51 protein-coding genes (1 of these 51 running past the window's edge) are annotated in these 57671 nt (G+C 68.2%); 15 read left to right on the top strand and 36 right to left on the bottom strand.

The window, feature by feature from the left end:
• On the top strand, positions 1-1537 hold the 3' portion of the coding sequence (locus D1J51_RS12245) for a hydantoinase/oxoprolinase N-terminal domain-containing protein (RefSeq protein ID WP_119075599.1). The gene continues 14 nt to the left of window position 1, outside the view; only the last 1537 of its 1551 coding nucleotides appear in the window; the start codon falls outside the window, past its left edge; the stop codon is at positions 1535-1537.
• Complete coding sequence (locus tag D1J51_RS12240) at positions 1534-2646, top strand: DUF917 domain-containing protein (protein ID WP_205547882.1); 1113 nt, start codon at positions 1534-1536, stop codon at positions 2644-2646. The genes D1J51_RS12245 and D1J51_RS12240 overlap by 4 nt, the downstream gene beginning before the upstream one ends.
• Here the strand turns inward: D1J51_RS12240 and ppgK are convergent.
• From ppgK to D1J51_RS12210, 7 genes are all read right to left on the bottom strand, one after another.
• Entirely contained in the window at positions 2622-3440 is an 819-nt protein-coding gene (gene ppgK, locus D1J51_RS12235) for a polyphosphate--glucose phosphotransferase (RefSeq protein WP_119075598.1), read from the bottom strand. The genes D1J51_RS12240 and ppgK overlap by 25 nt on opposite strands.
• Before the next feature lie 67 nt (positions 3441-3507).
• Complete coding sequence (locus tag D1J51_RS17980; protein WP_240423213.1) at positions 3508-3741, bottom strand: hypothetical protein; 234 nt, start codon at positions 3739-3741, stop codon at positions 3508-3510.
• Positions 3669-4133, bottom strand: coding sequence for a dioxygenase family protein (locus D1J51_RS12230; RefSeq protein WP_119075596.1), 465 nt, complete (start codon positions 4131-4133; stop codon positions 3669-3671). Before D1J51_RS12230 ends, D1J51_RS17980 begins: the two co-directional genes overlap by 73 nt.
• Before the next feature lie 337 nt (positions 4134-4470).
• Entirely contained in the window at positions 4471-5256 is a 786-nt protein-coding gene (locus D1J51_RS12225) for an IclR family transcriptional regulator (protein ID WP_119075595.1), read from the bottom strand.
• Between the two features lie 83 nt (positions 5257-5339).
• Complete coding sequence (locus D1J51_RS12220; protein WP_119075593.1) at positions 5340-5663, bottom strand: type II toxin-antitoxin system PemK/MazF family toxin; 324 nt, start codon at positions 5661-5663, stop codon at positions 5340-5342.
• 1 nt (position 5664) lies between these two features.
• Positions 5665-5898 carry a ribbon-helix-helix domain-containing protein gene (locus D1J51_RS12215; RefSeq protein WP_119075591.1) on the bottom strand — a complete coding sequence of 78 codons (234 nt, stop codon included), beginning with the start codon at positions 5896-5898 and terminating at the stop codon, positions 5665-5667.
• Between the two features lie 54 nt (positions 5899-5952).
• On the bottom strand, positions 5953-7125 hold the full coding sequence (locus D1J51_RS12210; RefSeq protein ID WP_119075590.1) for an acetyl-CoA C-acyltransferase: 1173 nt from the start codon (positions 7123-7125) through the stop codon (positions 5953-5955).
• A 292-nt stretch (positions 7126-7417) separates the two neighbouring features.
• On the opposite strand from D1J51_RS12210, the gene D1J51_RS12205 reads away from it, so the two are divergent.
• Positions 7418-8689 carry a D-alanyl-D-alanine carboxypeptidase family protein gene (locus D1J51_RS12205; RefSeq protein WP_119075588.1) on the top strand — a complete coding sequence of 424 codons (1272 nt, stop codon included), beginning with the start codon at positions 7418-7420 and terminating at the stop codon, positions 8687-8689.
• On the opposite strand, the gene D1J51_RS12200 is transcribed toward D1J51_RS12205, so the two are convergent.
• From D1J51_RS12200 to D1J51_RS12185, 4 genes are all read right to left on the bottom strand, one after another.
• A complete protein-coding gene (locus tag D1J51_RS12200) occupies positions 8690-9946 on the bottom strand; it encodes a M20 family metallo-hydrolase (RefSeq protein WP_119075586.1) in 1257 nt (418 codons plus the stop codon).
• Positions 9947-10000: 54 nt separating this feature from the next.
• Positions 10001-11656: an amidohydrolase gene (locus D1J51_RS12195; RefSeq protein WP_119075584.1), complete on the bottom strand. Its 1656-nt coding sequence runs from the start codon at positions 11654-11656 to the stop codon at positions 10001-10003.
• A gap of 9 nt (positions 11657-11665) precedes the next feature.
• Positions 11666-13354 (bottom strand): thiamine pyrophosphate-dependent enzyme, encoded by a 1689-nt coding sequence (locus tag D1J51_RS12190; RefSeq protein WP_119075583.1) that lies wholly within the window; start codon positions 13352-13354, stop codon positions 11666-11668.
• A gap of 82 nt (positions 13355-13436) precedes the next feature.
• A complete protein-coding gene (locus tag D1J51_RS12185; RefSeq protein ID WP_119075581.1) occupies positions 13437-14768 on the bottom strand; it encodes an MFS transporter in 1332 nt (443 codons plus the stop codon).
• A 153-nt stretch (positions 14769-14921) separates the two neighbouring features.
• On the opposite strand from D1J51_RS12185, the gene D1J51_RS12180 reads away from it, so the two are divergent.
• Together D1J51_RS12180 and D1J51_RS12175 are read left to right on the top strand one after the other, a co-directional pair.
• Positions 14922-16094 (top strand): PucR family transcriptional regulator, encoded by a 1173-nt coding sequence (locus tag D1J51_RS12180; RefSeq protein ID WP_119075579.1) that lies wholly within the window; start codon positions 14922-14924, stop codon positions 16092-16094.
• Between the two features lie 76 nt (positions 16095-16170).
• Positions 16171-16533: a TFIIB-type zinc ribbon-containing protein gene (locus D1J51_RS12175; RefSeq protein WP_119075577.1), complete on the top strand. Its 363-nt coding sequence runs from the start codon at positions 16171-16173 to the stop codon at positions 16531-16533.
• 35 nt (positions 16534-16568) lie between these two features.
• Here the strand turns inward: D1J51_RS12175 and D1J51_RS12170 are convergent, their stop codons facing one another.
• Both D1J51_RS12170 and D1J51_RS12165 read right to left on the bottom strand, forming a co-directional pair.
• Positions 16569-17909 (bottom strand): M20/M25/M40 family metallo-hydrolase, encoded by a 1341-nt coding sequence (locus tag D1J51_RS12170; protein WP_119075575.1) that lies wholly within the window; start codon positions 17907-17909, stop codon positions 16569-16571.
• A gap of 116 nt (positions 17910-18025) precedes the next feature.
• Positions 18026-18682: a TetR/AcrR family transcriptional regulator gene (locus D1J51_RS12165; RefSeq protein ID WP_119075574.1), complete on the bottom strand. Its 657-nt coding sequence runs from the start codon at positions 18680-18682 to the stop codon at positions 18026-18028.
• A 200-nt stretch (positions 18683-18882) separates the two neighbouring features.
• On the opposite strand from D1J51_RS12165, the gene D1J51_RS12160 reads away from it, so the two are divergent.
• Positions 18883-20562: an amidohydrolase gene (locus tag D1J51_RS12160; RefSeq protein WP_119075659.1), complete on the top strand. Its 1680-nt coding sequence runs from the start codon at positions 18883-18885 to the stop codon at positions 20560-20562.
• Between the two features lie 83 nt (positions 20563-20645).
• Positions 20646-22475, top strand: a complete 1830-nt coding sequence (locus D1J51_RS12155; RefSeq protein WP_162903807.1) for a hypothetical protein — start codon at positions 20646-20648, stop codon at positions 22473-22475.
• Between the two features lie 252 nt (positions 22476-22727).
• Here D1J51_RS12155 and D1J51_RS12150 read toward each other — a convergent pair whose 3' ends face one another.
• From D1J51_RS12150 to D1J51_RS12140, 3 genes are all read right to left on the bottom strand, one after another.
• Entirely contained in the window at positions 22728-23603 is an 876-nt protein-coding gene (locus tag D1J51_RS12150; protein WP_119075571.1) for a DsbA family protein, read from the bottom strand.
• 34 nt (positions 23604-23637) lie between these two features.
• Positions 23638-24237: a vitamin K epoxide reductase family protein gene (locus tag D1J51_RS12145; RefSeq protein WP_119075569.1), complete on the bottom strand. Its 600-nt coding sequence runs from the start codon at positions 24235-24237 to the stop codon at positions 23638-23640.
• Between the two features lie 176 nt (positions 24238-24413).
• Positions 24414-24989 carry a TetR/AcrR family transcriptional regulator gene (locus D1J51_RS12140; RefSeq protein ID WP_119075567.1) on the bottom strand — a complete coding sequence of 192 codons (576 nt, stop codon included), beginning with the start codon at positions 24987-24989 and terminating at the stop codon, positions 24414-24416.
• A 134-nt stretch (positions 24990-25123) separates the two neighbouring features.
• On the opposite strand from D1J51_RS12140, the gene D1J51_RS12135 reads away from it, so the two are divergent.
• Complete coding sequence (locus tag D1J51_RS12135) at positions 25124-25510, top strand: DUF1304 domain-containing protein (protein WP_119075566.1); 387 nt, start codon at positions 25124-25126, stop codon at positions 25508-25510.
• Between the two features lie 31 nt (positions 25511-25541).
• Positions 25542-26567, top strand: a complete 1026-nt coding sequence (locus D1J51_RS12130; protein ID WP_119075564.1) for an NADP-dependent oxidoreductase — start codon at positions 25542-25544, stop codon at positions 26565-26567.
• Between the two features lie 246 nt (positions 26568-26813).
• Here the strand turns inward: D1J51_RS12130 and D1J51_RS12125 are convergent, their stop codons facing one another.
• The 4 genes from D1J51_RS12125 to D1J51_RS12110 all read right to left on the bottom strand — a co-directional run bounded on the left by D1J51_RS12125 (position 26814) and on the right by D1J51_RS12110 (position 31734).
• Positions 26814-27458: a FadR/GntR family transcriptional regulator gene (locus D1J51_RS12125; RefSeq protein ID WP_119075563.1), complete on the bottom strand. Its 645-nt coding sequence runs from the start codon at positions 27456-27458 to the stop codon at positions 26814-26816.
• 245 nt (positions 27459-27703) lie between these two features.
• Positions 27704-28978, bottom strand: a complete 1275-nt coding sequence (locus D1J51_RS12120) for an MFS transporter (RefSeq protein WP_119075561.1) — start codon at positions 28976-28978, stop codon at positions 27704-27706.
• A gap of 126 nt (positions 28979-29104) precedes the next feature.
• Complete coding sequence (locus tag D1J51_RS12115; protein ID WP_119075559.1) at positions 29105-30109, bottom strand: TAXI family TRAP transporter solute-binding subunit; 1005 nt, start codon at positions 30107-30109, stop codon at positions 29105-29107.
• Between the two features lie 20 nt (positions 30110-30129).
• Positions 30130-31734, bottom strand: coding sequence for a carboxylesterase/lipase family protein (locus D1J51_RS12110; RefSeq protein ID WP_119075557.1), 1605 nt, complete (start codon positions 31732-31734; stop codon positions 30130-30132).
• A 131-nt stretch (positions 31735-31865) separates the two neighbouring features.
• On the opposite strand from D1J51_RS12110, the gene D1J51_RS12105 reads away from it, so the two are divergent.
• Both D1J51_RS12105 and D1J51_RS12100 read left to right on the top strand, forming a co-directional pair.
• The gene (locus D1J51_RS12105) at positions 31866-33266 is read left to right on the top strand and encodes an MFS transporter (RefSeq protein ID WP_119075555.1); all 1401 of its coding nucleotides are present in this window, start codon (positions 31866-31868) and stop codon (positions 33264-33266) included.
• Positions 33267-33532: 266 nt separating this feature from the next.
• A complete protein-coding gene (locus D1J51_RS12100; RefSeq protein WP_119075553.1) occupies positions 33533-34144 on the top strand; it encodes a flavodoxin family protein in 612 nt (203 codons plus the stop codon).
• 119 nt (positions 34145-34263) lie between these two features.
• Here D1J51_RS12100 and D1J51_RS12095 read toward each other — a convergent pair whose 3' ends face one another.
• Positions 34264-34533: an MmyB family transcriptional regulator gene (locus D1J51_RS12095; protein ID WP_205547881.1), complete on the bottom strand. Its 270-nt coding sequence runs from the start codon at positions 34531-34533 to the stop codon at positions 34264-34266.
• Positions 34534-34668: 135 nt separating this feature from the next.
• A complete protein-coding gene (locus tag D1J51_RS12090; RefSeq protein ID WP_119075657.1) occupies positions 34669-35682 on the bottom strand; it encodes a helix-turn-helix transcriptional regulator in 1014 nt (337 codons plus the stop codon).
• 102 nt (positions 35683-35784) lie between these two features.
• Here D1J51_RS12090 and D1J51_RS12085 point away from each other — a divergent pair, with 102 nt between their 5' ends.
• Together D1J51_RS12085 and D1J51_RS17975 are read left to right on the top strand one after the other, a co-directional pair.
• Complete coding sequence (locus D1J51_RS12085; protein WP_119075551.1) at positions 35785-36252, top strand: VOC family protein; 468 nt, start codon at positions 35785-35787, stop codon at positions 36250-36252.
• 282 nt (positions 36253-36534) lie between these two features.
• Complete coding sequence (locus D1J51_RS17975) at positions 36535-37038, top strand: hypothetical protein (RefSeq protein WP_162903805.1); 504 nt, start codon at positions 36535-36537, stop codon at positions 37036-37038.
• Between the two features lie 60 nt (positions 37039-37098).
• On the opposite strand, the gene D1J51_RS12075 is transcribed toward D1J51_RS17975, so the two are convergent.
• From D1J51_RS12075 to D1J51_RS12045, 6 genes are all read right to left on the bottom strand, one after another.
• On the bottom strand, positions 37099-37416 hold the full coding sequence (locus D1J51_RS12075) for a DUF7716 domain-containing protein (protein WP_119075548.1): 318 nt from the start codon (positions 37414-37416) through the stop codon (positions 37099-37101).
• 24 nt (positions 37417-37440) lie between these two features.
• A complete protein-coding gene (locus tag D1J51_RS17970; protein WP_162903804.1) occupies positions 37441-38136 on the bottom strand; it encodes a hypothetical protein in 696 nt (231 codons plus the stop codon).
• 86 nt (positions 38137-38222) lie between these two features.
• Complete coding sequence (locus D1J51_RS12060) at positions 38223-39110, bottom strand: dihydrodipicolinate synthase family protein (RefSeq protein WP_119075543.1); 888 nt, start codon at positions 39108-39110, stop codon at positions 38223-38225.
• A 39-nt stretch (positions 39111-39149) separates the two neighbouring features.
• Positions 39150-40514: an MFS transporter gene (locus D1J51_RS12055; protein WP_119075541.1), complete on the bottom strand. Its 1365-nt coding sequence runs from the start codon at positions 40512-40514 to the stop codon at positions 39150-39152.
• Positions 40515-40647: 133 nt separating this feature from the next.
• Positions 40648-41358 carry a FadR/GntR family transcriptional regulator gene (locus D1J51_RS12050; protein ID WP_256386012.1) on the bottom strand — a complete coding sequence of 237 codons (711 nt, stop codon included), beginning with the start codon at positions 41356-41358 and terminating at the stop codon, positions 40648-40650.
• 109 nt (positions 41359-41467) lie between these two features.
• Positions 41468-42394: a dihydrodipicolinate synthase family protein gene (locus D1J51_RS12045; RefSeq protein ID WP_162903802.1), complete on the bottom strand. Its 927-nt coding sequence runs from the start codon at positions 42392-42394 to the stop codon at positions 41468-41470.
• Positions 42395-42581: 187 nt separating this feature from the next.
• Between D1J51_RS12045 and D1J51_RS12040 the strand changes: the two genes are divergently transcribed.
• Both D1J51_RS12040 and D1J51_RS12035 read left to right on the top strand, forming a co-directional pair.
• On the top strand, positions 42582-43589 hold the full coding sequence (locus tag D1J51_RS12040) for a dihydroxyacetone kinase subunit DhaK (RefSeq protein ID WP_119075536.1): 1008 nt from the start codon (positions 42582-42584) through the stop codon (positions 43587-43589).
• Positions 43589-45664, top strand: coding sequence for an aldehyde dehydrogenase family protein (locus tag D1J51_RS12035; RefSeq protein ID WP_162903801.1), 2076 nt, complete (start codon positions 43589-43591; stop codon positions 45662-45664). The genes D1J51_RS12040 and D1J51_RS12035 overlap by 1 nt, the downstream gene beginning before the upstream one ends.
• A gap of 55 nt (positions 45665-45719) precedes the next feature.
• Here D1J51_RS12035 and D1J51_RS12030 read toward each other — a convergent pair whose 3' ends face one another.
• The 8 genes from D1J51_RS12030 to D1J51_RS11995 all read right to left on the bottom strand — a co-directional run bounded on the left by D1J51_RS12030 (position 45720) and on the right by D1J51_RS11995 (position 56995).
• Entirely contained in the window at positions 45720-46958 is a 1239-nt protein-coding gene (locus tag D1J51_RS12030; protein ID WP_119075655.1) for an IS256 family transposase, read from the bottom strand.
• 414 nt (positions 46959-47372) lie between these two features.
• The gene (locus D1J51_RS12025; protein ID WP_119075533.1) at positions 47373-47552 is read right to left on the bottom strand and encodes a helix-turn-helix domain-containing protein; all 180 of its coding nucleotides are present in this window, start codon (positions 47550-47552) and stop codon (positions 47373-47375) included.
• Positions 47553-47897: 345 nt separating this feature from the next.
• Positions 47898-48617 carry an Abi family protein gene (locus tag D1J51_RS12020; protein WP_119075531.1) on the bottom strand — a complete coding sequence of 240 codons (720 nt, stop codon included), beginning with the start codon at positions 48615-48617 and terminating at the stop codon, positions 47898-47900.
• 135 nt (positions 48618-48752) lie between these two features.
• A complete protein-coding gene (locus tag D1J51_RS12015; RefSeq protein ID WP_119075530.1) occupies positions 48753-49955 on the bottom strand; it encodes a TIGR02679 family protein in 1203 nt (400 codons plus the stop codon).
• Positions 49952-54022 (bottom strand): TIGR02680 family protein, encoded by a 4071-nt coding sequence (locus tag D1J51_RS12010; protein ID WP_119075528.1) that lies wholly within the window; start codon positions 54020-54022, stop codon positions 49952-49954. Before D1J51_RS12010 ends, D1J51_RS12015 begins: the two co-directional genes overlap by 4 nt.
• Positions 54019-55200 (bottom strand): TIGR02678 family protein, encoded by a 1182-nt coding sequence (locus tag D1J51_RS12005; protein WP_119075527.1) that lies wholly within the window; start codon positions 55198-55200, stop codon positions 54019-54021. The genes D1J51_RS12010 and D1J51_RS12005 overlap by 4 nt, the downstream gene beginning before the upstream one ends.
• The gene (locus D1J51_RS12000) at positions 55197-56699 is read right to left on the bottom strand and encodes a TIGR02677 family protein (protein ID WP_119075525.1); all 1503 of its coding nucleotides are present in this window, start codon (positions 56697-56699) and stop codon (positions 55197-55199) included. The genes D1J51_RS12005 and D1J51_RS12000 overlap by 4 nt, the downstream gene beginning before the upstream one ends.
• Before the next feature lie 59 nt (positions 56700-56758).
• Positions 56759-56995: a helix-turn-helix domain-containing protein gene (locus tag D1J51_RS11995; protein ID WP_240423209.1), complete on the bottom strand. Its 237-nt coding sequence runs from the start codon at positions 56993-56995 to the stop codon at positions 56759-56761.
• Between the last annotated feature and the right edge of the window lie 676 nt (positions 56996-57671).

Here is a 57671-nt window from a genome sequence, read left to right as displayed (position 1 = left end):
CGACGTAGGCGGCACCAACACGGATTCGGTGCTGATGCACGGGCGCCGGCTCGTCGCCTCGGCCAAGCGGCCGACCACGGGGGACGTGACCGAGGGGATCACGGCTGCGCTGCGCGCGGTGCTGGCCGACGCTCCGGATCGGGTCGAGGCGGTCTCCGTCGGCACGACGCACTTCACCAACGCGGTGGTGCAGGGGCGCGGTCTCGCCCGCACCGCGGCCGTGCGCCTCGGCCTGCCCGCAGGCGCCGGGGTGCCGCCGATGACGGGCTGGCCGGAGCGCCTCGCAGCGGCCCTCGGCGGGCACCGCTTCATGTGCCACGGCGGCTACGAGTACGACGGGCGGGAGATCTCGCCGCTCGATCCCGACGAGCTGAAGCGGCTGGCCGAACGGCTGGAGCGCGAGGACGTCGAGTCGGTGGCGATCACCTCGATCTTCTCGCCGGTGAACGCCGACCTCGAGCAGCGGGCCGCGGAGATCCTGCGCGAGGAGCTGCCCGAGCTGACGTTCTCGCTGTCGCACGAAATCGGGCGCATCGGCCTCATCGAGCGGGAGAACGCCACGATCATCAACGCGGCGCTGCTGCCGGTCGCCGAGCGCACCATCGACGCGATCGGCGAGGCGATGCACCGCTCGGGCATCGACGCCCCGCTGTATCTGTCGCAGAACGACGGCACGCTCATGGACCGCGAGTACGTGCGCCGCTACCCGGTGGCCACCTTCGCGGCGGGGCCGACCAACTCCATGCGGGGCGCCGCGCTGCTCTCGGGCCTCGACGACTGCATCGTGGTCGACATCGGGGGCACGACGGCCGATGTCGGAGCCGTCGTCGCGGGCTTTCCCCGGCAGGCCACGACCGCGGTCGACATCGCGGGGGTGCGCACCAACTTCCGCATGCCCGACGTCGTCTCGGTCGGCATCGGCGGCGGCAGCCTCGTGGCCCTCGACGGGAGGAACCCGCGGGTGGGCCCCGAGAGCGTCGGCTACCGTCTTCCCTCCGAGGCGCTCGTCTTCGGCGGCGAGACGCTCACGGCCACCGACATCGCCGTTGCCGCGGGCGCGGCGGACATCGGCGATCGCGCGGCGGTGCGCCACCTCGACCCCGAGCTCGTGCGGGCCGCGATGGGATCGATCGCCGAGCGGATCGGCGCCCTCGCCGACACGATGCGCACGTCGGCCGCGGACACGCCGCTGGTGCTCGTGGGCGGCGGCGGCGTGCTCGTGCCCGGCGAGATCCCCGGCTTCAGCACCGTCGTGCGCCCGGGCGAGCACGCCTCCGTCGCGAACGCGATCGGCGCCGCCATAGCGCAGGCCGGCGGCGAGGTCGACCGCATGTTCGTGCTGGATCGGGAGTCGCGCGAGCGGGCGCTCGAGGAGGCGAAGGCCGAGGCCGTCGAGCAGGCCGTCGCGGCGGGGGCCGATCCGAAGACGGTCGAGGTCGTCGACATCGACGAGACCCCGATCTCCTACCTGCCCGGCGGCGTGACGCGCGTGCGCGTGAAGGCCGTGGGCGAACTGGCCCTGGGAGGATCCCGATGAGCGAGGCGCGGGCGACGATGCGCGGGAACGGGCGGCTGGCCTCGATCCGCGTCGAAGACATCGACGACATCGCGCGAGGAGCGGCGATCCTCGGTGCGGGCGGCGGCGGGGATCCGTTCCTGGGATCCCTGCTCGCCAAGCACGCCATCGAGCAGCACGGGCCGGTGCCGGTGCTGGATCCGGCGGATGTTCCCGACGATGCCCTCGTGCTGCCGGTGGCCATCATGGGCGCCCCCACGGTGATCGTGGAGCGGCCCCCCGCGGGCGACGAGCTGCCGAGGGCCGTCGAGGCGATATCGAGGCGGATGGGGCGCCCCGTGACCCACATCGCCTTCTTCGAGGCCGGAGGCCTGAACTCGATGACGCCGATACAGGTCGCCGCGCAGACGGGCCTGCCGCTCATCGACGCGGACGGCATGGGACGCGCATTTCCCGAGCTGCAGATGGTGACGTTCTCGCTCGAGGGGATCTCCGCCTCCCCGATGGTGCTCGCCGACGACAAGGGCAACGTCGTGCTGCTCGAGGCGATCGACAACGTGTGGGCGGAGCGCCTGGCGCGGGTGTCGACCGTCGAGATGGGCTGCGGCGCGCCGATCGCGCTCTACCCGCACTCGGGCGCGCAGACGAAGACGGCGCAAGTGCCGCACACCGTGACGCTCGCGCGCGACATCGGCCGCCTGATCCGCGAGACCCGAGCCGAGCACGGCGATCCCGCCGAAGCCGTGACGGAGCGCTTCGGGGGCCGCGTGCTGCTGCGCGGCAAGGTCGTGGACGCGCAGCGCAGCACCTCGGGCGGGTTCGTGCGCGGCAGCTCGACGATCGAGGGCTTCGGCAAGGACGAGGGCTCGCGGCTGCAGCTCGAGTTTCAGAACGAGAACCTGGTCGCTCGTCGCGACGGCCGTCTCGTCGCGACCGTGCCCGACCTCATCTGCGTGCTCGACGCCGACACCGGCGAGCCCATCACCACCGAGGCGCTGCGCTACGGATTCCGGGTCACCGTGATCGGCCTGCCCTGCGATCCCCGCTGGCGCACCGAGCAGGGTCTTGCGCTCGTGGGCCCCCGCTACTTCGGGTACGACGTCGACTACGCACCGGTCGAGGCGGGATAGCCGCATCGCGCGGCCTCGTACGCCAGGCGGGCGGCACCCACGATGCCCGCGTTGTTCCTGAAGCTCGCGGGCACCACGGGGGCCGTGACGCCCGGGAACGGGAGGTACTGATCGGACGCCTTGCTGATGCTGCCGCCGATCACGAAGCGATCCGGGTTCATCACCTTCTCGAGGTGGGCGAGGTAGCGCGCCGCGCGTGCGGCCCACTCCTCGAGGGAGATGCCCTCGCGCTCGATCACCTTGGCGGAGGTGTAGCGCTCGATCACCGGGTGTCCGTGGAGCTCGAGGTGGCCGAGCTCGAAATTCGGCACGAGGACGCCCTCGCAGACGAGCGCGGAGCCGATCCCGGTGCCGAAGGTCAGCACCATGGTCACGCCGGGCATGCCGCGCACCTCGCCGAACGCGGTCTCGGCGATCCCGGCCGCGTCGGCGTCGTTCACGACCAGGCAGCGCGATCCGACCGCCTCCGAGAGCAGCGCGACGGCGTCCGTGCCGATCCAGTCCGGGTCGACGTTGGCGGCGGTGCGCATCACCCCGTCGCGGACCACGCCCGGAAGCGTGACGCCGACGGGGACCGCGTCGTCCGGCACCGCGATCCCGCGCCGCCGAGCCTCCGCGCGGATCGCCGACACCATCGCCCCGACCTCCCGGGCCACGTCGTCGGGCCTGCCGCCCGCCGGGGTCGGCACCCGGTGGCGGTCGGTGAGCGTCTCTCCCGTCCGCGTGTCGACCGCGGCTCCCTTGATACCGGTTCCGCCGACGTCGATGCCGATCGCTGTCTGAGGTTGTCCCATGGCATCGCAGTTTATCGCCTGCCCGCGGTACCGGCTCGGCCGAGATGCGCGGCCGTTCGACCTCACGCTACGCCGAAGAGCCCGAGCCCGGAGACCTCAGCCAGGCCACCACAACATCCCCGATCAGCGAGCGCAGACGGTCGCGCCGCTCCGGATCATGCAGATCCACCCCGAAGAGGAACCCGAAGGTGTGCTGGTTGGCGATCTGGAACACGCAGTACGAGCTGATCAGCAGATGTACCTCCAGCGGGTCGACGTCGGCCCGGAAGATCCCCTGCGACCGCCCGCGCTCGCCTGCCACACCTCGATGAGCTGATCGCGCACGGGGCGCCCCCACGAGTCGAGCAGACGGCCCTGCACCGTGATGCGCTCCCCCTGCGGCTCACCCGGGCCGCCGCCCTGGGTCAGGTCCGACTCGATCGCCTTCACATCGCGCTGCCCGAAGGCGGGCGACCACAGCTCGATGGTCTCGGGATCCGTGTGCTTCGGGTCCTTGGTCGGCGAGCGCAGGATGCTCGAGCGGTAGGGAGGGAAGTTCAGGATCGTCCGCGGAAGGCGCTCGCCCGCGGCCTCGCGGCGCTCATACTCGGCGTGCAGCTCCGCGGTCTCGCGGTCGATCCGGGACTGCGAGGCCTGATCGGGTGCCGCCAGCAGCGACTCGGGTACGACGGAGGTGCTCTGCGCTTCGGACATCGTGCTCTCCCTCGAGGAATGGATCCCCTCACGGGGCCGGACATCCACTCCAGCGTGGCACCCGCCACCGACACGGACGCGGGCGACTCCCACTCAGTGGGAATCGTGAGAATGCCGGCGATCCCCACCTCACTCTGCGATGGTGTCACGGTTCCGCCGCCGGGCCCACGCGGGGCGCGGTAGAGGTCCCGGCGTCGGCGGCGATCCGATGGTCACTCCAGACGCGCACCGCCTCCCGCTCACTGCGGCAGCACTGTCCACTGGATACGCGTCATTCGGCCCGCCACGCCGAGCGGGTCTGCGGACGCGATGCACTGGCGATCACGGGATCGAGGCTTCACGGCTCGCGCACCTCGGCGAAGATCTCCCGCGCCGACTGATGCACCAGGCGGGCGAGGAGCCGCTCGTCGAAGCGATCGATGTGCACGACCAGACCGAGCGCGATGGGCGGCAGTCCCGGCACCGAGGGCAGGGCGGCGGCGACAGAGATGTTGCCGAGCGTCATCTCCTCGCGGGTGAGAGCGTAGCCGCGCGCGAGCGTGAGACGCAGTTCCTCGCGCAGTTCCGCCTCGTCGACGATCGTGTGTACGGTCTCGCGTTCCAGGGGCCTCGCGAAGAAGCGTGCGAGCCACTCCTCGTCGCGCGACGCGAGCAGCGCCTTGCCCACCCCGGTCGCGTGCAACGGCCCGCGACCCCCCGACCGACTCACCGTGGGGATCGAGCGGCGCCCGCTCACCCGCCCCACGTACAGCACGGTCGCCCCCTCGGGCCCGCCGTCGAGCACGCCGAGGTGCACGTTCTCGCCCGTCGCCTCGTAGAGCCGCATGAGGTGCGGGATCGTGCGCTCGCGCAGCCGCAGCGCCAGAGGGGAGAGCTCGCCGAACTCCCAGAGGCGCGGGCCGACGGCGTAGCGGCGATCCGGCACGCGCACCAGCAGCCCGTGCCGCAGCAGGGTGCCGAGCAGCCGGTGCAGCGTCGAAGGCGCCAGGTCCGTGCGCAGCCCGATCTCGGCGGCCGTGAGCTCGGGCTCGTCCTCGGTGAAACATCCGAGCACACCGAGGGCACGTTCGAGCACGCCTTGCGGGCTCGAACCATCAGTACCGCCGAGCACACCCTCGCTCATGCGGCCTCCTCGATCCTCGCGCTGCTCGCTGTGATCGAGACTACCCTGCCGCTCCGATGCCGATGCCGCGGCGCTTCAGCGCTCTAGTAGTCGCGATCGAGGATCGGCAGATCGAGGTCGAAGGCGAGCACGACGGCCTTCGCGAGCAGGCGCTCTTGCTCCCGCGACAGGAAGCCGACGGTGCGGCCGAGCGAACTCGCCGGGATCGTGATGATGTTGTCGACCGCGATGGTGCTGGGATGATCCAGCCCGTTCTGCGGGCCGACCTCCACCTCGCTGCTGAGACCCTTGACCGTCGAGGTGATCGGAGCGATCGTCACCTTGCTCATCGCGGAGCGCACAGCCTCACGCGTCAGCACCACAGCGGGTCGCGTCTTATCCAATCGGACCAGGCAGATCTCGCGCACGTCAGTCCTCGATCACGACATTGGAGGCGGTCCAGTCGACGAGCCCGTCGAGATCGTCGACTGCTCCGGGGCGCCGAAGGGTCTCCGCATCCCGCTCGGCCATGATGCGACGCATCTCCCGCTCGATCGCCGAGGAGACCACCGCAGTTCGGCTCGGTGCCGCTCCATCAGCCACCAGGCGATCCAGGAACTCGACCATGCGGTCGGGAAGCCTCACGGCGATCTGCATACTCATGGACGCACGGTACCATAACGCATCCCATAACGGGATGCGTTATGGTACCGTGCTCTATACCGCCCGGAGCACCACGGCGCTGCCCTGCCCGCCGCCGCCGCAGATGCCCACGGCGCCGAGCGATCCCGAGCCGAGTGCCGCCAGCTGACGCGCGAGCGTGCCGACGATCCTCGCTCCCGAGGCGCCGATCGGGTGGCCGAGCGCGATCGCGCCGCCGTGCGGGTTGACGATCGCGGGATCGAGGCCCAGTTCGCGGGTCGACTGCAGGCCGACCGCGGCGAACGCCTCGTTGATCTCGACCGCGGCGAGATCCGTCGTCGCGGTGCCGGGAAGCTTCGCGAGCGCCGCCCGGATCGCGCGGGCCGGCTGAGAGTGCAGGTGCGTGTCTGGGCCCGCGACGAAAGCCGTCGCCTCGACGCGGGCTATCGGCCTGAGGCCGAGCCGCTCGGCCGCGGCCTCGCTCACGAGCACCAGCGCGGCCGCGCCATCGGTGATCTGCGAGGCGTTTCCCGCCGTGATCGTGCCGTCTTTCGCGAAGGCCGGTCGCAGCCCCGACAGCCCCTCCGGGGTCGTCTCGGGGCGGATCCCGTCGTCGGCCGCGACCACGGTGTCGCCGCGCCGCGACGAGACCGTGAGCGGCGCGATCTCACCGGCGAAGAACTCGGCCGAAGTGGCCGCGCGCTGATGCGATGCGGCGGCGAACGCGTCCTGCTCCTCGCGGTGCAGCCCCAGCGGGCCGTTGCCCTCCTCGGTGAGTGCTCCCATCGCGGTCTGGTCGAAGGCATCGGACAGCCCGTCGTGATCGACGGTGTCGACCAGTTGCGCAGACCCGTACTTGGTGCCCGCGCGCAGCGGGATCACGTGCGGGGCGAGCGACATCGATTCCTGACCGACCGCGACCACGACCTCGGCCTCTCCCGCGGTGATGAGGCGCGCGGCCTGGGCGACCGCCTCGGCTCCCGAGAGGCACACGGCGTTCAGCGTGATGGCGGGCACGCTCATCGGGATTCCCGCACCCACCGCGGTCTGGCGGGCCGGATTCTGGCCGGCGCCCGCCTGCAGCACCTGACCGGCCACGACGATATCCACCTGGTCCGGGGCTACCCCGGCGCGCTCGAGTGCTGCCCGGACGGCGTGCGCGCCGAGCACGGTTGCCGGCTGCGCGGCCAGTTGCCCCGTGAAACGGGTGAACGGTGTGCGGGCGTACCCCGCGATCAGTGCGGTCATCGGTGGCCCTCCTCAGGAGCTGCGGGGCGGAGCCGCGGAGCTCCGCTCTTCCTACTCATGCATCTTGCCTGAACCTGCGGGTTCGGCAAGCGTTGCCCTGGCACACCCGCAGGCGGCCGGACTGTGCAGTCCGATCTCTCCCGGTCTTTCCGTGCGCGAACGCCGACGTCAAGCCACGGATCGGCGCACCGCGCACAGTGCACGCGTCGCGATCGGACCGAGAGACCGGATCGTGGAGCGGAAGCTGCGGATGAGAGGACGACCACCGGCCGCCGCTGATTAGGCTGGCGGCGTGAGCACCTCCGTCGACGCCCGCGCGCGCCTCCGCGCGCTGCGCCGCCGGACCCGTCGGCTGGCCGCCATCCTCACGGCGCTCGTGGTCCTGACAGCCGGGGGTTACACTGCCGCGTGCGCTTTCGCACCTCTGCGGGCCCCCGCCGTGCAGCTGACCGGGGAGGCCGAGCGGCAGTTCGCGGCCGATCCCGCGCCGGCGCAGGCCGCGGTCGACGCCGAGGCGCTGCCCACCGCCGTCGGCTGGCTGCACGACGACGAGGTCTGGGCGAACACCCAGCAGGCGCAGCCGATCGCCAGCCTCTCGAAGCTGGTGGCCGTGCTCGTCGGCCTCGAGCGGCAGCCGCTCGCCGCGAGCGAGGAGGGCCCGGTGCGCGTCTGGACGGCCGAGGATCGCGCCCGCACCGACGCGTATCTCGCCCAGGACGGCGTCGCCTACCCGATCCCGGTCGGCACGGAGGTCACGGCGCGGCAGATGCTGACGCTCGCGCTCATCCCCTCGGCCAACGATTTCGCGGCCGCCTACGCCTACTCGCTGTTCGGCGACAACGAAGCCTTCGTCGCCGCCGTCGAGGACTGGAAGGCGCGGCAGGGCCTCGACTCGCTCGCGCTCGCCGAGCCGACGGGCATGGACGAGCGCAACGCCGCCACCCCGTCCGACGTGCTGCGCGTCGCCCGGCTCGCCCTGCGGCAGCCCGCGATCGCCGAGATCGCGCGCCTGCCCCGGGCTGAGCTGCCGTGGGGCATCGGCGTCGTCGAGAGCACCAACCCGCTGTTCAGCGCGCTGCCCGAGGTGCGCGGCATGAAGACCGGCTACACCGACATCGCCGGCTACAATCTCGCGGCTGCTCAGGCGAGCAGCGCCTCGGGTCGCGACCTCGTGAAGCTGGCGGTGACGCTCGGGCGCCCGACCGAGGAGGCGCGCATCGAGTCGAGCCTCGCCGCGCTCGCCGCCCTCGAGGCCGCTCCGCAGCCGGTGGAACTCGTCGCGAAGGGCGAGGAGCTCGGCACGGCGGTGACGGTGGACGGGGTGAGCATCCCGCTCGTCGCGAGTGCCGCAGCGAGCACCGTGCTGGTGCCGGGCGAGGCGGCGACGAGGATCACGGAGCTCGGATCGCTCGGCCCGGGCGAGGCCGGCCGGTCAGCGGGCACGATCCGCGTTGAGACCCCGAGCGGCCCGCAGGAGGTGCCGGTCGTCGCCGATGCCGACATCGTCGAGCCCGACCTCTGGTGGCGGCTGACCCACCCCGCCGAGGTGTTCGGATGGCGCTGATCAGTCGACCAGCGCGCCCTCCGCCAGTCGCCGCACCACGCCCGTGAGGTGGTCGACGCCCGCCACGAGATCCTCGTCGCGCGTGAACTCCTTGAGGTTGTGCGAGATGCCGTCGACGCTCGGCACGAAGAGCATCACGGCGGGCACCCGATCCTTCATGTTGGTCGAGTCGTGCCCGGCGACCGTCATCACCCGGTCGTGCGCGAGGTCGAGCTCCTCGGCGATCTCGCGCGCCAGCTCGACGCCGGCCTCGGGGTAGGGATTCTGGCTCCAGCTGTGCTCGGCGACGACCTCGATCTCCACGCGGTCCTCGCGCCGCACCCGCTCCACGGTCTCCATGACCCTCGCGTAGGCGGCGTCGAGCACCTCTCGACTCGGCGAGCGCAGGTCGAACAGCAGCTGCACCTCGCTCACCACGACGACGGGCGAGTTGGGGTAGACGTTGATCTCCCCGCAGGCGGTGTGCAGCATCCCGGGCTCGAACTCGTCGACCAGCTCGCGGGCCGCGACGATGAGGCGGGCCGCGCCGAGCAGGGCGTCCCGGCGGTCCTCCATGAGCGTCGACCCGCTGTGGGCCTGCTCTCCCGTGATCCTGAACTCGAACTTGTGCGCGCCCCAGGTGGCGTTCACGAGCCCGATCGTCACGCCGTCCTGCTCCATGCTGCGCCCCTGCTGCACGTGGATCTCAGCGTACGAGGCCACCTCGGGCCCGCCGTCGCCGAACACGGCGCCGCCGCGCTCGTCGATGGCGTCGAGCGCCTCCTTCACCGTGACGCCGCGGGGATCCCGCGTCGCGAGCGCGTCCATGAGCGGCATCTTGCCCGTGAACACCGAGCTGCCCATCATGGAGGGCTTGAAGCGCGACCCCTCCTCGTTGAACCAGTTCACCACGGCGAGATTGAATCGCGCCCGCGAGGGGTCGGCCCGCAGCTCGTCGGCCACGCGGAAGCAGGCGTGCGCCGATGCCATCACCCCGTAGGCGCCGTCGAAGCGGCCCGCCGTCGGCTGGGAGTCCATGTGCGAGCCCGTGAGCACGTAGGGTGCGCCGGGCACCAGCTCGAGCAGCCCGAACTGGTTGCCGATCGCGTCGCGCTCGACCCGGAAGCCATGCGACTCGAGCAGCCGCGCGAACCACTTGCGCTGCTGCCCGTCGGCCTCGCTCGCGGCCTGCCGTTCGACGCCGTTCGTGCCCTCGACCGCGCCGAAGCGGGAGTGCACGGCCCAATCGGAGAGGAAGGAGTCGTCCTGCTGAGTCATTGTCGGTCCTTTCGAAGCGGGGTGAGGGCGGGTTGCGGGGGCGGGATCAGCGGGTCAGGATCGCGAATCGTAGCTCAGCTCGCCGCCGAGCACGGTCGCGACGACGTCGAGCCCGCCGATGCTGGGCGCGGTGAGCGGTGAGGCCGAGAACACGGCGAGGTCGGCGAGCTTGCCGCGCTCGAGCGTGCCCTTGTCGGCGAGCTGGCCCGTCGCGCGCGCCGCCCACTCGGTGTGGGTGCGCAGCGCCTCCTCGGGGGTGATCGCCTCGGCCGGGCCGAGCGCGGCGCCGCCGTCGGCGATCCGGTCGACCGCCGATTGCATGCCGCGGCGGAGGTCGTTGTCGGCGACGGGCAGGTCCGAGGATCCGGCCAGGATGACGCCCGCGTCGATCACGGAGCGCCCGCGGTAGAGCCAGTCGCGTCGCTCGGGGCCGACGCGATCCGCCATCTGCTCGCCGAAGGAGCCGATGAACCCGGCCTGCGGCGTCACCGCGACGCCGAGGCGTCCCGCGCGCTCCACCTGATCGGGGCGCGCGATAGCGAAGTGCTCGATGCGGCACGGCACGTCGAGACGGCCGTAGCGGTCCTGCGCCTCCTCGATGATGTCGAGGGCGAGGTCGATGGCGGCGTCGCCGATCGCGTGCAGGGCGAGGGGCCAGCCGGCGCGGTAGGCGCCGAGCGCGCGCTCGCGGTAGGTCTCGGGCTCGTCGAGCAGGTAGCCGCGGTTGCCGTGCTCGGCGTGCCCGCAGAAGTCCTCGGTGACCGCGGCGGTCGCCCCGAGCAGGGAGCCGTCGAGGAAGACCTTGACGTGGCCGAAGCGCACCGCGTCGTCGCCGAAGCCGGTGCGGATGCCGAGGTCGAGCCCCGCCCCGCGGCCCTCGCCGTGGAAGTCGGCGGCGTGCCCCTCGAGCGGCCGCAGCGCGTCGATCGCCGGCATCAGCTGCGCGCGGGCGTGCAGGCGGCCGCGCTCCGATGCCGCCTGGTAGGCCGCGACCTCGACGGGGCTGTGCCCGATCCAGCCGCCGCCCACACCGGCCTCGGTGAAGCTCGTGATGCCCTGCGCCGCGTAGCGCGAGGTCGCGGCGGCGAGGGCCTCGACCAGGCGCTCGCGCGAGTAGGGCAGCAGCAGCGCCTGCACGAGGCCCTGCGCCGCCTCCTCGACGAGGCCCGTGGGCGCCCCGGAGTCGTCGCGCACCACGACGCCGCCGACCGGATTCTCGAAGCCCGGCTCGAGCGCGCCGACGAGGCGCAGCGTGGCGGTGTTCGTGATCGAGGCGTGGCCCGAGGTGTGCCGCAGGTAGAGGGGACGATCGCCGGTGATCCCGTCGAGGCGCGCGATGTCGGGGAAGCCCCCGCCGTGATGCGCCTGGTTGAAGCCGGTGCCGTGCACCCACGCGTCGGGCTCGCCCAGTTCGTCGAGCCGGGCGGTCTCGGCCGCGATCAGCCCGTAGAGCTCGTCGAGGCCGCGCGCCGCGCTGAGGTCGATCGCGGCGAGCCCCAGGCCCCACCACGCCGTGTGGCAGTGGGCGTCGATGAGGCCGGGCGTGGCCACCGCGTCGCCGAAGTCGAGCACGCGCTCGGCGTCGAGGCCGGCGAGCTCGTCGTCGAAGCCGACGATGCGGCCGCCGATGACGCCGACCGCGATCGCGGCGGGCCGGGCGGGATCCATGGTGAGGATCTCGCGTGCGCGGATGATCAGATCGAGTCGCATGCGGGCCTCTCAGTTCGCGGGGGTGGGATCCGCGGCGATCTCGCCGGGCGCCGGGGGCATGACCTCGTCGCCGATGAGCACGTGGACGAGCGCCGGGCCGTCGGCCGCGAGGGCGCGGTCGAGGGCCGGGGCGAACTCCTCGGTCGTCTCGACCCGCTCGCCGTGCCCGCCGAAGGAGGCCATCCACGCCGCGAAGTCGGGGTTCGCCATGCGCGTGCCCGAGGGGCGGCCGGGGTAGTGCTTCTCCTGGTGCTGCACGATGGTGCCGTAGATGCCGTTGTCGACGACGATCACGAGCGGCTTGCCGCCGTGCGCGACGGCGGTCGCGAGCTCCTGGCCGTTCATGAGGAAGTCGCCGTCGCCGCACACCGCGACCGCGCGCCGCTCGGGGAACGCGAGCGACGCGGCGACGGCCGCCGGGACCGCGAGCCCCATCGCGCCGTTGCGCGCGCCCACGAGGCTCGCGGTTTCGAGGTGGCGCACGAAGCGGTGCGCCCAGATGGTCGCGTTGCCCGCGCCGAAGGTGAGGATCGCCCGGCCGTCGAGCCGGTCGTCGAGCTGTCCGAATGCGACGCCGAGGTCGACGCCGGCGTCGGCGGCCGCGCCCGGAACCGAGGCGTCGGCGCGATGCGCCGCGAAGCGGGCCTGCGCCTCGGCGCGGTCGCGCATCCACCCGTCGGCGCGGGATCCGCGGGCCGCCGCCGGATCGACCGCGGCGAGCGCGGCGGCGAAGCCCGCCGGGGCGGCGAGGATCTGCTGATCGATCCGGCCGGCGTGCTGGGTCGCCTCGGGGTCGAGCGAGACGAGCACGGTCTCGGCCTCGAAGCCGAGCGTGTAGCCGTCGCTGAGCACGTCGGAGCGCGAGCACCCGACGAAGACGAGGAGGTCGGCCTCGGCATAACCCGCGGCGACCGCGTCGGCGCGGCCGTAGCCGAGCCAGCCGGCCCACGCCGGGCCCTCGTGCGGCACCGCGTCGTAGGCGCGCCAGTCGCAGAAGACCGGCACGCTGACCGCCGCCGCGAAGTCGAGTAAGCGCCGTCCCTCGCCGCCGTGCCAGCCGTCGCCGCCCGCCACGATCGCGGGGCGCTCGGCTCGCGCGAGCCGCTCGACGAGCGTCGCGATCTCGGCCGGGGCCGGCTGCGGGGAGGGGGCCGCGACGGGCTGGGAGGGAGCCGCCTCGGTGAGGTGCACGAGCACGTCCTCGGGCAGCCCCACGACCACGGGCCCCGGCCTCCCGGCGGCGGCGATCCGCATCGCCTCCGCGGTGAGCTCGCCGGCGCGATCCGCGTCGTCGATCGTCATGACCCGCTTCGCCGTCGAGCCGAACCAGCCCGTCAGGCTGAACTCCTGGAACGCCTCCCGCTCGCGGTCGTGCACGGGCACAAGGCCCACGAACAGCACGAGGGGGGTCGCGTCCTGCCACGCGGTGTGGATCGCGATCATCGCGTTCGCGGCGCCCGGGCCGCGCGTCACCATCGCCACGCCGGGCAGCCCGGTCAGGCGGCCCTCCGCCAGCGCCATGAACCCGGCGCCGCCCTCCTGCCGGCACACCACCGTCTCGATGGACGAGTCGTGTAGGCCGTCGAGCACGTCGAGGTAGCTCTCGCCCGGCACGGCGTACACGCGTCGCACGCCGTGCGCTTCGAGCGTGCGGACGATCAGGTGTCCCGCGGACGAGCAGGTGGTGGGCGGTGACATCGGGGAGATCCTTCCGGGAGTCTGACGGAGGTGGGGTGAGGACGGCGGACGGCCGGGTGATCCGCTCGGCAGCCGTGCCGGCTCAGTGCTTGAAGCCGGGCAGCTTGACGCTCATGCGCGGGGCGACCGCCCCCGCCACCGCGGTGAACAGCGACAGGAAGGCGAGCATCGCAGCGGCCGGCCACCAGTGGTTGCCCGCGGCGGCGACGAAGCCCGTGGCGAGCAGCGGGATGAAGCCCGAGAGCATGCCCGCGACGTTCTGCGCCAAGCCGACACCCGTGTAGCGAGTCTTGGCCGGGAAGAGGCCGGTGAGCACCGTGCCCGACGCCGCGTAGGGCAGCGAGAGCGTGCCCACGGCGAGCGTCATGGCGATCACCACGAGCACCGGGACGCCCGACGAGAGCAGCAGGAACGCGGGCACCGAGACCACGGCCGAGGCGATGCCGCCCCAGAGGATGACGCGGCTCGCGCCGTACTTCGAGCCCAGGATGCCGCCCCAGATCAGCACGGGGATCTCAACGGCCGCGGCCACCATGCTGCCGAGCAGCATGAGCGACGACTCGTAGCCCAGCACGTTGACGCCGTACCAGACGCAGAACGCGGTCACCAGGTAGAACCCGCCCACGCCGAGCAGCGCCGCGGCCATGCCGATGATGATCTGCTTCCAGCTGTTGCGGAAGGTGGTGAGCACGGGGCTCTGCTCGACCTCGCCCGACTCTTCGAGCTGGCGGAAGACCGGCGACTCCTCGAGCTTGCTCCGGATGTAGACCGCGACGATCAGCAGCGGGAACGCGATGAGGAACGGGATGCGCCAGCCCCAGGCGTCGAAGTTCTGCTGCGAGAACAGCAGGGTCATCGCGAAGAAGCCGCCCGACGACAGAATGGTGCCGATCGGCGAGCCGATCTGCGGGATCGCCGCGTAGCGGGCGCGCAGGTGCAGCGGCGCGTTCTCGACGACGATGGTCATGGCGCCCGACCACTCGCCGCCCACGAAGAGGCCCTGCAGCACGCGCAGCAGCACGAGGAGCACCGGCGCCGCGATGCCGATGGCCGCGTACGTCGGCAGCAGGCCGATGAGGCCGGTCACGACGCCGATGCCGACGATCGTGATCATGAGCACCCTGCGGCGGCCGATCCGGTCGCCCATGCGCCCGAAGATGATGCCGCCGATGGGGCGGGCCGCGAGGCCGACGCCGAAGGTCGCGAACGACGCCAGCGCGGCGGCGGTGGCGTTCTCGCTCGTGAAGTACTGCACGTTGAACACCAGCGCGGCGGCCGCGCTGAAGAGGAAGAAGTCGTACCACTCGAGCGCGGTGCCGATCAGGGCGCCGAGGGCGACCTTGTTGGCGTCCTTGACGCTCAGTTCCTGGGTGGCGTCGTACTCGATGGCCGACGTGTGGGTTGTCTCGCTCATGCTCTCTCTCCGTCGAGGATGCGGGATCCGGCGGCGCCGTCGCGGGCGCGGCGGCTTCGCCATCCAGCTTCTCAAGTTATCCGCACTGGTGAGAGCGCGCATCGCCACTGAAATCCCGCCCGGAAGTGTGCATATGCACATATCATGTGCTGCATGACCCCGGATCCCCTCCACCCGCTCAGCGATACGCCGCGTCCCGGCGACCGCCGCCGCTGGCTCGAACTGCTCGATCGGCTCGACGTCGACGAGCTCACCGACACGTTCCTGACCCTCGTCCGCAAGGTTCCGGGATACGATCCGGCGCCCGTGCCGAGCGCCGAGCTGCGCCGAACGGGCCGGCTCTCCTTCAGCGCCCTCGTCGATGGCCTACGCGCCGGCGGCTTCGACGAGCCCATCACGGTCTCCGCCGACGTCGGGGTCTCGCGGGCGCGGGCCGGCATTCCGCTCACCTCGCTCATGACGGCGATCCGACTCGACTTCACCGTGCTCTGGGAGGCCCTCACCCGGGTGGCCGAGAGCGGCGACGCCGAGCTCCTCGTGCGCCACACCGGCATCGTGCTGCGCACGGTGGACGAGTACGTCGGCCAGACCCAGCGCGCCTACGTCGCCGAGCGAGAGCGCATGCGCGAGGAGGAGGCCTCCGTGCGCCAGGGCCTCATCGCGTCGCTCTTCCGGGAGCCGCAACCCACCGAGCAGCACGCGCAAAGCGTGGCGGTCGAACTCGGACTGCCGCACGACGCTCCGCTCGTCGTGATCGCGGCGACCGATCTCGACATCGCACCGCTGCGGGTGGCGATCTCGGAGCTCGAGCGCGCCGGCGCCACCGTCCACACCCACCACCTCGGAGACGCGCTCGTGGCGTTCACCCGGCGCCTCGAGCTGCCCGGCTCGCGCCTCGAGGAGCTCGGGCGGCAGCTGCTCGAGCTGCGCGTCGGCGTGGTGATCGCGGCGGCGGGGATAGCGGACCTGCGTCGATCCGCCGCCACCGCCGTCGAGCTGGCACACCTCTTCGGCCCCGATGAGGAGGGCGCGATGACCTGGGGCCGCGGCTGGGCCCGGCTCGCCGCGCGCAGTCTGCTCGCCGCGGGCCGCCCGATCCTCGCCGACGTGCGGCTGGCGCTGGAGCGGTGCGGGGACGCGGAGCGCACCCGGCTCGAGGAGGCCGTGCGCAGCTACCTGCGCACCGGCAGCGTCGGCGTCTCCAGCGCCGAGCTCTTCTGCCATCGCAACACGCTCGCCAACCGCCTGCGCCGCTTCGCGGAGCTCACCGGCGTCGACCCGACCGTGCCCGAACAGGCCGCCCGCCTCGTCGTCGGCTGGGCCTAGCGCGACCCCGCGGAGAGCGCTGCTCCCGGGCGAACTCTTCGGGGATCCTTCCAGCAAACGGGGCTACAGTCAGAACATGAACTGCCCCAGTGACGGAACCACCCTGCTCATGAGCGAGCGCCAAGGCATCGAGATCGACTACTGCCCCGAGTGCCGGGGCATCTGGCTCGACCGCGGCGAGCTCGACAAGATCCTCGAGCGCACGCAGGCCGAGGCGGAGGCCGCGGGCGCCTCCGCGCAGGCCGCGGTCCCCCCTGTCCCCCAGCCGCAGCAGTACGCTGACCCGCGGTACGACGATCCGCGCTATGACGACCGGCGGTACGACGACCACGGCCACCACTCCGGCGACCGGCGACACGGCGATCCCCGGTACGGCGACCCCCGATACCGCAGGAAGAAGCAGGGCCGCTTCGACTTCCTCGGCGACATCTTCGGCTGATCACCGCGCACGGCGGCGAGCGCCGAGGGCCGGCGTCAGCCGACCCTCTCCCGCACGACCCGTCGCAGCACCGCCAGTGACAGCGCGATCGACTCCGCATCGATGCGCTCGTCATTGCCGTGCACGCCTTCCCGGTAGCGCTCATAGCTCCAGGTCGGCCCGAGCACCCCGAAGCCGTACGCGGGGATTCCGAGTTCGCGCAGCACCCGGGCATCCGACCCTCCCGCGGCCATGATCGGCACGACCGGCGAGCCGGTGACGGCCCCGACCGCGCGCTCCACAGCACCGAACAGCGGCTCGCTCGGGCTCGACGCGGTGGCGGCCCAGCCTCGCAGGCGCTGGATCTCGATCTCCTCCGCGAGCGGGCCGAGCACCGCAGCGAGCAGTTCGTCGACGTCGTCGTCGCTGGTGCCGGGCAGCGTTCGGATGTCGAGGTCGATCGTACCGACCGCCGGGATCACGTTGTGCGTCGCCCCGGCCCGCAGCACGGTGGGCGACAGGGTGATGCGCGAGACCGCGTGCGCGTAGCCGGCGATGCCGCCGAGCTGCGGCAGCGCCGCATCGATGCTGACGGGATCGCGCAGACGCTCGGCCAGCACGGGGTCGTCGATGCGCGCGGCCACGAAGGCGTCCCAGAGCTCGCCCAGCTGCGCGGCGGGCTTGACCTCGCCCAGCCGCTGCAGCACGTCGCCCACGCGGTACGCCGCGCTCGAGGCGCCGAAGGGGATGGAGGCGTGCCCCGGTTTGCCGCGCACGACGAGGCGGCGACCGGCCGACCCCTTCTCGGCGACCTCGATGGCCACGTGCCGTCCCATGCGCATGCCCCCCGACTCGGAGAGCGCCTCGCTCACGCGCACGGCGTCAGGGTGCTCGCGCACGAGCCAGTGGATGCCGTACTCTCCGCCGGCCTCCTCGTCGGCCACGGCCAGCAGCACGAGATCGCCTCGCGGCGGTTCGGCCGCGATCGCCGCCTCGCGCAGCACGCAGGCGAAGACCGCGGTCAGATAGAGCATGTCGACGGCGCCGCGACCCCAGATCTCGCCGTCGACGAGCTCGCCCCCGAAGGGGTTGCGGCTCCAGCCGTCCGGATCGACCGGCACCACGTCGAGGTGCCCGAGCAGTCCCAGGGACGGGGCCGAGGGATCGGTGCCGCGCACGCGCGCGATCAGCGAGGCGCGACCGGGAGCCGACTCGAGCACCTGGGTCTCGACGCGGCCCGCAGCGACAGCCGCGGCGAAGAACCGCTGCAGCACGCGTACGCTGCGGATCTCCTGGCCCGAGCCGGGAGTGCCGTCGTTGACGCAGGCCTCGCGTATCAGTGCCCTGAGCAGCTCGACCGCGTCGTCGTCGTTCGCGCCGATCCGCTGCCGTGCCACTCTCGCCCTCCGGTTCCGCCGGTTGCCTCACTCCGGCGTTTCAAGCCTAGCCCCGGCCTGCGCGGCGGGCGCGGCGCGGCACTCCGATACCGGGGATCGGGCTCGCACCGGCGCTATCACGCAACGGAGTCGAGGATCGCGGCGATACCCGCGCGGTAGACCGTCATGCCGTCTATGGACAGCAGCGCCTCCCGGTACTCGTTGACGAGGGGATAGTCCGTCAGATCCACCGAGCCGAAGGTGCTGATCCACGGAATCGATCCGTCGCGCGCTGCCGCCCCGCGGCCGGCCACGACCTCCTGCGCCATCGCCGCGGACTGCGCGAGCGCGAAGCCCGACACCGCGGCGTAGGCACGCACGAGCGGCGCTCCCGCGAGCCCGGCGTCGCTTAGTCGCGCGAGCACGAACTCGTCGCCGGCGACGTCGCCCGGCCCGACAGGATCGAGGATCGCGCCCTCGGCCGCGATCGACGGGTGTTCGAGACTGAGCTCGGCGATGCGCAGGAGGTGCGCCTCGAGCCGTTCGCGCCAGTCGCCCGTCACGGTCTCCGCGTCGGCGACTGCCATCGCGCTCAGCCGGTCGAGGGCGGCGCGCGTCAGCTCGTCCTTGTTGCGGAAGTGGCGGTACATCGCCGTGGCGTCCACGCCGAGAGCCTGGCCCAGGCGTTTGAAGGTGATCCGGGCGCGCGGCTCGTCGCGGGCGAGCTGCAGTATCGCGTCCACGATCATGCTCCGGTCCAGTCGCGCGCGCCTGTTTCCCGTCTTCGCCGCCATCCCGCCTCCTGTCCGCCGCTCTGCCCGCGGGCCGTCCGAGTCGTCCGGCCTCCGCGGCGGCCGCACCGCGGTGCGCACTGTTTCAGTGTAGTAGCAGGGGGTCGAACCGAGGCTCATCGATGATGTCAATGCAATTGACATCGATCGCGATCCCCGCGTATCCTGTGCCCCACGGATCGAACAGGACCGAGGAGGCCCCGATGAACAGTGCACCCCGCGCAGACGTCGTGTTCGAGAACGGCTGGATCTACACCGGAGACGAGGATCGCCCGCGCCCCGGCGGGCTCGCCGTGGGCCGTGGACTGATCCTCTCGACCGACCCGCAGGAGGTGGCCCGCCTCGCCGAGACCGCGGCGGAGCGCGTCGATCTCGCCGGCCGCCTCGTCGTACCGGGGTTCCAGGACGCCCACGCCCATCCCGTGCTCGCCGGCCTGGAACTGCTGAGCTGCGATCTCTCGGGATGCGAGAGCGCGGAGGAGACGCTCGCGGCCATCGGCGCCTACGCAGCGGAGCACCCGGAGCTCCCGTGGATCACCGGCGCGGGCTGGTCTATGGAGGCCTTCCCCGGCGGCACCCCGACGCGGCAGATGCTCGACGCCGTCGTGCCCGACCGCCCCGCACTGCTCGAGAACCGCGACCACCACGGCGCGTGGTTCAACACGCGCGCGGCCGAACTCGCCGGCATCGACGCGCACACGCCCGATCCCGCCGACGGGCGCTTCGAGCGGGAGCCCGACGGCGCTCCCGCCGGCACGGCGCACGAGGGAGCCGCCAACCTCTTCAACGGCGTGCGCCCGCGAGCGACGCAGGAGCAGGCGTACGCCGGCCTGCTCGCGGCTCAAAAGCACCTCGTCGCGTTCGGGATCACCGCGTGGCAGGACGCCGCGGTGGGCCGCTTCATGGGCGGCCCCGACACGGTGCCCGTCTACCTGCGCGCCGTCGCCGAGGGGACGCTCAAGGTGCGGGTGCGCGGTGCGCAGTGGTGGAACCGGGAGGACGGCGAGGCGCAGCTCGGCCCGATCCTCGCCCGCCGTGACGAGGCCGCCGCGCAGTGCGATCCGGAGCGCCTCTCGCTGGCATCGGTCAAGGTGATGGTCGATGGCGTCGCCGAGAACTTCACGGCCGCCATGCACGACTGCTACCGCGACCGTCACGGACGCGCGACCGATAACCGCGGCATCTCCTTCTTCGACCCCGGGGAGATGACCCGCTTCGTCACGGCCCTCGACCGCGAGGGCGTGCAGCTGCACTTCCACGCGCTGGGCGACCGCGCCGTCACCGAGGCCCTCGACGCACTCGAGCAGGCGCTCGCCGAGAACGGCCGCACCGACAACCGCCACCACCTCGCCCACCTGCAGGTGGTGCGCCCGCAGGACGCGGTGCGCTTCGCCCCGCTGGGCGCCGCCGCCAACATCCAGGCGCTGTGGGCCTGCCACGAGGATCAGCTCGACGACCTCACCCTCCCGTTCCTGGCCGACGACGCCGAGCAGCACCACTACCCCTTCGGCGAACTCGCAGCGGCGGGCGCCCACCTCGCGGCCGGCAGCGACTGGCCTGTGTCGAGCCCCGATCCGATCCAGGCGATCCACGTGGCGGTCAACCGCGTCGCGCCCGGCGAGCGCCGGCGTCCGCTCGGCCCCGAAACGCAGAAGCTCACGCTCAAGCAGGCGCTCGACGCCTACACGCAGGGCACAGCGCGCGTCAACCACCTCGACCACTCGACCGGATACCTGCGACCGGGCTTCCACGCCGACCTCGCGGTGCTCGACCGCGACCTCTTCGACCTGCCCGCCGCGCAGCTGCACACGGCGCGCGTCGACGAGACCTGGGTCGGCGGCGAGCGGGCTTACTCGCGCGCCGCCGGGGCCGATCCGCGCTGATCGCTCGAAGCACACCGCGCTCCGGCGCGGGCGATCCGGCGCTCACCGATGCCCCGAGCAGCCGATGTCGTTAGGCTCGAGGGGTGACCGCACCAGAGGATCCCTTCGCAAACCCCGAGGTTCGCGCGGCGATGGAGCGAGCCGGCGTCGTGCACCGCCCCGGCATGGCCGCGCAGCTGATGAACGAGCTCGCCCCGCTGCTCGCCGCCGACGGATTCGACCTCGACGATCTCGACGAGGATCTGGACCTCGACGGCCTGAACAAGGCCCTCTCGCGCGCGGCGGAGCGACGCAACCTCGAGCTGTTCACCCCCGTAGGCGAGCAGCGCTCTCGCTCGATCGCGGTGCTGCGCGAGTTCAGCACGGCGCTGATCGAGTCGCGGACCGCCGAGGCACGGGCGATGCTGGCCGCGCTGCGGCCCGATCCGGGCGATGACCGCCCGTCCACCGCCCAGGTGATCGGGACCGGCCTCGGGCTGCTCGACACCCGGCACACCGATCCGGTGTGGGAGGCGGTGCTTCGCGGCGCCCGCGCGCCCAAGTGGAAGGGCCCGGCCCGCGCGGTCGCCACCGACATCCTCGCGCTGTCTCGCAAGGGGCGCGCTTTCGACTCACTCGACAGTCTCGTGCTGCGCCACCGCGGCGAGTTCGTGCTGCAGGGAACCGCGCTCGCGGTCGCCGCCTCGGTTGCCGCGCTCGCGGTTCGCGAGGGCATCGGGGTCGCGGATGCGGCTGAGCGCCTGCTCGGCGGCGCGCGATCCGCCGCCCCGCCCGCCGCGACCGGTTCCGCCTTCGGCCTTCCCGTCGGCCCTCCTGTGCTGTCGAGCGCGTTGATCGAGGAGTTCGGCGGGTGGCTGGAGACGGGTGCCGAACCCGGCAACGGATCCTCTGAGCGTGCGAGGGCAGTGATCGTCGTGTTCGAGACCCTGTGCGGCCTCGCTGCGTCGCAGGGCATCGACCTCGACGATCCCGACGACATCGACGCGCTGCTCGATCTGCTCTTCGAGCTCGACGACCCCCAGACGCTCGAGGAGTGCCTCGAGGTGCTGCACGACTACGCGCGCTTCAGGGCGATGTCCGGCGATGACGTCGAGGAGTGGGTCGCGGCGCAGGAACTCGTCGAGAACGCCATCGACGAGTGCAACCCGGCCCCCGGCGCCCTCATCGACGCACTCGAGGCCTCGGACGGCATGGATCCGGCCGTACGCCGTGCTGCGCTCGCGCGGACCCGGATCGTCTCGGCCGTCGGCGAGCTGCTCGCGTGGCTCGGCGAGTCGCGGGCCATCACCGCGGCGGGCTCCCCCAGGCGAGCCGACATCGCAGCGGTCGCCGGAATGATCGGCGTGCGCACGGAGGGCGTCGCCAAGCGGCCGCCGCAGGCGGACCTCGTCGAACTCCCGGATGCCCTGGACGAGCCGCTGCCGACCCCCGAGGTCACCTACGCGCAGGCGGCACGCGATGTGCCCATGCTCTCGGCGTGGTGGGAGGCGCTGCAGCAGGCGGACGTGCTCGAGCGCACAGCCACGCGAATGCGGCCGGGCCCGGAGGCCCCGGCATGGGCCGCGGGTGCCCTACCGCCGCTCGATGGAGCCGAGATCCTCGTCTCGGTGTACGTCGCCGAGACGCTGACCCAGGAGCTCCACCGAGACGCGTGGACCTTCGAGCGGGGAGTCGCGACCCTCGCCATGTCTCGGCTGCTCGAGGCGCTCGCGCCCGAGGATTTCGAAGCGGAATCCGCGGACCCCATGACGGCCTGGCTCATGCCGCGGGCGCTCCGAAAGATCGGCCTCCTCGAGCTTGCCGGGCTCGTCGAGGTCGGCGGCGGCAAGCGCGTCGTGCCGCCTCCCCTGCGCGGGGCGGTGGGCCGAGGGCTGCTCATGGCCCTTGCGCTGCTCGCCGAACAGGGGAGCTGACGCCGGCGATGCAGGCCGGCTCACCGAGCACCTGCTGAACATAGAGCGGCAGCAGGATCGACGAGCCGGGCAACGACACCGAAACCGTCACGATCGTCGGGGTCGATACCGCGAAGGTGCGCACCGAGAGCTGGAGCCGACCCCTACGCGCAAGTCAGAGGCAGCACTTCGCCGGGCCTCAGAATGCTCGGCATATCGTGAGCGCTCCGCATCGGTCAACCTCCCCGAGCGGGCCGAGGGCTGCTGAGAGTCTTACGACGACGGGGTCGGAGTGCTCTTCTTGCTGTCCGTGCGGTTGGCGGCGACGAAGGCGGCGAACTCCTTGGGGTCGTTCAGGTTCTGCGGCTCGTAGCGCACATCGTTGACGAACACCGTCGGCGTCCCGAAGCTTCCGGTGGCCGGGTTCACCGTCTTCGGGTCGGTGGCCACGCTCTGGGTGCGGGCTTGGATCCAGTCCGTGTACTGCCCGCTCCGCACGCACGAGGCCAATTGCGGCGAGGGGTCGATCCCCGCGCCCGCCCAGACGTCGAGGATCTGGGAGTTGGTCATGCCGGGGCCGCCCTCGGTGGGCTGGTTCTCGTACATCGCGGCGAGCATGTCGAAGAACGACTCGGGCTGGAGGGCCGCCATGCAGGATGCCGCGCTCGCGGCACGGAGCGAGTAGTCACCGAGGATGGCGACGGGTTGCACCTCCAGCGTGGCCTCGCCCTGCGCGACCATCTTCTCGATCTGCTGGGCGTTCGCCCCTTCGAACGCCTTGCAGTACTCGCAGCTGAAGTCGATGTAGGTCACGATGCGCGCCGGCGCCGAGGACTTCTTCGGGTCCGTCGGCACCGCATCGCTGCCCGCCGGCATCCCGGCCGTCTTGACGACGCTGGTCTTGCCTCCCCCGCCGGTGAACACCACTCCCCCGGAGAGCATGTTCGCGGGCCCGGGAGCGGGCGGCCGCGTGGAGGCCCACACGATGCCGCCGACGCCGGCCAGGAGGGCGAGCGCGCCGACCGTCGCGACGGCCCGGATGAGCACTTGCCTGCGCTTGGCGCGCCTGCGCTCCCTCTCCTGTTCCAACCGCACGCGCTCGCGGGCTGCGGCCAGCCGTTGCTTCTTGGGGATCTTCTGATCGGGCACCGCTTCAAGATACCCGGCAAAGATGTGGGGCGACCTAGTAAAGCCTGAAGAGGGCGTTCAATCGGATCTGGGCCAACAGGACGATCACGCCGTAGCAGACGATGGTGATCGGGATGATCCAGCTGCGCAGCCAGGCTCCGACGGCGACCCCCCGACCGTAGACGCACTCGGCGAGGGTGTGCGAGGTGACGGCCCAGAACAGGGGAATCGTGACCGACCACACCACCATGCACCACGGGCACAGCGTGCCGAGCACGAAGATGCTCTGCGAGATGAGCCAGACCACGAATGCCAGCGCCCCCACGATCCCGACGTGAAAGGCGATCCAGAACCAGCGCGCATAGCGCGCTCCCGCAAGAACCCCGAATCCGACGGCGATCGGCGCGACGAAGCCCCCGAGGCCGATGATCGGATTCGGGAACCCGAAGACCGCCCCCTGCGGCGAGTCGAGGTTCTTGCCGCACTGCACCAGCACGCTGAAGTCGCAGGCGAGCTCCACGCCCGGGTCTTTCAGGAGCTCGATCTTTTCGACCGTCAGGTTGAAGGCCGCCCACCAGCCCAGCGCTCCGGCGACGATCAGGAAGATCGCGAAGGCGATCGGAGCGCTTTTGCGCGCTGTGGCGGAACCTGTCATGCATCGATTATCCCACTGCGCCCTGCGACCGACCCGCGCGCCGCTACCGCGACGTCGCAGACTCGCAGCACGCGGATCAGCGTTCGACGCCGGCGGTGGAGACGCCGGCGGCCCCAGTTCCACGAGGAGGCGGCGGTCGCCGGGCCGAGTCGAACACGCCGAAGCGGAGCCCGGGGTCAGCGCACGGACAGGACGAGCTCGCGCGCCGTCCGGAGCGTGCCGATCGCCAGCTCGGAATCGACCCGGACGAGGGCGAAAGCGGCGACGACGAGGCCGGTCACCGCCTCCGTGAGGCACTCGCGATCCGCGGCGGCGAGGTGAGCGCCGCGCGCCAGAATGCCGTTGGCGATGGCCCCTCGCAGCTCGGCGCGGTAGCCGGCGATGATCCGGGCCACCTCGGCCTCCTCCGCCAGAGGCGTGCCTGCGGTGTTGACGAGCAGGCAGCCGGGGAGCCCGTCGAAGCGAGCGAACGCCTCCCCCAGCCCGTCGAGGTAGTCGAGCACGGCGTCGGCGGCGACCGTCTGCTGCCGGAGGGGGCGCAGTCGGGGGCGGATCACCTCGTCCAGGTAGCTCTGCACAGCGGCGTCGAACAGCCCGCGCTTGGAGCCGAACGAGTTGTAGATGCTCGACCGGCTGAGCCCAGTGGCCTCCTCCAGCGCGGGGAGGGAGGCCTCGGCGTAGCCGTCGCGCCAGAATACGGCCCGCGCACCGCGCACCGCGGCGGCGCGATCGAAGGCCAGCGTGCGCGCCACGATCCCCACTCCTTTCGGACCATCGCCGTCCGATCGCCGGCCGAGTGCAGCCGAACCGGTTGCTACAGCATATATTGGATTAATCGGTACAGAATAATCGGAGCGGTATCGCCGCTCTCGGAGGAGGCGGAACCATGGTCATCGCAGGACTCGTGCTCTCGGGCGTCGCCGCCCTCGTGCATGTCTACATCTTCGTGCTTGAGTCGCTGGCGTGGACGAGCCCGCGCGCCCGCGCCACCTTCGGGCTCACGGCAGAGCAGGCCGCGAACACGAAGGAGCTCGCCTTCAACCAGGGCTTCTACAACCTCTTCCTCGCCCTCGCAGTGTTCGTCGGCATCGCGTTCACCGCCTTGGGACAGCCGGCTATCGGCGCGACCCTCGTGTTCGCCGGCGCCGGCTCGATGGTCGCCGCCTCACTCGTGCTGCTCCTGTCCAGTCCCGAGAAGGCCGCCGCCGCGCTCAAGCAGGGCGCGATCCCCGCGATGGGGGTCGTCGCACTCGCCATCGGCCTCGCCGCCTGAAAACCGTCCCCCTCACACAGAAAGTTCACGGATGTCCGCGTTTCCCAGCACTCAGATCCAACTCTCCCAGCGCCCGCAGGGCTGGCCGACTCACGACGACTTCCGCACCGTCACAGTCGACTACGGCGACCTTCGGCCCGGACAGGTGCGGGTTCGCAATGAGTTCGTGTCCGTCGACCCCTACATGCGCGGGCGGATGAACGATGTGCGCAGCTACGTCAGACCCTACGCACTCGACGAGACGATCGGCGGCGGCGCGATCGGCCGCGTCGTCGAATCGGCCTCCGACGCGGTGCCCGTCGGCGCAGCCGTGTTGCACCAGCACGGATGGAGCGACACCGTGCAGGCCGACGCTGCGAGTTTCCGCGTCGTGCCCGAGACGCCCGGCGTTCCCCTCTCCCTCCGCCTGCACATCCTCGGCATGACGGGACTGACGGCCTACGTCGGCCTCACCGCGATCGCGGGCCTCGAGGAGGGCGACACCGTCTTCGTCTCCGGCGCTGCCGGGGCCGTCGGCACGGCCGCGGGCCAGATCGCGAGGCTGCTCGGCGCGGGGCGCGTCATCGGCTCGGCGGGATCGGCCGAGAAGGTCGCACTGCTGACGGAGAAGTACGGTTACGACGCCGCCTTCGACTATCGCGACGCCCCGGTGCGCGAGCAACTCGCCGCCGCCGCTCCCGAGGGCGTCGACGTGTTCTTCGACAACGTCGGCGGCGACCACCTCGAGGCCGCGCTCGATGCCTTCAACGACGGCGGCCGGGCAGCCCTGTGCGGCGCGATCTCCGGCTACAACACGACCGAGCGCGCTCCCGGCCCCGACAACATGGCCAACATCATCACCCGCTCCCTCACCTTCCGGGGCTTCACCCTGGCATCCTGGCTGCACCTCGCCCCCGAGTTCCAGGAGAAGATGGGCGCCTGGCTCGCAGCCGGCAGCATCGTCTACGACGAGACCGTCGTAGACGGCATCGAGAACACCGTCGACGCCTTCCTCGACATGATGCGCGGCTCGAACACCGGCAAGATGCTCGTGCGCATCGCCCCGGATCGGGCCTGAGCGAGCCGCTGTCCTGGCGGCGGGCGACCCTGCCGGCGGTCACCGCTCTTCCTCCGCGCTCGACACTCGACCGTTCGGCCCGGAAGCCCCGATTCCACCTGAGGGGCGCGGAGTTCTGCGGATTCTGCGACCCACCGGGCCGCTCATGGCTGCTGCGTGGCGCTACGGTCCGGCTCCGGATCCTCCCGCCGACGTCGGGCAACGCGTTACGAAGCGTGCTCGCGCGAGCTCGCGAGCGGCAGGCGCTCAGCGCGGCTGGTCTTCAGCATCTGCTCTCAAGTGCTCGGTCATTAGCCGTTCCGCTTCGTCGGCATCCGCGGCGCGAATGGCTTCGCAGAGTTCGGCGTGCGACGCGATGACCTCGTCGGCGATTCTGGGGACGGCGCTGGGGATCAGCAGTCGTTCCTCACTGGTACGCAGAGCCTTGAGCGCAACGTACAGCGGCCTGTTGCCGGTCGATTCAGCGATCGCCGAGTGGAAATCTGCGGCGAAGACCCGGAACGTCTCCGGGTCGTGCTTGGCCGCTCTCTGGGCTTCGACCAGCTCTTCCAACCTGGCGATGTCCGACTCCTCGGCACGTTCGGCGGCAAGGCGTGCGGCCTGCGGCTCGATCAGCCTCATCGCCTCAGTGATCTCAGACCATTCAACGCCGAGAAGGTGGGCCTGCACGGCGAGCGCATCGCTGAACACGGTCAGGTCGCTCTGCGCTATCCGGACGCCGCCCCGCGCGCCGACTCTGACCTCCACGATTCCCATCGCTTCGAGGCTTCGTACCGCGTCCCGCACGGTGATGCGGCTCACGTTGAACTGCTCGGCGAGTTCGCCTTCCGTGCCCAGCGGGGTACCGGGCTCCATCCCGTTGAAGAACTCTCGGCGGATCTGCTCGATCACCTGTTTCGACGCCGTGCGGGTTCCATCCACCGGTGCCCAGCTCGGTGAATCGACAGGGGCCGGTTTGCCTCCGCGGGCGAGTGACACGTGCTCAGTCCCCTTTTTCTCGTTCGATTCCCGTGAGAATCACGAACTCACAATAGTATCGTTTGCGGTGCCTTCATTCTGCCGGACTCTCGGCGCCTGGATCCACAGGAACGAGCCGTGCCTTCGGACTCCCTTGCAGTCACCCGCGGTTGCGAATGTCATGCGGTGCTCGCAGTGGTGCCCCCGCCTGGATCGACCGGCTGATACTTGGCGGCCGATCCGGCGAGCCTGCGTGTCGCCTGCCGCACCCCCAGCGCGAGGGGGACGCCCAGTGCCGAGAGCACCAGACAGATGGTGAAGGCCATCGGCGCGTCCAAGTTCACCGCGATCTGGGGGGCGATCAGTGCGGGGGGCAGGGTGCTGAGGCTGATCGTGGCGAGATTGCGTCCGAAGTACTTCTCTCCGAAGGAGTTCATCACGATCTGCGGGATCATAACCGTTACAGCGCCATAGGTGAGGCCCAGCAGCGCGGAAGCCGCGAAGAAGATCCAGGCGCTGTCCACCCGGGAGACGACAAGCGCGACGCACGCGACAGTTGCGACAACCGCTACGAAGAAGAGGCCGGCCCACCCGCCCAGCTTGTCGGCGATCACGCCGTTGAACACGGCGCCAACGGTGCTGGTGAGCGAGAAGACCGAGATCACGAGCGCCGCCGTTGCACTGTCCAGGCCGAGGGCCACCTCCCCGATGACCGGGCCGGTGCTCTGGAAAACGAGCGAAGCAACACTGGTGACGATGATCGACCCCGCGAATACCCAGAACAGCGGGGTGCGAATCATCGTCAGCGGAGATATCTGCGCGCCCAGGGTGTGCGGAGCCCTCACCGGCTCGGACTCGTCCGCATCGCGACCCCGACTCGGATGAAAACCGACCGGCGCGATGACGAGGAAGAGTGCAGCGACGGGGACGACGACGATCGACGATACGCCGAGGATGATGATGGCCGCGCGCGCGTTGGTCGCACTGGCAAGCGCTTCGACGATCGGCGCCAACACGGCGAGTCCGGCCGTCGCCGCGCCGAGATAGATGCCCAGCGCGAGGCCGCGCCGCTCAGGGAACAGAGCACCTACGTTGGAGACCGACGACACATAGATGATGTAGACGCCGAGCGCCGCACCCATCCCCCACAGCAGGATGAAGACGTAGGCATTCGGCGCGAAAGCGCTCGCGGTGAGGAAGAGCCCGTACACGAGGCCGCCCAGAAGAATCGACTTCCGTTCGCCCAGCTTGTCGCGCATGTAACCTCCGATGAAGTTGCCGAAAGGACCCACCCAGAACGTGAGGGTGAACGCGAGAGCAACGACGGGAATGGCCCAGCCGCGCTCCTTCTCCAAGGGCACCATGAGCACGGACAGTTCGTACTGCACATCGGTTGCCACCGCGATGAGAACCTGAAGCGCCAGGGTCACCCAGCGCAGCTTTTCGATTTTCATTTTCAACAATCCAATCTGATGTCAGTATCGAAGAAGAGGGAGGGAAGGGGAACGGCCTCCGGGAAGTGGCCTGCGCCCCGGCACGGGGATCCGCGGCCCATCCGGATGATGCCCGGCCCGGCGCCGTTAGAACCTGGGGGGCGGGCCTCCAATCGGATAGCCGACCGATCGGTAGTAGGATTCGGCGCCGGGATGGAGCGGAACCCCGTAATCGGCCCCCACATTCGCCGGATCGTACGAGAGTGGAAGGTGGGTCTGCCTGAACTCTCCACGAACCGAGTCGATAGCGGCCGTGAGATCGTAAGCGAGCTCGTCGGACATCTCCGCAGACACGTAAATGACATCCGGCGGTCGGATGAGCGTGGGAACATCCACCCAGAGGCCGCGGATCAGGCGGTGGGGCAACCAGCCGCGCTCACCGAGTTCGAGTTCGGCGAGCAGATCGGTGAGTTCGTCCGGCAGCGGCAAGAACTTCAGATTCCAGAGGATGCTCGCCTCATGCCAGTGGTGGTTCTCGGGAAGGTAACCCGCGTAAAGCGAGTCGATGATCACGTCGAACTCTCCGCTCCGAGCCCATGGTCGAAACTCCGGCTCGTCGATCGGCGCGGGATCGGGATCTTCCGGCAGATCGTGCACTGAACCGATCGTGCCTCCGAACGATTCGATCAGCTCGGTGCTCAGCCCGTAAAAATCGAGTATCTCCTGATACGCGGGGCCGGCCCCGACCCAGATTCTCGCCGGTATCCTTTGCGCGACGATTTCGTGGAGGTCGGTGATGCCGCTCTCCTCGTTCACCGCTATTGCCGCCCAGGCCGGATTATTGATGTGCGCCAGCACCCGAAGGTTGTTGCGCGGCCCCTCATCGGCGTAGTTCCCGATGCCCCGGTACGCGTAGCGCAACCACATCATGCTCCAGGCTCCAAGCTCAGCCCGACCGTCGGACACATACCGCCCGTTGTTCAACCCCCAGGATCCCGTTTCGATATTGACGTCATATCCGCGCTCCCGCATCGGACGGGCCACGATCTCACAGATCGTCCCCCACGGGGTGCCGCGACCGACGGTCGACGCTCCCGCGAAGCTCAGCGCTCCTCCCCGCGCAGCAGGCACCTGCTCCGGTGAATCACTCATCCCAGTACTCCAGTTCTTCCTCAACCGACGGTCGGGCCCTCTTCTCTCCACTCCTCGAGACGACCCCAGGGATCCCTCGTAACCGGTAGTTCGTATGGCTCCCAGATCCGTCGCACCTCGGCAATCGGATCCTCCACGACTCCGCTCACGGCATCGAGCAGCATCGTCGGGCGGCGGTTCGGGTCGTACGCGGGCCACCCGCTCGCTTGTTCGAACCCCCAGGGGTCTGCGGCAAACGTCGCCCAGAGCGACGACATCGACTGCGCAAACTCCGCTGAACCGGGGAAGCCCGCGAGCCACAGGTCGGCATCCACGTTGTTGAACGTCGCAGCGATGTCGATACCGTGCCCCGCGCGACGGACGCCGCCCCAGGCGAGCGATTCGTAGGTGACGATGTAGTGGAATGTGGGGGCTTTCCGCTTCGAGCGGGCACCCCTTTCCGCCAGTCGGGCGTGCTGCAGCAGGTAGACATCAGAGGAGATCGTCAGGTACAGGCCGAAATTCGATTGGTCCGGATACAGGTTTCGATACTGCTCGAACACCCTTTCGAATCCCGAGCCCTCGAGCACATGCCCGACCCGGCGCACGACGTCCTCCTCCGACATTCCGAGGCTTCCATCGCCCTGCTGAAATCCAGGGAGGTACTCGAGCAGGCCGAGATAGCCGCGAGTCTCGTGCAGAGTGCCCCCGGCGATCAAAGGCACGTCGACGCCGATTCCGGCGTCCATGGCATCGGCTGGGGCGAGGACGACGTCCTCTCCGTCGAGCACGGGGCCGAAGCTGAGTGACGGGGGCCCCGGGAGCCGTCCCAGATCGAAGGGATCGAACCGTTTCTGCACCTCGAGCAGAGCGGCGAGTTCCATCGTTCGCAGCCGGTGCGCATTCGACTTGGTGATGCCCATCTCCCTCAGGATCACAGCAGCGCGCTCGCCGGCCACCTCCCTTTCCCGATAGCCCATGATCGCGCCGCTTTGGACGATGGCGCCGTGAAACAGCCCGCGCGCCGACCGCATGGAGAGCAGCGTCCCGACCTTCCCGCCACCTCCCGATTCGCCGAACACGGTCACGCGGCCGGCATCGCCGCCGAACGTCTCGATGTTGTCGCGTATCCACCCGAGTGCGGCGACGATGTCGAGCATCGACGCGTTCGCCGAGCCGGCGAAGTCGGGGCCCAGAAGGTCTTCGAGATGCAAGAATCCCAGCATGCCGAGCCGATGATTCACGCTGACGACGACAACGTTCCGGCTGCGGGCGAGTGCCGTCCCGTCTGTGAGCGGGTCCAGGCCGGCACCCATCGCATAGCCGCCGCCGTGAAGCCAGACGAGAACCGGTCGCCTTTCCGCGTCGAGCGAGGGCGTCCAGATGTTCAGCACGAGGCAGTCTTCGCTCATCGTGGGAGCATGCCCGTCGATGGGCTGGAGATAATCGAGCACCTGCGGAGCCGCATGACCGGGAATGCAGGCCTCCCGCACACCTCCCCACGACTCGGCCGGTTTCGGGGGTGAGAATCGATTCGATCCGGACGTGTCGGCACCGTACGGCACGCCCTTGAAGGCGGTTACTCCGTGGGCCCTCACGCCGCGCACCTTGCCGGCGGTCGTCTCGGCAACCTCGCGCTCTACCATCTCTCAGACTCCCTCGTCTCAGAAACCGGCTCACAGTGTCCCTCAATGGCAAGAGTAGTTCTGTGCGCGCACCTTGTCCACAGATAGATATAATTATTTTATATTTAGAGAACTCGACGCGAGGAGCGGTCATGCTGCGAGGCGCGGTGGGAGGGGCGGACGCGCCGAAATTCACCAGAAGCCAATGGGCCGCGATCGGGCTGTACATTCCTTGCCAGGTCCTGACCATCATCGATAGCGCCGGAATCAATACCGCTCTGGCGTCCATGAGTCGTGAACTCGCGGTTCCCGTGAGCCAGACCGCGCTCATCAACATCGGGTTCCTGGTGGCGGCGGCCGCCATAATTCCCATGTCTGGATGGCTCGGCGAGCGGGTGGGAACGCTGCGGCTGCTGCGCTCCGGCCTCCTACTTCTCGCAGTGGGATCGGTTGTCAGCGCTGCTGCCGGCACGATCGGCGTCCTCGTGATCGGGCGGGTGGTTCAGGGGCTCGGAACCGGCGGGCTGGCCCCGCTGGCGATGTCGGTTGTCGCACGTGCATTCCCGCCTGAGGACCGGCTTCGCGCCAACACCATCCTGAGCGTCCCGATCGCCGCGGCACCCGCGCTGGGCCCGCTGCTCGGCGGTTATCTCACCGACGCCTTGAGCTGGCGATGGATATTCATCGTCAACCTCCCCCTGGCCCTGGTCGCAGCAGCAATGACCTTCCTCAACAGAGAGACCAGCGAACGAGCGGTGCGAGCCTTGGACGTTCCCGGTGCGATTCTCACGCTCATCGTCTTCGGAGTCTTCGCGTATGCTCTCGATTCTCTCAACGGGAGCACTCCGGCCTGGATCGGGGCGGTGGGCTTCGCGGTCAGCATCGTTGGGTTCGGCGTCCTCGTGCCCTGGGAACGCCGGAAGGGGCACACGGCATTCCTCGACCTGCGTCTCCTCGGACGGCGGCTGTTCTCCCGGAGCATCCTCATGCGTTCGCTCAGCTCAGTCGGGTTCGTCGGGTTCGGCTTCGCCAACCCCATCCTGCTTCAGGTGGTTCTCGGTCTCAGCGCGACGCAGGCCGGCGTCGTGGGTGTCGGTGGCGCGATCGGGCTCATCTTCACCGGCCCGCTCGCCTACCCCCTGATCACGAGGCTCGGCGCCCGGCGCTCGATCGCGCTCTCTCAGCTCCTGATGATTGCGTGCCTCGGCATCATCCTGATCGGGTACGGGGCACATTCGGTTCCCGTCATCGTGGCGGGATGGGCGCTCCTCGGCGCATCGTCGTTCGTCTCAACTATGGCGACGCAGACCGTCGGCTTCGCCGCGGTGCCGCAGGCGAATCTCGGTGATGCGACGAGTCTGGACGGCACGGCACGGCAGATGGCTGCCGCACTCGGTGTTGCGGCTGCGAGCGGCGCGATGGCCGCTCCCGCGCTTCTCGGGCTCCCGACGAACTGGCTCGTATACGGCCCCCTGATGGTCTTCGCCGCATTCCACCTCTTAACCGCTGCCATCGCGGGGCTCGGCGGACCGATGCCCTTGCCTCGGCGATAGCCCGTCCAGGGGCAACCGGCCGGACTCGAACCGAGCACTCGGCAGAGGCTCGAGCGGCCGAGTTCCACGTGGAATCAGGTGAGACTCGTCGTCGGCGATGAGCCGGAGAGCGTCGCAGAGGAAGAGCCGGGCGTCGTCGCATCCGAGCCGCGGAGGGATCGACGGACGGATCCGGACCGCGCGCCAATGCCGGCCCTAGCTAGCGCATCGCGGCCGACGACGGAACCCCTCTGCACCCGACACCGCGCCGCGTATCGTGTGCTGACATGGATGAACAGCTCAGCGCACTTCTGATCAACTGCACCTTGAAGCCGTCACCGGAGCCCTCGAGCACCGATGCGCTCGGCGGGCAGCTGCTGGACGCCCTGACAGCGCATCGGGTCGCCGTCAGCAGCATCCGCGCCGTCGACCACGATCTCCGGCCCGGCGTGCAGACCGACATGGGCGACGGCGACGAGTGGCCGTCGCTGCGGGAGCAGGTGCTGGCCGCAGACATCCTGGTGTTCGCGACGCCGACCTGGCTGGGCCAGCACTCCAGCGTCGCGCAGCGCGTGCTGGAGCGCCTCGACGCCGAACTCAGCGAGACCGACGACCGGGGTCGGCCGATCCTCTTCGACAAGGTCGCGCTGGCCGTGGTCGTCGGCAATGAGGACGGCGCCCACCACATCGCGGCGATCCTCTTCCAGTCGTTGAACGACGTCGGCTTCACCGTCCCCGCCCAGGGCTCGGTGTACTGGAACGGCGAGGCGATGCAGACCACCGACTACCGCGACCTGCCGGAGACCCCGGAAAAGGTCGCCCAGTCGTTGTCGACGGCCGCCTCGAACGCCGTGCACCTCGCCAGGATGCTGAAGCAGGAGGGCTACTCCGCAGCCTGAGACCCGGTTCGTGCCTCAGCGACCCCACAGCGGGTCCCGCCTTCGCACCCGGGCGGGCGCGCTGTCCCCGCGTGGCCACGGCGGCCCGGCGGTTCTCGTCCGCGTCAATCCGGGCCGGATCAGACCGGTTGAGCGGAGAGCCGGAGGAGATGGAGCTTCTCGGCGCTCTCACCGGCCTCGTCCGGGTAGTACACGACGAGGAGGAGCCCGTCGACGGGGAGCTTCTCGCGGTGCAGCTGGAGCGTCCCCACCGAGGGATGGTGCACGGTCGTGGTGTTGCCCAGCAGGGGGCGCACGTCGTGTCTCGCCCACAGCGAGCGGAACCGCGCACTTGCCACGGAGAGCTCACCGATGAGCTCGACCGCACGCGGGCGATGTCTGTTCGGCACCGTGGCACCAGACGTGTGGGGGAAAATCGAGGCACCGCAGTGAAGCAGGCCGAGGCGAGGCCGAGCGTTGGCACGCACACGTCCGTGAGATCGGCGAACAGCTCAGCCCGCAAGTGAGAGTATCCGAGTCTGGTTCTAGACAGAGGCTCGTGAGGAGCCTTGAGTCTGCGGAGTTCTGGCGGCGACGGCGCTGCGTTCTGCGAGCACGGCGAACGCTTGAGCAAGTTCAGGTGGCCCAACCACGCTGATCTCGCAGTCGAAACGACACAGAGCCGCAGCCAGCGCAACCCACGACCAGGAACCGGCCTCGAGGCTGCACCTGCCATCCGAGAGGACTTCAACAACCCCATCGCCTGCGAACGGCACCACACTCTTCGCTGGCAAGTGGAGAATAACCTTCCCGGTACACGGCCAGCGATTGTGCTCAGACGACCCTTTGAAGCGGGCCGAGATGTACTCGGCGACGTCACCACCTGGAACCTCGCGCCGCGCGAATCGTGGCCCTGTAGGGATGCTCGGCGTAATCCGGTCAGCGCGAAAGATGCGCCACTCGTCCTGGTCGAGACTCCAGGCCACGAGGTACCAGCGTCCCCGTGACACAACGAGGTGATGGGGTTCGACGCGATGGCGTGGGGCAGGTTCCTGAACCTCACCTGCTCGGCGGGCGTAGGCGAAGCGCAAGACTTCCTGCGCACGGTTCGCCGCCGAGATCGCGAGCAGCGTTTCGGGCTGGACGAATCTGGTCGGCTCGTCCCCTGGCCCTCCTGGCACAGGAGTGAAGTTGAGCGCATCAAGGCGATGTCGCAGACGAGACGGCATAACCTGCCGAACCGTCGCGAGGGCACGCACCGCGGCTTCCTCGATACCTGCCCCCGTAACGGCAGCAGCTTGGAGAGCAACCGCCAGGGCGATCACCTGGTCATCATCGAACAGCAAGGGCGGGCACTCATCACCAGCATCCATGCGGTAGCCGCCGACTGGCCCCATCGTCGCCTGGATGTTGTAACCCATCTCCCGGAGCCGGTCGACATCGCGCCGAACCGTCCGCTGGCTGATACCGAGTCGGTCAGCGAGAACCGAACCTGGCCAGTCACGTCTAGCTTGCAGCAGCGACAACAGCTGCAATAAGCGCGAGGTAGCCGAGGTCATGATCACAAGACTACTTCAGATCTAGGACAATATCTGACCTACTAGACTGGAAGAGTGAGTGGTGACCGGGGAGACGCCCCGGCAGCATCTCCGGGAGAGAACATGACCCTCACCACGACCACCCATCTGAACTTCACGGGCGATGCCCGAGCAGCGCTGGGGTTCTACCAGTCCGTCTTCGGCGGCGAGCTCATCATTTCCACCTACGGCGACCTGGGCATGCCGAAGGAGATCCCCGGTGCCGATCACGTCGTCTTTGGTCTCGTGGCCTCCGACAACGGGTTCCGCGTGATGGGCTACGACATCCCCGGCTCTCAGGGCGGTTCGCTCGCAGCCACCGGATCGACTCGCCGCGAGAACGGTACGACCGTCACCGACCAGCCGTTCTTCGTCTCGGTGCGTGGCACCAGCCTGGAAGAAGTCGAGGGCTACTGGTCCAAGCTCGCATCGGGCGCGTCGATCATCGAACCCCTGGCCGCCTCCGACTGGGCCCCGGGCTTCGGAATGCTGACCGACCGTTTCGGAGTGACCTGGGTTCTGGATGTCCAGGCAGCCTACAGCGCCGAGTGACCTCTGCGGTGTGGGGCGTCACCACCACTTGATGCCCCACACCGACGGCCACACCACAGGGAAGTACTCATACGACTGGCTCGGAACTCTTGATACCGGGTGCCGCTCCGATGCGGCGAACCCGGAGAGCGCCCTGAACGCGCTGCGGGCATCCCCCGCGGTTCAAAAGCGTTTCACACCCTTCTCTCCCGATATCGCGCTCCCTCCGATCCCGCTCAGGGGAGCCGACCCGTGAACGAGTCCCCGCGGGTCCTCGCCGTCCTGAGCCGGGAGGAGACGAGGATGAATGTGCTGCGCGCGGTGCGCTCATTCACCGGCACCGGACTCCTGGACGTCAGAGACCGCATTCGGTCCGGTCGAGCAGTCATCGACGAGGAGATGAGAGCCCAAAGGGTCCGGATTGCGGCGAGCCGGCCCCGCTCGCACTGGAGGTGCTGCGGAACATCGTCGCCGCCCCGAACGACACGGCCGAAGGCGACGAGCAGTGCTGATGGAGCGCCGCATCAGCGGGCGAGGCGCCGAGAACAACGGCGGGTCACGCCCTGGCCCGAGATCACCTCGATCCGTCTCGTACGCGAACCCGATGTGGTACCCGGCGGCGTCACGATCACACCCAGCCAGCAGATAGTCCTTATCGACCTCACGACGGGCGGGTTCCTGGAAGTCCCAGAAGACTGCCCCGACCGGGGCGCCGTGCTGGAGGGCCTGCGTCGGCACCGCGATCTACTGATCGACGACCTCGCGGAACTGATGGCCTCTGATGCGGAGAGCCGGACAGTGCCCTAGCTAGCTAGCGCGGTTGATCAGGCGCTACTCGCTGTCGGTGGCGTATTCACCGCCCGCAGGTCACCTCCAGCTGATGAATGCGTCGTGGGCCACGTAGTATCGCAACGCAGCGAGCAGATCTGCGATGGTCGGGGCCGGGCGCTGTGCACGGGCATTCTCGACGACGCCCCGCACATCCTGGATGCCGATCAGGTACTCGTAGCCAAGCGCGCGAGCCGCGGCCGGCAGATCGCTCCCGTCATCCACGACATCATCGACGTCCCAGACCAGCACCGGCGTTTCCTCGGTGAGAGCTCCCGCACCAGCCGATACGTACAGAGCGTGGTCCCAGGGGAGCACGGCCGCCGTCCTCAGCACCTCAGCCAGGGTGCTCTGCACCGTCTCGGCCTTCCGCCTGTGCGCTCATGACCCCGGAGCGCCGAACGCGTGCGCGGTGGTGAGATCGTCGAACCGCGCGATCAGCCGCTCTCCGTCGTAGACCTCGGTGCGGTCCGCGAAGACACGGGCGGTGCGCACGATGCCGGTACCGTGCATGGACGGCGTCCGTATTGGATCCGGGCGGCCGGCGATGTGGATCGTGACCTCCATGCCCGGGCCTGCGGCATCCGGCGCGAGGGGCGCGATCGTGTCGAAGCCGCCGTAATGCTCACCGATACGCTGCAGCACCTCCGCGACAAACAGGGTCGGACCGGCAGGCGGATCGGGCTCAGCGGCCCGGCGGCGGAAGAATCCCATGCGTCCAGTCTTCCAGATCCGCGACGAGCCAGGGGTTTCGAAGGCCGCCATGACCGGACGAGGATGATCTCGACGTCTCCGGCCCGGGGCCACCAGTGGTGCCCCAACGATGCCCCCGCCCAGGTGGACGCGATCGTCGCCGCGGTCATCGGGGTGCCCACCGCGGTCGTCGCCCCGCGCCTGCGCCTGTGCCTGTGCCTGTGCCTGTGCCTGTGCCTGGAGAGCCTGCTGCTGCCCATGATCGCCGGCACGGACGCTGTCGGGCATCTGCCAGGCCTGCTCGGACCCGACGCCGTCGCGGGCATCACACCGTGGCAGCACCGGCCCTGGATCTTCCTCCGCGACCCCCACCGCATCCGACAACCGAGAATCCGACTCAGGCTTCCGCCACCCAGAACGAGGCATAGCCCCACAATAGGCCCGACGACACTAATTCAACGGTATTGTCGTTAGTCGAGGTCTCGCAGTGGCGCGAGTGCACTCTCCAGAGCCGTACGTACGACTTCGGGGACCGGTGAGGACGGGCTGCGGCTTTCGCCCAGGTCCCTTCCCAAGGTGGCGAGCGCCGCCTTGACGCGCGCGGGAAACTGCGGTCCTCGGACGACTTTCCAGATCGGGAAGATCTTGTCTTGCAGGGCTTGGCCTGCCTGATGGTCGCCTGCCTGTGCAGCGTCCCAGAGGCGTCGGCACTCGGCGGGGAGCAGGGAGAGTACTGCCGAGATGGCGCCATCGGCCCCCAGCTCAAAGCAGCTGAACAGCATCTCATCGGTTGCGGCGTAGACCTTTGCTTCCGGCGCTGTCAGGCGCATGTCGTACATAGCCATGATCCCGCCGACGCTCTGCTTCACTCCGGCGATATGTTCGATGTCGAGGAGCCGCGTGAACAGCTGCGGGCTGATCTCGTTCTGAGGAACGACGTTGTACACGATCGTGGGGAGCCCGACTTCATCAGAAATGGCGCGGTAGAACGACTCGTTCCCAGCATCGTCAGGAACCAGGACGTTGTAGAACGTCGGCGTCACCATTAGTGCTGTCGCGCCTGCATCCCGTGCGACCTTTGCTGTCCGAACAGCGGCCTTCGTGGAAGAGCGGATAACTCCAGCTACTACGGGTCGGTCCCCGGCGATCTCCCGAGCCTCCGCAACCATCCGTCCGAGTTCATCATCTTCAATCACGGCACCTTCACCTGTGGATCCTCCAGGGCTAATGCCGTGGACCCCATGGTCGAGCAGATACGCGACCTGCTCACGGTATACGCCGTAGTCGATATCTCCATCAGCGGTGAAGGGAGTCAGCGCGGGAGCGACAAGGCCCCGGGGAGCAACGTGGGAAGCCATGGAACGATCTCCTTAGGATTGGTGGTGAGGGTTGTACAGTTAGGCTGCGGTGTTCTCGGTGGGACGGACGCCCACGTTTCCGAGATCTCGATGGCGTGTCTCGGGGACGATCTTGATGGCGATCAGAGACAGAATCGCTCCAAGGACTACGTAGGCGGCAACGAGATACCAACGCGTGCTATCAGGTCCAGCGAGCAAGGCGGCGATGAAGGGCGTCAGCCCGGCGGTGATGATCCCAGCAATTTCACGAGCACCAGCCACGGCGCTGTAGCGGCTGTGTGAGGGGAACATCTCCGAGAAGAGGGCCGGCTGCACCGCGCCGACTGGATTGTGGCCGAGATTAAGCACCAGGATGTAGCCCAGCGTGATCAGCCAGAAAGAACCGGTGTTCAACACGAGGAAGAAAGGGAATGCCGTTATCGCCACGATCGCCGACCCCATGGCGAACACGGGCCTCCGTCCGATCTTGTCCGAGAGCCAGCCGTAGAAGCAAGTCGCGGGGATTGCGATGACGGCCATGATCAAGATCGAGGTCTGCATTCCTGCCGCGTTCACGCCAATCGACTTCGCATAGCTGATTGCGAATACTGTCAGAAGGAAGTACGGAAGCCCCTCAGAGAAGCGGAGCCCGATCATGAGGATGATATCTCGCCAGTGGTCGATGAATAGCGAGGCGATCGGGCCACGGCTGGCGGTCTGAATCGCGCCGGTCTCTTCTGCGATCTTGTTTTCTACGAAGACGGGCGTTTCGACCAAATTGCGACGCATCCAGAGCCCTGCAATCAGCACGACCAGCGAAGCGATAAATGGGACTCGCCATCCCCAGCTCAACTGAGCCTCTTCGGGAAGGAGTAGCACCAGGGCGACTGCACCTGCTACGAAAAGCTGCGAGATGAACCCGCCAAGGTTGGGGATAGCAGAGTAGAAGCCGCGTCGGTTCTGGGGTACGGACTCAGCGACAAGGACCATCGATCCTCCCCATTCGCCACCCATGGCCACACCTTGGATGATTCGGACGAGGATCAGCAGTATCGGCGCGAGTCCTCCAACGACGGCATAGGTCGGGAGCAGCCCAATCGCGATGGTGCAGGTTCCCATGACCCACAGAGTGAAGAGCAGCGCCTTCTTTCGACCGTATCGATCTCCGTACCGGCCAATCAGCAGGCCACCAAGGGGACGTACGAGGAACCCAATCGCGAATGTAGCAAGGCTGGAAAGCGTTGCTGCGAACTGGTCGTCTCCCGGGAAGAACAGTGCCGGGAAGAACAACGAGGCTGCCGTTCCGTAGAGAAGAAAATCGTACAGCTCGAGGGTATTACCCGCCAGGCCAGAAATCGTGGCCTTCCAGTAATAGCGACGATTCTTCGAAGCCGAGCTGGAAGCGGTATCGGAAGAGTTCACCATTGAAGTTCTTTTCTAATGCGATGGGACCGGGGCGTAGAAGCCGTAGGCTACCCACCCTATGACGCTCGTCCGTTGTCCGTCAACCGACGAGATAAAAAGAGCGCATCACCATGGAGGGGCTTCGTTGTCCTGGTTAGTTCTGCAAAAAGTTGGCATTCACTTCCGCCAGTCGGCGCACATCGAGCCTGGAATGGTCAATGTGGTCGCGCATCTGCTTTCCCGCTTCCTGTGGGTCATGACTCGCTATCGCTTCATATATCGCGCGATGATGCGGAAGCGCCAGTAGCGGATCGGCAGGCGGAGAAAAAACTCGAGCGCGATACGCACGCAGGCTGGGTATGAAGGTCTCGTAGAACATGCGGAGCCCACTATTGCGACTCGCGACCATGATGATGCCATGGAAGTTCTCGTCCGCAGTGACCTTTGCGTCAACATCGTCGCCAAGAAGAATCGCCTCAAATCCCTCCACGCTCTCGCGCAGCAAGGAGAGCTCCTCCTCGGAGATTCTCTCGGCGGCTAGCTCGGCAACGAATGGCTCGATCGACGTACGCATTTCGAGCAGCTCGGCGATCTCGAATTCGTTGCCACGGAACCATTCCTGAAAACGCAGGCGATCCGATTCCGACTTGTCCGTTACGAATGCCCCGCGCCCGTGCTTAATTTCTATGAACCCCTCCGCCTTGAGTGTGGCGAGCACCTCTCTTGCAGTTTGGCGGCTGACGCTAAACTCTTCGACGATCTGGAATTCGGTTGGCATCTGATCGCCTACGCGTAGCGATCTCGCGTGAGCGCGCAGAACGGGCAGAACCTCATCTACAAGGCTCCGGCGACTCCCCCTTGCCATAGCTGCCTCCTTCGACCCACTGATCATACCGCCGTCGCGACTCCTTGTCGGTCATCCGACGAGGAGTCGCGACGCGTAGGGCCGGCGCTAGGTAAAGGCCCTTGAACAGTTACGCCGGGAGGAGTCCCGAAGTCTCGAGGGCACTCCGGATACGCGCACGACGGTCCTCGTCGGGGGCCAGAATGGGGCTGCGAGAGACGCCGTTCTCGCGCCCCAGCAGGGACAGCACGTATTTTGCATTGGCGGTCATAGTCGAGCCTTCGATGCTCCTCCAGACCGGAAGAAGCCGCTGATGAATCGAGAGCGCAGTCTCGTGATCACCATTCCGGACAGCAGTGTAAAGCTCTGATGTTTCACGCGGGAACACGGACGTCATGCAGGTGATTGCACCGTCGACGCCGAGGGTGAAGGTCGGGTAGAGCAGGTCGTCAATTCCCGTGGTGATCGGAACCTTGCTATGCAGGAGTGCCATCATGTCGGCGACCTTATGCATGTCCCCACCGCTCTGCTTCACCCCGAGCACCCAAGGGGCATCATCAATGATGGCATTCATCGCGTGCACGTCGATGTCCACCCAAGGGATGACGTTGTAGATCAGGATGGGGAGCTCCACCGCATCGCCGACACGAGTGAAGTGCTGAACCAGTCCTTCCACGGACGGGGCCCACAGGTAGTGAGGGGGCGTCACCTGCAGCGAGGAGACACCTGCATTGCGAGCCGCTTCGCTCTTGCGGATAGTTTCGATGGTGGTGTCAGCGATCACACCACCGATGACATTGACCCTTCCCGCTGCCTGGTCCACGACGGCCTTATTGAGCTGGTAGGTCTCGTCCTCCGAAAGCCCTTGCCCTTCTCCAGTGCTCCCGCCGACGACGATCGAATGAACGCCTGTCGAGACCAGGAACTCAGTTTCGGCGCGAATCAGGTCCTCATCGAGTTCCTCCGTCCCGGGCCGGAAGGCAGTAACCATGGGCGGAATAATCCCGGAGAGGTCAAGCTGTACGCCGTTGTGCGACTTGGAGAAGGTGTGGGTCATGTAGATCATCCTCTTGATTTGATTGTCATCAGTTGACGGACAGGTGCTAGTGTGCCATTCATCGGTGCTGTGCGCAATGCGGTTTCACCTAGGCACTCTGGCAGTTGTCCGATAACCTACAACATGAGGATGAGAGATTCTCATTCTCTTCGAAATCAATGGCGAATCTTAGGGAGAGCACAGTCCAATGCCTCAACTGTTCCTACCCAACGGACGAGAAGGTCTCGCGTCTGCACTGCACGGTTTCAGCCGAGCTCATCCGAACGAGATCACTCTGTGCGACGAACCCACCTACCTGACTGCGCGTCATCGCAACTCCGGCCGCCAGGTCGCGCTGGTGTCCGGTGGCGGGTCCGGTCACGAACCGCTGCACGGGGGGTTCCTCGGTCCCGGGCTGTTGGATGCGGTGGCCCCGGGCCAAGTGTTCGCATCGCCTCACAATCGACAGGTGTATGAGGCCAGCCGCGCCGTCGCTCTCCCCGGCGGGGTGCTGCATATCGTGAAGAACTATACGGGCGATCGGATCAATTTCGGGATCGCAGCTGAGCGCCTCCGAGCCGAAGGCATCGAAGTTGAGCGAGTGCTCGTCAATGATGATGTCGCCACAGAGTCCGAACACACTGCAACTGGCCGTCGCGGCACTGCGGCCACTGTCATCGTAGAAAAGATCGTAGGCGCGGCGGCAGACCGGGGCATGGGGCTGAGTGACCTCGCGCGTCTCGGCAACGCCGTCAGCGCTAACGCCAGAAGCATTGCCGTAGCCAGCGAGTTCTTGACCTCGGTCCACACCGGCGCCCGCCTGTATGACCTGCCGGCCGGCGAGCTCGAATACGGCATCGGCATTCACGGCGAGCGTGCTGCAGCCTCAACCCGATTCGCGGAGCTGGATACGCTCATCGATCGAATGCTCAATGACATTCTCGGATCGCTCGACGATCTTTCCGAGCGCGGAACGATTCTCTTCGTCAACGGCCTCGGAGCCGCTACTCCGCTCGAACTGTATGCGGTATTCAACACCGCTCTCGACCATCTTGCGCAACGAGGAATTCATGTCGCCGGGAGCCTTGTAGGAACGCTTGTGTCCGCGCTGGACATGCACGGCTTCTCGATGACAGTACTGAATCTCGCGGAGGACGACTGGCTGGACTTGTGGCGCGAGAATGCCAGCGCGCCTGGATGGACTGGAGGCAACTAATGACCACGCTTGACGCTGTTCTGCGCGAGGGCTTTGACGCATACAAGCGCCTCGTCGATGACACCGAACCAATCCTGACCGCACTGGACGAGCGTTCCGGCGACGGAGACTTCGGCGCGAACCTGAAGGGCGGACTTGAATCCGCTGCCGACCGCGCGGGCGCCTCAGACGGCCTGCGCACCTGGAACGCCCTGTCGGAAGTCTTCCTCGATGACGTCGGCGGTACCAGCGGACCCCTTTTCGGCCTGCTGTTCCAGGAGATCCGGGAGGCAGCGGCTTCAGCAGACTCCCTCGAGGCATTACTGCGCGACGGTGCTGGTGCCGGTCTGGCCGCCGTACAAAGGGTTGGAGAGGCACAACCGGGAGACCGAACTCTCGTAGACGCGCTCGAACCTGGAGTTACGGCACTCCGTGATCACGAGGATCTCGCACTCGCAGTTGCCGCAGCTGTCGACGGTGCGATCTCGACTCGTGATCTGATCGCTCGTCGGGGACGCGCAAGCTACGTCGGAGGTCGCGCCGTCGGCTTCCCGGACCCAGGCGCAGTAGGAATCGCTCTTCTTTTCGTCGCGCTTGGGCGTGCTTCGGGATTGGACATCCAGCCTGCATTGGACCGACTGATCCGTGCCTCTGACGGTTCCGGCTCTGGCATCCCTGAGGAGTCACCGACGACCCCTGAGCCCACCGCGGAATCCGAGCTGAACTTCGTACTTGACGCAGCAACCGACGCGCGCCATCCCCTTGCTGCCCTCAGCCTCGAGGAACGCGCCCAGGTTCTTGAGACTGTGGCCGATGCTCTTGAGACGCACTCCGAAGAACTCGTGCAGATCGCTGTCGAGGAAACTCATTTGACTGCAGGTCGCCTTACCGGGGAACTTGGCCGCACCAGCTTCCAACTCCGACTGTTCGCTGAAGTCGTCCGTGATGGAGGTTTCCTCGACGTACGCATCGACCCGGCGGATCCCTCGTGGCCGGTCGCAGCGCGTCCTGACCTGCGTCGCTCAAACCGCCCGATCGGTCCCGTCCTCGTTTTTGCAGCGAGCAATTTTCCGTTCGCCTTTTCTGTTCTGGGCGGTGACACCGCCTCCGCGCTCGCAGCAGGCAATCCCGTGGTAGTCAAAGCGCATCCCGGACACCTCCACCTGTCTCGGCGGGTCACGTCGATTGCAGCTGATGCTATTCGCCGCGCAGGGGGTCCGGACGGCACGATCGCACTTATCGAGGGGCACGACAATGGCGTGGCAGCGCTCGAGGACCCTCGTGTAAAGGCCGCAGCCTTTACAGGCTCCATCGCTGGCGGACGCGCACTGTTCAACATCGCACAGAATCGCCCAGAGCCGATCCCCTTCTATGGAGAGCTTGGGAGCAACAACCCCGTCTTCGTCACCCCTGACGCAGACGCCGATGCGCCCGAGCAGATCGCGACGGACTTCATTGCTTCCTTCACACTCGGTGCCGGACAGTTCTGCACAAAGCCGGGGACCCTCTTCGTCCCGACCGGGTCAGCTGTCGCAAAGGCTCTGCACCAACAGCAGCTCCCCGGAGCAGCGCCTCTGCTCAACGACAACATCCATGCTGGCTTCCAGAAGCGCCTGACAGAACTCCGCAACGCTCCAAATGTACGGACTTTCCGCGCCGAAGGCGACCCCGAGGCAAATCCTCCGGCACCGATCCTGCTTCACGCTCACGGGAAAGATGTACTCAACGACCCCGAACTCTATTTGGATGAGTGCTTCGGCCCCGCAGCACTGATCGTTGAATACGACTCTCATGAGCAGATGCTCGAACTGGCTCGAGCCTTCCCCGGGCAGCTTACTGCGACCGTATTCGGCCTGGAAGATGCCCCCGCCGATCTCCTCGACGTGCTCGCAGAGCGGGCCGGAAGGCTCCTCTGGCGGCAGTGGCCGACCGGGGTATCGGTGACCGCTGCACAGCAGCATGGAGGCCCCTACCCAGCCAGCACAACCTCGCAGACGACTTCGGTCGGCACTGCTGCGATCTTCCGTTTCCTTCGACCGGTCGCTTGGCAAGGCTTCCCGCAGAACCTTCTCCCCGCAGAGTTGGCAGATAAGTAGCGACTCTCACGGTTCGGGTGTGTCCGATTAACGGTGGATCTGGCCGAGCGCATGGTTAGTTGATTCGGCCTTCGAAGGCGATCGCGAACGCGTTCAGCGCTGGCTTCCACCTCGTCGCCCAGCGTGCCCTGCCCCGGCCCGTCGGGTCAAGTGAGCGGGTCACGAGGTAGAGGCACTTGAGCGCGGCGGCGTCGTTGGGGAAGTGCCCGCGCGCTCGGACAGCGCGGCGATACCTCGCGTTGAGCGATTCGATCGCGTTCGTGGAGCAGATGATCCGGCGGATCTCGACGTCCCAGTCCAGGAACGGCACGAACTCATTCCAGGCGTTGCGCCAGAGCTTGCTGATCGCTGGATACTGCCCACCCCACTTCGCGTCGAACTCCTCGAACCGCTCGCGCGCGGCCGCCTCGGTCGGCGCGGTATAGACCGGACGCAGGTCCTTGCCCATCTCTTCCCAGTAATGCCGGGACGCGAACCGGAACGTGTTGCGGATCAGATGGATGATGCAGGTCTGCACCGTCGCGAGCGGCCACGCGGTGTTGATCGACTCCGGGAGCCCCTTCAGTCCGTCGCAGACGAGGATGCACACGTCCTCGGCGCCACGGTTCTTGATCTCGGTCAGCACACCGAGCCAGAACTTCGCGCCCTCACCGCCGTCGCCGGCCCAGATCCCGAGGATGTCTCTCTCCCCGTTCACAGTGACCCCCACGGCGAGATAGAACGGCTTGTTCCGTACCTGCCCGTCACGGACCTTCACCACGAGCGCGTCGATGAACACGACCGGGTAGACGCGGTCCAGCGGCCGGTTCTGCCATTCGGTCATCTCCTCGATCACCTTGTCCGTGATCCGGCTGATCGTGTCTTTCGACACGGACGCGCCATAGACATCGTCGAAGTGCGCCGCGACCTCACCCGTCGTCAGCCCGCGGGCAGTGAGAGACAGCACGATCTCGTCGACACCGGTCAGCCGTCGTTGCCGCTTCCTGACGATCTTCGGGTCGAACGACCCCTCACGGTCGCGGGGAACGTCGATCTCGACGGGGCCGACCCCGGTCAGCACCGTCTTCGCCCTCGTCCCGTTGCGCGCGTTCTCGCTCGCCGAGACCGCGTACTTCTCATAACCGAGGTGCTCGGCCATCTCCGCCTCGAGCGCCGTCTCCAGCACTCGTTTCGTGAGCCCGTTCAGCAGCCCGTCGGGGCCGACCAGATCAACGCCCTGTTCCTTCGCTTGCTTCAGCAACTGCTCCGCGAGTTGCCGCTCGTCGATGATCTCTCCGGTCACAGGATCAATCATCTCGATGACATCGGTCATCGCCTTTCCTTTCGGTCAGGCTCAGCCAGATCCACCGTTAATCAGACACACCCCCTCTTGACTTGACCTGAACATGCCGAGAAGCTTCAGACTCAATCGTGATGTCTTCGAGTCCCTCAGGAACGAGCGCTTCAGCTCGAAGATCGCTGGCAATCAGTCGGGCAGCGAGCCAGGCTGCGACTGTGTGCTGGAAATCGAAGCCTCGGCTCGCCCACGCACCGCTTCTCGACCCGCTCCACTCATCGGATAAGACGGTCCGAGTCATCTGACTCAGCGGGCACTGAGAAGCTCGATGAGGAAGCAGTAGCGCGTGAGCGACGTTGCTGCTGCCTTTGCGTTTTACGCTTCGGCTTCTTTCGAGGCATTTACCCATTCTCCTAGGCACTACGGGGAGTCTCAGCGCCCGGCCGTCGGAATCTCCTTGACAAGGTTCTTGAGTAGGTCGTTCATGTCGACCCGAATCAGCCTTCCAACCCGGTAGCCTCGCACTGTCCCATCCGAGATCCGCCGTCGCAGCGTCCTGACGGATATGCCGAACTGCTCAGCCGCTTCGGCAAGCGAAACCAGCTTCGGCATCGACGGCTCACCACCGGATACTGCGTGCCACTCTGAACGAGAACTCGAGTTCACGTCTGCCCTCCTCTGTCCATCAAACATCTCTGAACAGAGAAACCTGAATCAGAAAATATCAGCCATTTATAGCTTCTGATCAGGTATTTTAGCGCATTAATCGATTAGAAGTCCCAGTCCCCGCCGAGAGTGCGGAATCATGCGGATTCTGCAATGTTGTTGACCGCTCGTGCCGTCTGTGTGCCACTGTGATCCGTCCTTGGATCGCCCGCCTCAGCGAACCTGCAGCACACTGCAAATCTTATTCGTCCATGGATGTGAGCAACAGCGCTCTGTGTCTACCAACGCTATCTACCAACTCCTGCGCGGGTCTTCTCTGATCAGACGACGGATCGGGCTTCTCGCAGTCGCAAGACGTGGATACTCTGGGTTGATCTTTGCGAGCAAAGAAAGAGTCCAACCCAGACGTTTGGCAAGCTGCACGTCGAGCAGGTTGTCATGGTGGGCAACGCGATTCCTCAGCGCGCGAATGTTGTTGAGCTGTTGGCCGATAAGTCGGCGCGACTCTTCAGTGCGAGCAACGTGCGGGAAGGCTCGATGAGTTGCTTCTTCCCAGAGTTGCTGCTGCCGAGCATGATCCTCACGCTGCCCGTAGATCAGTGATGACCATACTCCAAAGGTCAACTGCGTCAGAACATCATCATGGGTCGGTGTGACATTCCGCCGCGGGTGCCCCGCAGGTCTACTGAACGCTTCTTTGCGTGCCCAGCCACGGGCGCGATTGAGCGATCCGTGCAGCATGCTATAGAGCAGCGGAGCCGCACCGTCTTCAGCAGTCCAGTTACGACGATATTTGTCGCCCTGACCTTCGTTCCACTCCCCGATCACCGGGTCAAGTGCGTTCCTCACCGCAATCTCAACAAACGAAGTCTGAGCATGCAGCGCACCCGAAACCTCGGTCACCCACAAATACAGATCAAGAGCTCGGACACCGTCGTTTCCAGCTGCGACCAGGTATGGCCGAAACCGGGCCTCGCCCAGCATGGCGACTACGAGTTGTTGATCCGGCATCAGAACCACGGTAACCTAGAAGTGCGAGCATCGGGCTCGGACCGGTGCGCATATTCCGGGAACCCTCGCCTTCGGGCGGGGGTTCCTTGTTTCATCAGAAGCACCGCGGGCACATGGCGATCCCCGAAGCCTACGTCAAGTGGCTGCCAGGTCTTCGAGCAGCACATCGAGAACCTGTTCTTCCTCGAGACGCGACGCTCGTGCGCTCAACGCCGGCATGAGCAGAGGATCCCACTTCGCTTCGACGGGCACACCCTTGAGCGGTGCGCCGGGGAGGTCGCGCGCCACTTCCAGGTCGTCCGTACGGAAGCGCCACGGCTCGAAGCCGAACCGATCGAAGATGCGGTTCGCGATGCGCAGGCCACCCCAGTCGAAATCACCGTGGTAAAGCAACCCTGCCCCCTGAATGCGGTCGAGCAGCACGTTAGCGGCAAGCGACGGCTGACCCTGTGTGCACACGAGCGGAGGGCCGACACCTGCAAGCTCGCGCACGGCGGCGTCGACAACCGAGGGATTCTCGCAGACGAACACCGGCGTGTCCGGTACCGGAATCTCGAGGGCGCTCAGCTGCCGGAGCGTCAGCACGACGGGCTCGCCCGCGCGCGTCAACTCGCCCACGACACCGGGAAGCGCCAACCGGTGCACGAGCACCGTGCTCGACAACTCGTCGATCGCGACGCCAGCCGATGCCCACAGCTCGCGCCTTCCTCGCGCGCCCGGCTCGACCGCGGGCGCCCCCGGAAGGGCTCTGAGCGCAGACAGCACAAGGGCCGCCTCCGGCGACCCTTGATCGAGCGCATGCGCCGACCCGAGCAGCCTCGATGCCAACCGCGGCAGTCCCTCTCCCGCGGCGGGCAGCGCCTCGAGCAGCCGGACGACCCGCTCCACGAGTCGCTCGCCCTCCTCCGGCGAGACGGCGAGGCGGCGCACCGTGCCACGAGCTCGGACTCTCGACACCCACTCGTCGAGTTCGGGGCGGGAGGCGAGAAGCCGGTCGAAGAAAAGGTGGGCATGGTTCCACGCACGCTGCAGCGCCTCCTCCTGCTCGGAGCGGACGACAAGGGGGCCGCGCAGCGCCTCGATCGCAGCAGCGAGGGAATCCGCGACCCCCGCCGATCGCACGACCCGCTCGAGCCGGTCGAGATCCACGGACATCGTTGTGCCTACGCCAGTCCGCTGACCGAACAGCGCAGCGATCGCGGCGCGTTCGTCCGGCTTCACCCGAAGGACGAGCCGCCCGGTGATCGGTCTGGCGAGCTCCACGCGACGCACGAGCGCATCGACCAGGCGTGCCAGTTCAGGAGCTCCGAGCAGCTGGTGGACACGATCGACGGTCATGACAGCTCGTCGAAGTCGAGAGCGAGCGCGGAACCGTCCGGCTCGGCCGTCGGCGCGGGTTCGATGGCAGTGGCTCCCGGATCGGCGAGCCGCTCACGCGACGAGCCATCCCATGTCCAGTGCTCGACGTGCACGGCTTCGGTGCCGGGCAGGCGGAACAGATTGGCTATCGCGATACCCGGGATCTCCGGGTACGTCGCCCATTCCCGCTCGCTCGTCATGACCACATCGAGGTCGAACTCGGCGAGCAGCCCCAGGTAGTTCGCCCGGGAACGGTCGTCGACGCCGGCGAACGCCTCGTCGAGCAGCACGATCCGAGGCGCGTACGGGCTCGCGGTCGAGGCATAGTGACTGGCCGCCGCCGCGAAGAGGGGGACACTGCCTGCGAGCACGCGCTCGCCGCTCGACGCGGGGCCGGAGGCTGGCCGCCAGCCGCGGCCCTGATGCAGCTGCACAGCGAAGGTGTTCCAGGCTCGGTAGTCGAAGGCGCGGCCGAGGCGCTCGTGCCAACTCGCCTCCGGATCCTCGCGCCTCGCATCCTCGACGCGAGCTCGCAGGTACTCGCCGATCGCATCCCGGTCGGCGGGCGACCACGCGGCGGCGCTCTGCTGCAGCAGCGCCCGTCCCTCCCGGTCGAGCTCGCCGTCGGCGGGTTCCCACACGATCCTCAGCTTCAGACCGCTGCGCGTTGGACGCCGAGCCAGCTCCGCGTTGATGCTCGTCACCTGATCCATCGCGGTGCGCACCCGCTCGTGCAGCTGCGCGCCGACCTCGTCGATGAGATGCGTTTCGAGGATCGCCCGCTCCTTCGCGGTGAGCAGGCGCCCACGCTCGGCCAGCTCCGCCTCGAGCTCCTCGCCGAGCTGCATCGGCACGACATACTCGGATCCGTGCTGCACCGTCACGACGGTGACGGCATGCCGCTGATCCCACGCCGACTGCCGCCCACGGGTGCTCAACTCGGCCTGCATCGTCTCGAACGCACGACGGAGGCGCCCGACCGCGGCGTCCCACTCCTCGCCGGACGGATCCTGCCCGCCGAGGGCCTCGAGCGCGCGCCGCGCGAGCCGCACGGTCGGATCGGGCGCCCACTGCGTCGCGGGATCCGGAATATCGAGCTCGGACACGGCGAGCGCGAGGAGACCCGTTTCGGCGAACAGGCGGAACGACTCCGCGGCTTCATCCCGGGCCTCGGTCGCGAGCGCGAGAGCGCCCGCGACCGTCTCGACCTCGTGTTGCGCGACGGCTCGCTCGGTCGACGCCGCGTCGCGCTCGCCCCGCAGGGTACCGAGGCGGAACTTGATCTGCTCGAGCTGAGCCTCGACCTCCGAGAGGCGCCGCTCGATCTCGCGGGCCTCTTCGCCGACGGTCGCCTCGAGCATGTCGCGCCGATGCTCCGCCGTGACGGCGTAGGCAGTCGCCTCCTGCGCCGCAGCCTCCGCCCTCGCGAGCGATTCCTCCGTCTCGCGCAGCGCGGATCCCCGCTCGGCGGCCCGCTCCTCGCACCGCACGAGCCGTCTGATCCGCTCGACCAGCCGGCCGGCGGCGTCGGGCAGGCCGGCGAGCGCGCGCCGCACCTGCTCGAGCGCGTCGGGGTCGATGCCGGTCAGCTCCGACGCCTCCGCCACGACCACCTCCGCGCGTTGCAGCCGCTCGGCGGCCCCCGCGAGGTCGTCGCGGTGTCGCCCGAGCTCGGCGTCCTGCTCGGCCCGGCGCTCAGCCGCAGCCGCAGCCGCGTCGCTCGTGCGGCGGACGGGGGCATCGACGGGGAGCCCGTCACGCTCCTCGGCGAGGGCGGTGCGTCGCTCCTGCGCGCTTTCGACTCGGGCGGTCCACTCGATGCGCTCGGCGGTGAGGCGTTCGTGCTCGGCCCGCGCCTCCTCCAGCCGCGCGAGCCGGGCGCGCTCACGGGCGGTGGCCCCGAGGTACTCGGCGGCGGGCTTGCGCCAGGCGCCCACGAGCGGCCCGAGCGCAAACGCTCCCGTGGTCGAGACCGCGGCCTGCCCTTCGCGAGGATCGTCGACGAGCGCGATACTCCGCAGCAGCGCGTCGACACGGTCGGCCGCGATGCCGCGGACCTCGAGCGGGAGGAGCACATCGGCGAGCGTCGACCCGTCCTGCGGCGCGGGCCGCAGCAGCACGTCGCCATCGGCGGATGCTGCGACGCCCGCCGCGTCGACCCACGCGTCGAGCAGACCGGACGCCTGCAGGGCGGCCTCGATCCCCGCCGCCTCCGCGGCCGCGAGACGCGGCCGCGGATCGACGCACTCCCAGAACGCCGCACCGGCCGATTCCTCGCGATCGGCGGTACGGGTCGCGGGCGGCGGTGGCACTCGCACGACTCCGGCGGCCAGCCGTTCGATCTCGGAGTCGAGGTCTGCGAGGAAGGGATCCAATCGCCGCAGCTCGTGATCGGCCGCGATGTGCTTCTCCTCGAGCTCCGTACCGCGGGCACGGGCCGTGACGTTCGCCCACTGCCGCAGCGGGTTGGGGGCGTCATCCGGCGCGGCCGCCCAGTTCCCTGCCGCCTCGAACGCCTCGTCGAGTCCCTCGCCGCGCAACAGTCGCGCGTTCGTCAGGTGCCCGCTCGCGCTCTCCAGCCACTCGGACGCCGCGCGCTCGGCCGCATCCTGGGCGGCGCGCATGCGCTCGTCCTCGACGTCGCGCCGGGCCGCGGCGGCGTCGACCGCCTGCCGCGCCGACTGGTGGGCTGCGGCGGCGGCATCTCGCGCGGTGATCACCCGGTCGAGGTGCGCGACGTGCTCGCGCCTGCGTCGCACGCCCGCGTCCAGCTCCCGGGCAATGCGGTCGGCGACGGCGGCGTCTAGGCCGTCGGGCACGGGCGAGAGGTCGATGCTCGCGATCCCGGCGTGCTTCCCTGCGGCAGCGTGCGCATCGGCGACACCAGCCCGCTCCTCCTCGGCCTCGGCGCGAGCCTCGTCGAGCAGCCTCTGCTGAGCGTTGCGGGTGGCGAGCGCCTGTGCTGCGGCGCCCTCGGCAGCGAGCGCGGCCCGGCGCTTCGCATCCGCAACGTCTCGTGCATTCTGGTATTGCGCGATCTCGTCGGACCCGCGCCGCTCGCGCAGCGCCTCGCGCGATCCGTCGAGCCCGGCCCGCTTGTTCTCGGCCTTATCGACGGCGTCCTCGGCTCGGGTGAGCGCCTCGACCGCCCGTTCAAGGCGCGCCGTCGCCTCGCGCGAACGCCGGGCCTGGCCCTCGTAGTCGGACTGCGCGCGGCGGGGCTGCGCGGTCGCACGCAGCGCCGCGATCCTCGCATAGCGGGCGTACTCCCCGGCGAAGGTGCGCACCGCACCGGCAGTGGATCGCAGCGTCTGAATCGCGCGCTCGTCGTCTTCCAGCGCCTGATACGACTGGGCGACCGTTTCGATCAGCGACTCCGGCATCGGAGCCAGCGACTCAGAAAGCGCGCGGGCGAGCTGCTTCTCATTCGGCCGCTTCGAGAGCTGCGGCTGGCGGAGGTGCACGAGCAGATCGATGAGCGCATCGTATCGCCCGTGAAGGCCGAACAGGCTCTCGTCCACGGCGCGGCGATACCGCTCAGCCGTGTCGAAGACCGCTCCGCGGTCTCCGATGGCTTCGATGAGGCGATCCCGCGTGCGCACGGTACGAGAACGATCGACGAGGTGCAGTTCGTGTCCGATGCGCTGCTCGGTGACGAACCACCACTGCCGTACGACGCCGCGGTGCTGCACAGCCTTCACACCGAGCCCGAGCGTCACGAAGTGCTCGCGGCCCTCGTCGTCGATGCGGCCGAACTCGATCCAGCTGTAGCCCGTGCGCTCGTCGTACACATCTCCCAGCAGCAGGTTCCACGCCATGCGCTTGTTCGGATCCGCGTCAGGCTCCATTCGCGCGGGGTTCAGATTCGCGTCGAGCAGCAGCGGCAGGGTGAGGGCGAGCACCTTCGACTTGCCGCTGCCGTTGTCGCCGCGCAGCAGCAGCCGGCCGTCGCGGAAGGGGAACTCCTGCGCCTCGTAGAGGAACAGCTCGACGAGGCCGGAACGCAGCGGCTTGAAGCGGCCCGGGGCCGGAACGGGATAGCTCACACGCCCGCTCCGATCGTCACCGGCTGGCCGAGCCGGAAGCGCGAAAGAATCGGCCGCGCGGCGACCTCGTCGCCCTCTACCCGCAGAAGCCCCAGCGCGCGCAGCCTGCCGATCGCCTCGTCCGCGAGTTCGGCACGGGGTCGGGCGCGGATCGTGCTGCCCCATACCGATGCGTGCGTCTGGCACAGTTCGTCGGTGTAGTCGATGAGCGCATCGCGCGTCAGATGGCCTTCTTCTGCGAGCCGCGTGGCGATGAGCAGGGCGAGGTGCCCGGGCGCACCACCCTCGGGCATCCGCACATCTGTGAGCTGATCGTCGGGGTCGAGCATCGCGATGCCCTCGGCGCGCACTTCCGGGACGAGGCCCGTCGCCTCGGTGATGCGGTCGGTGATCGCCCGCCGCTGGCTCGTGAGGTAGGCGAGCTCGTCGTCGGTGAGCGACGCGTATTCCAGCACCGGGTCGTCGAGAAGCCTCCGGGTGATGATGCGGCGAAGCGCTCGGGTGCGCGCGTCGTCGGTGTCGACGAACGGCTGCTCGACGACCGCCGAGAGGCGGGCCTCGGGTGCCTCCTCCAGCGTCATCGACGGCGCCTGCGCCGTCTGCAGCATGACACCCACCACCCCGTGCTCGACGTCGTAGAGCACGTCTGTCCCGGCCTCCACGAAGCGCTCCTCGTCGCCCTCGATCCGGCGCAACGCGCCGAGGGCGAGCAGCAGGCGAACGACGGCGACGATATCGCCGCGCTCGTCGCGGCCGGCGAGGGCGAATTCGATGCCCGTGCTCGCGAACCGCGGATCTCCCAGCTCACCGATCACGTCTTCGGCGAGCCTGCCGAGCGTGATCTGCCCGCCGAAGCGCTCCAGCACGGCGAGTGCGAGAGCGAGCAGCACGTAGCGGCGGCGGGTGAAGGGGCGGCGGCGATGGTCGACAATGCCTCGCGTCGCATCGTCGCCCGCGACCCGCTTGTGCAGGCGCGCCGCACTCGCATCGACGGTCAGTCTCCAGCCGGTGTTGACATCCAGCCACTCGCGCAGCTCGGCCTCAAAGCGTCGGACCCGCCGGAAGTCGGCCTCATCCGGGCCGCGAGCCGAGAGCACCGGCTGTGCGAGCAGGGCCCGCAGCGCGCGGCGGCGCTCCGCCAGGCGGCTCTCCTCCACCGCGGACGCGAGCACGCTCATGACGACTGCTCGATCCTGATGCGGTGCGCAGGTCCGGTGAGCGCACCGTCCTCCAACTCCAGCACGGACTCCTCTCCCGCGGCAGGGTGCAGTTCGATCTCGAACGCACCGTCGAGGCTCCGGGCCTTCACCGTGTCACCGGGCTGGCGCCGCTGGGCGAGCGCATCGCCGAGCAGCTGCAGCAGCAGCGCGCGGGCCTCCGCGTCCACGATCGGGAAATCGCCGATCGCCGCCGGTTCTTCGGTGACCAGCTGCGTACGCAACCGCTCCAGTTCGACCCGCTGCGTCTCGACCGCGAGGGCGATCGTTCGGCGTTCCGCGGCCCGATCGCGCACGCGGGAGAGAGAGCCGCGCCGCTCGTAGCTGCCGGTCGCACGCAACCTCGGGCTGATCTCGATCGGCGGGGCCTCCGCCCACGAAGTGCTGGGCGACACGGGCCGGCGCATCCGGTCGTCGAGGGTGCGCTCATCGATCGAGAGGTGGCGGGCTGGGGCGAGGCCGAACGCGACAGCCGCAAGCCGGTGCCTGTCATCGTCGGAGGGCGCTTCGGCGAACCACAGCGCGAGCTGCCGGAAGTCTGCCACGCGATCGCTGCGCCCGGCGCGACGGTCGCCGAGGCGCTGCACGACGCCGAGCAGCGCTGGGATCGCATTCAGCGCCATATGCCTGAGCTGCTGCGACTGGCTCGTCGTGCCCCCGGATCCGACGAACCACTGCCGGAAGCCCTGGAACCGCTCGCGCCAGCGGCCGATCGCCTCCTTGAGCGCGTCGGAAGTTCCCTCCGCATCCGGGGCGATGTCACGCGCCTCGCGGGCAGCGACGATGCGCAGCAGCCGCTTCTCCTGGACATCCGAGACGCGGTCGAGAAGACTCGCGATCTCGGCGGTGCGAATGACGAGATCCTGGATGAACCGTTGCAGGTATCCGATCAGCCGCTCCTTGTAAGCGAGGAAGGCGTCGGTGTCGACGCCGCGCAGGTCGATCGTGCGCTGCAGATCGCCGCTGAACGCCTGTGCATTCGCTGCAAGCCCCGTGAAGCGGTCGGCGAGCGTCGTCATCGCAAGGGCCGTCTTCGCCTCATCGGGATCGGGGCGCTCCAGCTGCGCGAGTATGACCTGCAGCTGCTCGACGATGTCTTCGAGCGCCCACGACTGCAGCGCGCCCGCGGCGCCGAAGGTGCGGTCGAACTCCGCCAGGACACGCTCGGCCGACTCGCCCGCCGCAGTGAACTGGTAGACATAGCGGGCTCGGTTGAACTCTTCGACGGTGGCGACACGGCTCGTGTCGGGATCGGCCTTGAGATTGCCCCAGTCCACGAGCTGTGACAACAGTGCAGTGACATCCACGCCGGGCGGCACCGCGGAGCGGAGTTCCTCGGGGCGCAGATGCACGATGAAACGTTGCTTCGCCGCGGAGAATTCGCGCATGATCGCTCGATAGGAGGAAGCGTGCTCAGCCGCGCTCAGATAGCGGAAGACGTCGTAGCGCGGCCCAGACATGCTCCCAGAGTAGTGGGCACCACCGACTTCACGAGTCGGAAGCGCTGGTGCTACTCGCCCTACCGATGACGAGCCGCCGAAATCTCCACGAGGAGATTCTCGAGCAAGTCATTCATATCGACCCGGATCAGCCGCCCAACCCGATAGCCGCGCACCGCTCCATCCGAGATCCGACGCCGAAGTGTCTTCACGGATATGCCGAACTGCTCAGCCGCCTCAGCGAGCGAAACCAGCTTAGGCATCTGCGGCTCACCACCGGATCCTGCGTGCCGCTCCGAACGGGAACTCGAGTTCATGTCCGTCCTCCTCTGTCCATCAAACATCTCTGAACAGAGATACCTGAATCAGAAAATTTAAGCCATTTTAAGTTCTGATCAGGTATTTTAGTGCATTAATCGATTAGAAGTCCCAGTCACCGCCCTATTGGCTATTGAGGCCCGGAATCTTGCGGATTCTGCAATGTCGTTGGCCGCTCGTGCCATCTGCGTGCCACTCAACTCAGAGACCCCATCACAGGCGCTGCAAGTTCAACGAACGGCACGGTTCTGAGTCTACGGCCCCACTCAGAAGACCATGTCCATTCAAACCGATTACCAGATCCCCACGGACACCCAGAGCCGCGGAGGTACCCTTTCTCATCACCCAAAAGGCCGCTGATCTCGCGAAGGAAGACCCTGCCACAATTGGAGTTTCCGCAGTTAGCCCCGACATCTTCCTATCACAGCACCCCGCCTTAGAAGCACATTCCTCACCAATCGACCTCGTTGTCCGAAACCAAGTGGCACCGCCGACAGCCACGGCCGACTTCCACAATGCACTCGCACGTTTGCTGCTCATTACGAATGCAAGTCTTTATTCGACCGAACCGTTGAAGGCTCTTCACGCACCCCGACCGTTCTATATCGCGGAGACCGCCCATTCTAAGTTCAGGCTTGAGTGAATCGCTGGGGGTTTGGTGCCGCATCTTTTCGA

The sequence above is a fragment of the Leucobacter sp. wl10 genome (assembly GCF_003569785.1).
In the GTDB taxonomy this organism is placed as follows: Bacteria; Actinomycetota; Actinomycetes; order Actinomycetales; family Microbacteriaceae; genus Leucobacter.
This window is presented reverse-complemented; position numbering and strand designations above follow the sequence as displayed.

What these genes read in the sequence shown, in the direction of transcription:
- D1J51_RS12240 (WP_205547882.1), top strand. Translation starts at nt 1,534, where the DNA reads ATGAGCGAGGCGCGGGCGACGATGCGCGGGAACGGGCGGCTGGCCTCG.
- ppgK (WP_119075598.1), bottom strand. Translation starts at nt 3,440, where the DNA reads ATGGGACAACCTCAGACAGCGATCGGCATCGACGTCGGCGGAACCGGT.
- D1J51_RS12230 (WP_119075596.1), bottom strand. Translation starts at nt 4,133, where the DNA reads ATGTCCGAAGCGCAGAGCACCTCCGTCGTACCCGAGTCGCTGCTGGCG.
- D1J51_RS12225 (WP_119075595.1), bottom strand. Translation starts at nt 5,256, where the DNA reads ATGAGCGAGGGTGTGCTCGGCGGTACTGATGGTTCGAGCCCGCAAGGC.
- D1J51_RS12215 (WP_119075591.1), bottom strand. Translation starts at nt 5,898, where the DNA reads ATGAGTATGCAGATCGCCGTGAGGCTTCCCGACCGCATGGTCGAGTTC.
- D1J51_RS12210 (WP_119075590.1), bottom strand. Translation starts at nt 7,125, where the DNA reads ATGACCGCACTGATCGCGGGGTACGCCCGCACACCGTTCACCCGTTTC.
- D1J51_RS12200 (WP_119075586.1), bottom strand. Translation starts at nt 9,946, where the DNA reads ATGACTCAGCAGGACGACTCCTTCCTCTCCGATTGGGCCGTGCACTCC.
- D1J51_RS12195 (WP_119075584.1), bottom strand. Translation starts at nt 11,656, where the DNA reads ATGCGACTCGATCTGATCATCCGCGCACGCGAGATCCTCACCATGGAT.
- D1J51_RS12190 (WP_119075583.1), bottom strand. Translation starts at nt 13,354, where the DNA reads ATGTCACCGCCCACCACCTGCTCGTCCGCGGGACACCTGATCGTCCGC.
- D1J51_RS12185 (WP_119075581.1), bottom strand. Translation starts at nt 14,768, where the DNA reads ATGAGCGAGACAACCCACACGTCGGCCATCGAGTACGACGCCACCCAG.
- D1J51_RS12180 (WP_119075579.1), top strand. Translation starts at nt 14,922, where the DNA reads ATGACCCCGGATCCCCTCCACCCGCTCAGCGATACGCCGCGTCCCGGC.
- D1J51_RS12175 (WP_119075577.1), top strand. Translation starts at nt 16,171, where the DNA reads ATGAACTGCCCCAGTGACGGAACCACCCTGCTCATGAGCGAGCGCCAA.
- D1J51_RS12165 (WP_119075574.1), bottom strand. Translation starts at nt 18,682, where the DNA reads ATGGCGGCGAAGACGGGAAACAGGCGCGCGCGACTGGACCGGAGCATG.
- D1J51_RS12160 (WP_119075659.1), top strand. Translation starts at nt 18,883, where the DNA reads ATGAACAGTGCACCCCGCGCAGACGTCGTGTTCGAGAACGGCTGGATC.
- D1J51_RS12145 (WP_119075569.1), bottom strand. Translation starts at nt 24,237, where the DNA reads ATGACAGGTTCCGCCACAGCGCGCAAAAGCGCTCCGATCGCCTTCGCG.
- D1J51_RS12135 (WP_119075566.1), top strand. Translation starts at nt 25,124, where the DNA reads ATGGTCATCGCAGGACTCGTGCTCTCGGGCGTCGCCGCCCTCGTGCAT.
- D1J51_RS12130 (WP_119075564.1), top strand. Translation starts at nt 25,542, where the DNA reads ATGTCCGCGTTTCCCAGCACTCAGATCCAACTCTCCCAGCGCCCGCAG.
- D1J51_RS12120 (WP_119075561.1), bottom strand. Translation starts at nt 28,978, where the DNA reads ATGAAAATCGAAAAGCTGCGCTGGGTGACCCTGGCGCTTCAGGTTCTC.
- D1J51_RS12115 (WP_119075559.1), bottom strand. Translation starts at nt 30,109, where the DNA reads ATGAGTGATTCACCGGAGCAGGTGCCTGCTGCGCGGGGAGGAGCGCTG.
- D1J51_RS12110 (WP_119075557.1), bottom strand. Translation starts at nt 31,734, where the DNA reads ATGGTAGAGCGCGAGGTTGCCGAGACGACCGCCGGCAAGGTGCGCGGC.
- D1J51_RS12105 (WP_119075555.1), top strand. Translation starts at nt 31,866, where the DNA reads ATGCTGCGAGGCGCGGTGGGAGGGGCGGACGCGCCGAAATTCACCAGA.
- D1J51_RS12100 (WP_119075553.1), top strand. Translation starts at nt 33,533, where the DNA reads ATGGATGAACAGCTCAGCGCACTTCTGATCAACTGCACCTTGAAGCCG.
- D1J51_RS12090 (WP_119075657.1), bottom strand. Translation starts at nt 35,682, where the DNA reads ATGACCTCGGCTACCTCGCGCTTATTGCAGCTGTTGTCGCTGCTGCAA.
- D1J51_RS12085 (WP_119075551.1), top strand. Translation starts at nt 35,785, where the DNA reads ATGACCCTCACCACGACCACCCATCTGAACTTCACGGGCGATGCCCGA.
- D1J51_RS17975 (WP_162903805.1), top strand. Translation starts at nt 36,535, where the DNA reads ATGAATGTGCTGCGCGCGGTGCGCTCATTCACCGGCACCGGACTCCTG.
- D1J51_RS12060 (WP_119075543.1), bottom strand. Translation starts at nt 39,110, where the DNA reads ATGGCTTCCCACGTTGCTCCCCGGGGCCTTGTCGCTCCCGCGCTGACT.
- D1J51_RS12055 (WP_119075541.1), bottom strand. Translation starts at nt 40,514, where the DNA reads ATGGTGAACTCTTCCGATACCGCTTCCAGCTCGGCTTCGAAGAATCGT.
- D1J51_RS12050 (WP_256386012.1), bottom strand. Translation starts at nt 41,358, where the DNA reads ATGGCAAGGGGGAGTCGCCGGAGCCTTGTAGATGAGGTTCTGCCCGTT.
- D1J51_RS12045 (WP_162903802.1), bottom strand. Translation starts at nt 42,394, where the DNA reads ATGACCCACACCTTCTCCAAGTCGCACAACGGCGTACAGCTTGACCTC.
- D1J51_RS12040 (WP_119075536.1), top strand. Translation starts at nt 42,582, where the DNA reads ATGCCTCAACTGTTCCTACCCAACGGACGAGAAGGTCTCGCGTCTGCA.
- D1J51_RS12035 (WP_162903801.1), top strand. Translation starts at nt 43,589, where the DNA reads ATGACCACGCTTGACGCTGTTCTGCGCGAGGGCTTTGACGCATACAAG.
- D1J51_RS12030 (WP_119075655.1), bottom strand. Translation starts at nt 46,958, where the DNA reads ATGATTGATCCTGTGACCGGAGAGATCATCGACGAGCGGCAACTCGCG.
- D1J51_RS12025 (WP_119075533.1), bottom strand. Translation starts at nt 47,552, where the DNA reads ATGCCGAAGCTGGTTTCGCTTGCCGAAGCGGCTGAGCAGTTCGGCATA.
- D1J51_RS12020 (WP_119075531.1), bottom strand. Translation starts at nt 48,617, where the DNA reads ATGCCGGATCAACAACTCGTAGTCGCCATGCTGGGCGAGGCCCGGTTT.
- D1J51_RS12015 (WP_119075530.1), bottom strand. Translation starts at nt 49,955, where the DNA reads ATGACCGTCGATCGTGTCCACCAGCTGCTCGGAGCTCCTGAACTGGCA.
- D1J51_RS12005 (WP_119075527.1), bottom strand. Translation starts at nt 55,200, where the DNA reads ATGAGCGTGCTCGCGTCCGCGGTGGAGGAGAGCCGCCTGGCGGAGCGC.
- D1J51_RS12000 (WP_119075525.1), bottom strand. Translation starts at nt 56,699, where the DNA reads ATGTCTGGGCCGCGCTACGACGTCTTCCGCTATCTGAGCGCGGCTGAG.
- D1J51_RS11995 (WP_240423209.1), bottom strand. Translation starts at nt 56,995, where the DNA reads ATGAACTCGAGTTCCCGTTCGGAGCGGCACGCAGGATCCGGTGGTGAG.